At 54.6% G+C, this 44,718-nt stretch carries 45 protein-coding genes and 2 pseudogenes; 16 read left to right on the top strand and 31 right to left on the bottom strand.

Features of this window, described 5'->3' with window-relative positions:
- Window positions 1–28: 28 nt before the first annotated feature.
- From V8P86_RS17915 to V8P86_RS17895, 5 genes are all read right to left on the bottom strand, one after another.
- Window positions 29–619 (bottom strand): MBL fold metallo-hydrolase, encoded by a 591-nt coding sequence (locus V8P86_RS17915; protein ID WP_336328659.1) that lies wholly within the window; start codon window positions 617–619, stop codon window positions 29–31.
- A gap of 308 nt (window positions 620–927) precedes the next feature.
- Window positions 928–1,287: a thiol-disulfide oxidoreductase DCC family protein gene (locus V8P86_RS17910; protein ID WP_336328658.1), complete on the bottom strand. Its 360-nt coding sequence runs from the start codon at window positions 1,285–1,287 to the stop codon at window positions 928–930.
- Between the two features lie 69 nt (window positions 1,288–1,356).
- Window positions 1,357–3,264, bottom strand: coding sequence for a methyl-accepting chemotaxis protein (locus V8P86_RS17905; protein ID WP_336328657.1), 1,908 nt, complete (start codon window positions 3,262–3,264; stop codon window positions 1,357–1,359).
- Window positions 3,265–3,438: 174 nt separating this feature from the next.
- Entirely contained in the window at window positions 3,439–5,958 is a 2,520-nt protein-coding gene (locus V8P86_RS17900; RefSeq protein ID WP_336328656.1) for an efflux RND transporter permease subunit, read from the bottom strand.
- Window positions 5,959–6,064: 106 nt separating this feature from the next.
- On the bottom strand, window positions 6,065–7,732 hold the full coding sequence (locus V8P86_RS17895) for an ATP-binding protein (RefSeq protein ID WP_336328655.1): 1,668 nt from the start codon (window positions 7,730–7,732) through the stop codon (window positions 6,065–6,067).
- Between the two features lie 192 nt (window positions 7,733–7,924).
- Here V8P86_RS17895 and V8P86_RS17890 point away from each other — a divergent pair, with 192 nt between their 5' ends.
- Entirely contained in the window at window positions 7,925–8,770 is an 846-nt protein-coding gene (locus V8P86_RS17890) for a GIDE domain-containing protein (RefSeq protein ID WP_336328654.1), read from the top strand.
- A gap of 23 nt (window positions 8,771–8,793) precedes the next feature.
- On the opposite strand, the gene aglM is transcribed toward V8P86_RS17890, so the two are convergent.
- Window positions 8,794–10,089, bottom strand: coding sequence for a UDP-glucose 6-dehydrogenase AglM (gene aglM, locus V8P86_RS17885; RefSeq protein WP_336328653.1), 1,296 nt, complete (start codon window positions 10,087–10,089; stop codon window positions 8,794–8,796).
- A 550-nt stretch (window positions 10,090–10,639) separates the two neighbouring features.
- A complete protein-coding gene (locus V8P86_RS17880; protein ID WP_336328652.1) occupies window positions 10,640–12,199 on the bottom strand; it encodes a Cdc6/Cdc18 family protein in 1,560 nt (519 codons plus the stop codon).
- Between the two features lie 1,654 nt (window positions 12,200–13,853).
- On the opposite strand from V8P86_RS17880, the gene V8P86_RS17875 reads away from it, so the two are divergent.
- The gene (locus V8P86_RS17875; RefSeq protein ID WP_336328651.1) at window positions 13,854–14,201 is read left to right on the top strand and encodes a DUF7344 domain-containing protein; all 348 of its coding nucleotides are present in this window, start codon (window positions 13,854–13,856) and stop codon (window positions 14,199–14,201) included.
- A gap of 62 nt (window positions 14,202–14,263) precedes the next feature.
- On the opposite strand, the gene V8P86_RS19005 is transcribed toward V8P86_RS17875, so the two are convergent.
- Window positions 14,264–14,818, bottom strand: coding sequence for an HTH domain-containing protein (locus V8P86_RS19005; RefSeq protein ID WP_442909429.1), 555 nt, complete (start codon window positions 14,816–14,818; stop codon window positions 14,264–14,266).
- Between the two features lie 184 nt (window positions 14,819–15,002).
- The gene (locus V8P86_RS17870; protein WP_336328650.1) at window positions 15,003–15,614 is read right to left on the bottom strand and encodes a DUF7344 domain-containing protein; all 612 of its coding nucleotides are present in this window, start codon (window positions 15,612–15,614) and stop codon (window positions 15,003–15,005) included.
- Window positions 15,615–15,953: 339 nt separating this feature from the next.
- Here V8P86_RS17870 and V8P86_RS17865 point away from each other — a divergent pair, with 339 nt between their 5' ends.
- Window positions 15,954–16,370: a DUF7344 domain-containing protein gene (locus tag V8P86_RS17865; protein ID WP_336328649.1), complete on the top strand. Its 417-nt coding sequence runs from the start codon at window positions 15,954–15,956 to the stop codon at window positions 16,368–16,370.
- 191 nt (window positions 16,371–16,561) lie between these two features.
- Here V8P86_RS17865 and V8P86_RS19000 read toward each other — a convergent pair whose 3' ends face one another.
- Window positions 16,562–16,741, bottom strand: coding sequence for a DUF7511 domain-containing protein (locus tag V8P86_RS19000; RefSeq protein ID WP_442909428.1), 180 nt, complete (start codon window positions 16,739–16,741; stop codon window positions 16,562–16,564).
- Window positions 16,742–17,013: 272 nt separating this feature from the next.
- Here V8P86_RS19000 and V8P86_RS17860 point away from each other — a divergent pair, with 272 nt between their 5' ends.
- A complete protein-coding gene (locus tag V8P86_RS17860) occupies window positions 17,014–17,406 on the top strand; it encodes a DUF5658 family protein (RefSeq protein WP_336328648.1) in 393 nt (130 codons plus the stop codon).
- Between the two features lie 7 nt (window positions 17,407–17,413).
- On the opposite strand, the gene ddfA is transcribed toward V8P86_RS17860, so the two are convergent.
- Entirely contained in the window at window positions 17,414–17,737 is a 324-nt protein-coding gene (ddfA, locus tag V8P86_RS17855; RefSeq protein WP_336328647.1) for a DdfA family disk-determining factor, read from the bottom strand.
- A 521-nt stretch (window positions 17,738–18,258) separates the two neighbouring features.
- On the opposite strand from ddfA, the gene V8P86_RS17850 reads away from it, so the two are divergent.
- Window positions 18,259–18,465 (top strand): hypothetical protein, encoded by a 207-nt coding sequence (locus V8P86_RS17850; RefSeq protein WP_336328646.1) that lies wholly within the window; start codon window positions 18,259–18,261, stop codon window positions 18,463–18,465.
- Between the two features lie 12 nt (window positions 18,466–18,477).
- On the opposite strand, the gene V8P86_RS17845 is transcribed toward V8P86_RS17850, so the two are convergent.
- The gene (locus V8P86_RS17845; RefSeq protein WP_336328645.1) at window positions 18,478–19,431 is read right to left on the bottom strand and encodes a transcription initiation factor IIB; all 954 of its coding nucleotides are present in this window, start codon (window positions 19,429–19,431) and stop codon (window positions 18,478–18,480) included.
- 478 nt (window positions 19,432–19,909) lie between these two features.
- On the opposite strand from V8P86_RS17845, the gene V8P86_RS17840 reads away from it, so the two are divergent.
- Window positions 19,910–20,191: an ArsR family transcriptional regulator gene (locus V8P86_RS17840; protein WP_336328644.1), complete on the top strand. Its 282-nt coding sequence runs from the start codon at window positions 19,910–19,912 to the stop codon at window positions 20,189–20,191.
- A gap of 788 nt (window positions 20,192–20,979) precedes the next feature.
- Here V8P86_RS17840 and V8P86_RS17835 read toward each other — a convergent pair.
- On the bottom strand, window positions 20,980–21,513 hold the full coding sequence (locus tag V8P86_RS17835; protein ID WP_336328643.1) for a DUF7344 domain-containing protein: 534 nt from the start codon (window positions 21,511–21,513) through the stop codon (window positions 20,980–20,982).
- Between the two features lie 505 nt (window positions 21,514–22,018).
- Here V8P86_RS17835 and V8P86_RS17830 point away from each other — a divergent pair.
- Window positions 22,019–22,678, top strand: coding sequence for a DUF7344 domain-containing protein (locus V8P86_RS17830; RefSeq protein ID WP_336328642.1), 660 nt, complete (start codon window positions 22,019–22,021; stop codon window positions 22,676–22,678).
- Window positions 22,679–22,692: 14 nt separating this feature from the next.
- On the opposite strand, the gene V8P86_RS17825 is transcribed toward V8P86_RS17830, so the two are convergent.
- Window positions 22,693–23,001: a HalOD1 output domain-containing protein gene (locus tag V8P86_RS17825; RefSeq protein ID WP_336328641.1), complete on the bottom strand. Its 309-nt coding sequence runs from the start codon at window positions 22,999–23,001 to the stop codon at window positions 22,693–22,695.
- Between the two features lie 113 nt (window positions 23,002–23,114).
- Window positions 23,115–23,600 (bottom strand): annotated as a pseudogene (locus V8P86_RS17820) (TrmB family transcriptional regulator); the annotation flags it as partial.
- Window positions 23,601–23,990: 390 nt separating this feature from the next.
- Between V8P86_RS17820 and V8P86_RS17815 the strand changes: the two are divergent.
- Together V8P86_RS17815 and V8P86_RS17810 are read left to right on the top strand one after the other, a co-directional pair.
- A complete protein-coding gene (locus V8P86_RS17815; RefSeq protein WP_336328640.1) occupies window positions 23,991–24,818 on the top strand; it encodes a TrmB family transcriptional regulator in 828 nt (275 codons plus the stop codon).
- Between the two features lie 83 nt (window positions 24,819–24,901).
- A complete protein-coding gene (locus V8P86_RS17810) occupies window positions 24,902–25,174 on the top strand; it encodes a hypothetical protein (protein WP_336328639.1) in 273 nt (90 codons plus the stop codon).
- A 1-nt stretch (window position 25,175) separates the two neighbouring features.
- Here V8P86_RS17810 and V8P86_RS17805 read toward each other — a convergent pair whose 3' ends face one another.
- The 3 genes from V8P86_RS17805 to V8P86_RS17795 form a co-directional block, all read right to left on the bottom strand.
- Window positions 25,176–25,592, bottom strand: a complete 417-nt coding sequence (locus V8P86_RS17805; protein ID WP_336328638.1) for a universal stress protein — start codon at window positions 25,590–25,592, stop codon at window positions 25,176–25,178.
- A gap of 266 nt (window positions 25,593–25,858) precedes the next feature.
- The gene (locus tag V8P86_RS17800; protein ID WP_336328637.1) at window positions 25,859–26,182 is read right to left on the bottom strand and encodes a DUF6788 family protein; all 324 of its coding nucleotides are present in this window, start codon (window positions 26,180–26,182) and stop codon (window positions 25,859–25,861) included.
- A 123-nt stretch (window positions 26,183–26,305) separates the two neighbouring features.
- On the bottom strand, window positions 26,306–26,965 hold the full coding sequence (locus tag V8P86_RS17795) for a molybdopterin-dependent oxidoreductase (RefSeq protein WP_336328636.1): 660 nt from the start codon (window positions 26,963–26,965) through the stop codon (window positions 26,306–26,308).
- A gap of 12 nt (window positions 26,966–26,977) precedes the next feature.
- Between V8P86_RS17795 and V8P86_RS17790 the strand changes: the two genes are divergently transcribed.
- Window positions 26,978–27,961: a hypothetical protein gene (locus tag V8P86_RS17790; protein ID WP_336328635.1), complete on the top strand. Its 984-nt coding sequence runs from the start codon at window positions 26,978–26,980 to the stop codon at window positions 27,959–27,961.
- A gap of 42 nt (window positions 27,962–28,003) precedes the next feature.
- Here V8P86_RS17790 and V8P86_RS17785 read toward each other — a convergent pair whose 3' ends face one another.
- Together V8P86_RS17785 and V8P86_RS17780 are read right to left on the bottom strand one after the other, a co-directional pair.
- Entirely contained in the window at window positions 28,004–28,354 is a 351-nt protein-coding gene (locus tag V8P86_RS17785) for a DsrE family protein (protein WP_336328634.1), read from the bottom strand.
- Window positions 28,355–28,436: 82 nt separating this feature from the next.
- Window positions 28,437–28,868 carry an SRPBCC family protein gene (locus V8P86_RS17780; protein WP_336328633.1) on the bottom strand — a complete coding sequence of 144 codons (432 nt, stop codon included), beginning with the start codon at window positions 28,866–28,868 and terminating at the stop codon, window positions 28,437–28,439.
- A 262-nt stretch (window positions 28,869–29,130) separates the two neighbouring features.
- Here V8P86_RS17780 and V8P86_RS17775 point away from each other — a divergent pair, with 262 nt between their 5' ends.
- Both V8P86_RS17775 and V8P86_RS17770 read left to right on the top strand, forming a co-directional pair.
- Window positions 29,131–29,442, top strand: a complete 312-nt coding sequence (locus V8P86_RS17775; RefSeq protein WP_336328632.1) for a hypothetical protein — start codon at window positions 29,131–29,133, stop codon at window positions 29,440–29,442.
- Window positions 29,443–29,521: 79 nt separating this feature from the next.
- Window positions 29,522–30,205 (top strand): helix-turn-helix domain-containing protein, encoded by a 684-nt coding sequence (locus V8P86_RS17770; RefSeq protein ID WP_336328631.1) that lies wholly within the window; start codon window positions 29,522–29,524, stop codon window positions 30,203–30,205.
- Between the two features lie 54 nt (window positions 30,206–30,259).
- On the opposite strand, the gene V8P86_RS17765 is transcribed toward V8P86_RS17770, so the two are convergent.
- From V8P86_RS17765 to V8P86_RS17750, 4 genes are all read right to left on the bottom strand, one after another.
- Window positions 30,260–30,919: a hypothetical protein gene (locus V8P86_RS17765; RefSeq protein ID WP_336328630.1), complete on the bottom strand. Its 660-nt coding sequence runs from the start codon at window positions 30,917–30,919 to the stop codon at window positions 30,260–30,262.
- 39 nt (window positions 30,920–30,958) lie between these two features.
- The gene (locus V8P86_RS17760; RefSeq protein ID WP_336328629.1) at window positions 30,959–32,884 is read right to left on the bottom strand and encodes a heavy metal translocating P-type ATPase; all 1,926 of its coding nucleotides are present in this window, start codon (window positions 32,882–32,884) and stop codon (window positions 30,959–30,961) included.
- Between the two features lie 12 nt (window positions 32,885–32,896).
- Window positions 32,897–33,112: a heavy-metal-associated domain-containing protein gene (locus V8P86_RS17755; protein WP_336328628.1), complete on the bottom strand. Its 216-nt coding sequence runs from the start codon at window positions 33,110–33,112 to the stop codon at window positions 32,897–32,899.
- 309 nt (window positions 33,113–33,421) lie between these two features.
- Window positions 33,422–33,583: a hypothetical protein gene (locus tag V8P86_RS17750; protein ID WP_336328627.1), complete on the bottom strand. Its 162-nt coding sequence runs from the start codon at window positions 33,581–33,583 to the stop codon at window positions 33,422–33,424.
- Window positions 33,584–33,936: 353 nt separating this feature from the next.
- Here V8P86_RS17750 and V8P86_RS17745 point away from each other — a divergent pair, with 353 nt between their 5' ends.
- On the top strand, window positions 33,937–34,176 hold the full coding sequence (locus tag V8P86_RS17745) for an antitoxin VapB family protein (RefSeq protein ID WP_336328626.1): 240 nt from the start codon (window positions 33,937–33,939) through the stop codon (window positions 34,174–34,176).
- The gene (locus tag V8P86_RS17740) at window positions 34,173–34,574 is read left to right on the top strand and encodes a PIN domain-containing protein (RefSeq protein ID WP_336328625.1); all 402 of its coding nucleotides are present in this window, start codon (window positions 34,173–34,175) and stop codon (window positions 34,572–34,574) included. Before V8P86_RS17745 ends, V8P86_RS17740 begins: the two co-directional genes overlap by 4 nt.
- Before the next feature lie 1,064 nt (window positions 34,575–35,638).
- On the opposite strand, the gene V8P86_RS17735 is transcribed toward V8P86_RS17740, so the two are convergent.
- The gene (locus V8P86_RS17735; RefSeq protein ID WP_336328624.1) at window positions 35,639–36,706 is read right to left on the bottom strand and encodes a CNNM domain-containing protein; all 1,068 of its coding nucleotides are present in this window, start codon (window positions 36,704–36,706) and stop codon (window positions 35,639–35,641) included.
- 299 nt (window positions 36,707–37,005) lie between these two features.
- Here V8P86_RS17735 and V8P86_RS17730 point away from each other — a divergent pair, with 299 nt between their 5' ends.
- Window positions 37,006–37,170 carry a hypothetical protein gene (locus V8P86_RS17730; RefSeq protein WP_336328623.1) on the top strand — a complete coding sequence of 55 codons (165 nt, stop codon included), beginning with the start codon at window positions 37,006–37,008 and terminating at the stop codon, window positions 37,168–37,170.
- Between the two features lie 311 nt (window positions 37,171–37,481).
- Here V8P86_RS17730 and V8P86_RS17725 read toward each other — a convergent pair whose 3' ends face one another.
- The gene (locus tag V8P86_RS17725; protein WP_336328622.1) at window positions 37,482–39,002 is read right to left on the bottom strand and encodes a class I adenylate-forming enzyme family protein; all 1,521 of its coding nucleotides are present in this window, start codon (window positions 39,000–39,002) and stop codon (window positions 37,482–37,484) included.
- Window positions 39,003–39,183: 181 nt separating this feature from the next.
- Between V8P86_RS17725 and V8P86_RS17720 the strand changes: the two genes are divergently transcribed.
- Complete coding sequence (locus V8P86_RS17720; RefSeq protein WP_336328621.1) at window positions 39,184–40,011, top strand: crotonase/enoyl-CoA hydratase family protein; 828 nt, start codon at window positions 39,184–39,186, stop codon at window positions 40,009–40,011.
- A gap of 671 nt (window positions 40,012–40,682) precedes the next feature.
- Here V8P86_RS17720 and V8P86_RS17715 read toward each other — a convergent pair.
- From V8P86_RS17715 to V8P86_RS17700, 5 genes and pseudogenes are all read right to left on the bottom strand, one after another.
- Complete coding sequence (locus tag V8P86_RS17715) at window positions 40,683–40,907, bottom strand: hypothetical protein (RefSeq protein WP_336328660.1); 225 nt, start codon at window positions 40,905–40,907, stop codon at window positions 40,683–40,685.
- Between the two features lie 118 nt (window positions 40,908–41,025).
- On the bottom strand, window positions 41,026–41,286 hold the full coding sequence (locus V8P86_RS17710) for a hypothetical protein (RefSeq protein ID WP_336328620.1): 261 nt from the start codon (window positions 41,284–41,286) through the stop codon (window positions 41,026–41,028).
- A 707-nt stretch (window positions 41,287–41,993) separates the two neighbouring features.
- Window positions 41,994–43,256 carry a tyrosine-type recombinase/integrase gene (locus V8P86_RS17705; protein WP_336328619.1) on the bottom strand — a complete coding sequence of 421 codons (1,263 nt, stop codon included), beginning with the start codon at window positions 43,254–43,256 and terminating at the stop codon, window positions 41,994–41,996.
- Between the two features lie 157 nt (window positions 43,257–43,413).
- Window positions 43,414–43,797: a DUF7970 domain-containing protein gene (locus V8P86_RS19110; RefSeq protein WP_503629736.1), complete on the bottom strand. Its 384-nt coding sequence runs from the start codon at window positions 43,795–43,797 to the stop codon at window positions 43,414–43,416.
- A gap of 18 nt (window positions 43,798–43,815) precedes the next feature.
- Window positions 43,816–44,618: pseudogene (locus V8P86_RS17700) on the bottom strand (ParA family protein); the annotation flags it as partial.
- Window positions 44,619–44,718: the final 100 nt, after the last annotated feature.

Here is a 44,718-nt window from a genome sequence, read left to right as displayed (position 1 = left end):
CGAGCAGAGGCACTCGTCTTCCGAGAGATCACGGACAGAAAGCAGTACGAACAGCAACTCGAACAGATCGCCAGCACGTCGAGACAATATCTCCAGAGAGCATCACACCGGAGGACTCGTGATACAGCGACATGTGTTGGTGTGAGTGTCCCGGGGTGTGGACGACTTCACAGTCGTAAGGACCGAGAGTGATCGTATCCCCATCTGTGACGACTCGGTCGAGATTTACCGAATCGGTCGCGTACGAGACATCGATCGGAAAGTAGCGGTCGTCTGCCTCTGGTTTTCCCTCGGTCAGTCCCGAAGAGAACTCAGCCATCTCCGTTCGAGCGTCGCGGAGATACTCGTCGAACTTCGTGAGAAGTTCGTCCGAACCAGTGAAAACTGTGTGCGGAAGATTAGTAATGCGGTCGATAGTCAGGGACCCACCAACGTGGTCGATATGCGGATGAGTGAGAACGATCCGTTCGATTCCGTCTAGCGAGCCATCGAGGGCTTGTCGAATCGAGTTACGTGACTCTTGACACGGGTGACCAGTATCGATCAACGTCTCCCCGATCCGATAGACGTTCACCGTTCCGTAGTGTGGCTGAAACAGTTCGAACCGCTCGTAGTCCATACCCGACATACCGCGGCCAGGGTTTAAGAAAGTCGCCCCAGAGTTGTGTCAGACGTGTCCCAGGGTTACCTGGCGGTGAGCCTCAGTGGTCTGGAAAACCGGATTGTCGGGAAATCAAGCCAGGTTGCAATGGTGGGCAGCACAGATCACGGTACCCGGTATCAAGAGGGCCATCGAAGAAAGACGGGAGAGAGTTAGAGAGCTCTTAACCAACGGACAAAGGTAAGCACGGTTCGTTGGTTAAGATTTCTCGTGGATCCGTGGAGTCACCAGAAAGAGTGTATACACTGTATTTGGTTGTAGACAGTTCAGTCGACATCCGGGCAGGATCGAAATCGTCCCCAGATTGCACGTCGGTCGGCCACAAATCGATAGCCCCGTTCCCGGATGCTCTCCCAATAGGGGAACAGACGAGCGAGTCCGGCAGCACCGCGACCCACCAGTCCGCACCGGACCAGACACTGTTCGACAGCTTCGCCACACGAGTAGACGGCATCGTCGGTCAGCAGGTGCATACAGTCCTCGTATTCAGTCGGGAGGCGGGCCCGCTGGTCGGGAGTGAGGTCGGCGAACCCAACCGGTTCAAAGTCGCCCAATTTGAGAAACCACCGAACTGCGTACATACAAAATCCGCAGTCGTCGTCGTACACGAGCCGTGGCGTCGCCATATATCTGAAGTTATGTTCCAATTACTTGAGTGTGCTCCAGAGTGGGAACCAGATCGACCCTGGGTACAGTTACTGCGAGGCCGTCGATGAGGGGGCCCTGGCCGAAACGCGGAACTCAGAGATAAGCGTCTGTAGCCGGTCGGCCTGCTCACTGAGTGCGGACACCCCGTCGGAGATTTCGGTCACGGACGCCGACTGCTGTTCGGCGGCAGCGGAGACGCTCGCGGCCTCCTCCGTGATTTCCTGTCCAATCGAAGACACCTCTCTGACCATCGCGGTCACTTCTTCGGCGCTTGCGGCCTGGGCGTCTGTCGTTTCGCTGATCTCCGCGATTCCCGTGTCGGTCTCGGCTGCATTCTCTCGAACCGTCTCGAGCGAGTCGGCGACGGACTGGACGGCATCGACACCCTCGTCGATTCGGCCGGTGGCACCTTCGACCTCTTCGACGGTCGTCTTGGTCTGTGCCTGCGTTTGCTCGATGAGTTGTTCGATTTCGGTGGCAGCGTCACGGGTCTCTTCCGCGAGGCTTTTGACTTCGTTCGCAACCACCGCGAACCCTTCACCGCTCCCATCACCGCCTGCTCTGGCTGCCTCGATGTTGGCGTTCAGCGCGAGCATATTCGTCTGCTCGGCGATATCCGTGATCAGTCCGGTTATCTCCCCGATTTCGTCCATCCGCTCGTCGAGTTGTCTGATGTTCTCGGCGGTGGTATCGACTGTCCGTTTGACTGCCTGCACGTCTTCGATCGCTTGCTCGGCGATTTGTTCGTTCTCCTCGGCGACGGCTGCCGTCTGCGTGGATCGTTCCGCGACCGACTGTGCCGAGGCCGCGACTTCCTCAATCGTTGCCGACAGATCCGTAACCTCTTCGGTCACCTGATCGAGTTTCGCTTGCTGGTCGTCGGCACCACCTGCAATCTCTTGGATCGACTCGCTGACGTCGGCGCTCGCCTCCTGGACCTCTCGCATCCCGATATCGGTGCTCTCACTCGTCGTGTCGACTTCCTCGGCAAACGACTGGATCTCCGACATTGCGGTCTCCGTCTCGTCCATCATCTCGTTGAACGATTCAGCGATCTGTGTCATCGCCTCGCTTTCGCTTTCAGGATCGAGACGGACTGTCAGGTCGCCGTCTGCGGCCTTCGCCATCGTGGCGCTGAACTCGTTGGCTTTCGATTCGAGGCGCTCATTTAGCTCCTGAACTCGTTTCTGTTCTTTCTGGGCGTCGGCTTTGGCGCGCTGGGCCTCCAGTTTGGCCTGTTCCAGTTCGTTCTGCTTGGCTTCGAGATCGTCGATTTCGCTGCGGGTCTGCTCGACTTCGGCGAGTTGCTGCTGGACTCGTTCCCGAGACCGTTCCGTCGAGTACCAGTTTACTGTCAGCGCGGCTGCCCCCGCCAGAACGAACACCGCGTGGATGATGCCCCAGACGAACGGGCGCTGGATGGCGGCGATGTGGTTGTACACACGCGCTGGATTGATCAGGCCGAATACCGAGTGTGACAGCGCCACGATCCCGATTCCGATCGCGAAAGGGAGCCAGTCCTCGTACAGCGCCAGCACCATGATCGCCACGAAGAAGTGGAAATGCGCCTCGATGAACCCTCCCGACAGAAACACGAGCGAAGTCGAGGAGGCGATCACGCCGGCGGAACTGAACGCCGTGCGTGAGCGGCGACTAAACCCAGAATACGCCGCCAACAACCCGAGTACGGCAAGGACGGCGAGTTGTGCGGACACCCGCCACAGCGGAGTCTCGGGGATCTCTGCCCCGGTGACGAGCGTCTCTGTCCCGGAGAACAGTCCGAGCGCGAGCAAAAACGGAATGTGTGCGAAGTGAACGAGCAGGATACCCCGATGGCGACTCTGCCAGACCTCTTCGGGAATCGTCTTGCCGCTGGGAATGTATCTCAAAAACTCACGGAGTGACTCTGCACCCCCTGAAACTGGCTTGTCTGAATCGGTTATCCCCTCTGACATACTCACACTCTAGATAAGATCGTTCATAAGATTAACGCGCTAAATTCAACGTTTGATAACCTTCAGCCTCTGTATTAGACAGGCAAACCTGAGTAAATTTGTGAGACACAGTAGAACCTGAGCTACAACCCAAAAGAAAGATCTGTGCGAGGGAGGTGGATTGTTCGTGACCGATCAGTCCTGTGGGGTCGGTTCGGCCTCAGGTGCAACGTGAACGGTGTCGTCGGTGTACCGAGACCACAACAGCAGCAGACTCGGCAGCACGATCAGACTCACGAGGAACGACGTAACCAGCGCAATGACGACGATGGTGCCAAAACTCTGCAGTTGCGGGTGCGGAACGAGTGCAATAGTGGCGAAGGCACCGGCAGAGGTGAGGGTGCTCCCGAGCAAGGCCCCGCCCGTTCCAGTAACCGCAGCGTTCAGGGCTTCGACGGGTTTCTTCCCGGCGTCGAGTTCATCCGCGAACCGATCACCGACGTGGATGTTGTAGTCGATCCCCAGACCGATGACGAGACTCATCAGCAGTGCCGTCAGCAGCGTCAGCGGAATGTCCAACAGGAACATGCCGCCGATAACCAGTCCGACAACAAGCGTGATCGGGACGGCCACGACGGCACCGAGAGTGGCGCTGCCGTGCATCGACCAGAACACTGCGATCAGCGCCACTGCGATAGCCAGCAGCGCGATGACCATCGTCAGAACGATGCCGTCGATGATCCCGTCGAGGACGGCATCGTTGATCGCGAGCGATCCTGCGGCGGTCGCCGTTCGCTGGCCGTCTCCTTCCATCCTGTCGGCTCCAGCGTCGAGTTCCGGCACGACTTCGCTCGCTTCGGAGAAGTCGGCAGTCAGCGAGAGGGTGACCAGCACCGAGCGGTACTCGCCGTCCGTCCGCTCAACGACCTGCTCGGCAGTTCCGCTGTCCGCTGCGTAGAAGGCGTCGTACACTGCTTCCAGGTCCTCGTCGGGAATGCCGTCGTCGTTGGTGTCGTGCTCATCGAGCACGGCGGCGAAACTCTCGTTCTGTTCGGCCACGCGTTCCATCGCAGTCAGGGGGGACCGTTCCGCCGGGATACCGGATTGGGTGACCACCAGCCCTTCGTTTTCGATCTGTTCGACGCCGGCGTCGATGTCTTCGAGCGTGCTATCACTGGTCACTCCATCCACGACGAGAATTTGGGATTGTATCGCGTCGTCGGCGTTGGCGGGCTGGTAAGCCGCTTCGACGTGTTGTTGTTGCTGAAGCACCGTACTGGGTTCCCAGCCCAGCGGCCCCGGAAGCTGTTGTTTCCACTCTGCGACCTCGCCGTCGGACTGTTGGTAGCTCTCCTCGCTGAGTTCGGTCCACGCCAACCCTCCGAGACCCCCGATAACTACCGCGAGGACGAGCACGACCGGAGCGGCACGCTGTGCGAGCGTAACGCTTCCTTCGAGTGCCGGCCGGAGGTACGTCCCGTGGCCGAGTGCTGCTTTCCGGCGGTCGAGGCCGATCCGTTCGAGCAGACCGTCGATGCTGATTTTCAGTGCCGGCACAACCGTCGTGAAGATCACCAGCGCAGAGATTACCCCGAGCGTAATACTCACACCGAGATCACGGATCACTGCCAGCGGGTTGGCGAGATTCGCCAGGAAGCCGATGGAAGCGGTGATCGTCACGAGAATCAGCGCCGTCGTGACCAGCCGAACGCCGCGGTTCATCGGTTCGCGAATGCCATCGTCGGGCCCGCGCTGTTCTCGATACCGGTTGAAGATGTGGAAACCGAAGTCGATGCTCAGCCCTGAGATCAACACCACCGGAACGATCATCATCGTTCCTGCTTCGACCCCGAGCCAGCCCAACAGCCCGAAGGTCCACAACACGGAGAGGATGACGCCAGTCATCCCGACGATTACGTCGATCAGATCGCGGTACGCGAACACGAGGATACTCAGAATGACCAGCAACGCAATCGGCAAGACGAGTTCGACCATCTCGCCAAAGAAGTGCTGGCTCGCATCCCGGAGTGACTCGTCGGTCAGCGTGAACAGTCCAGCCTCCGAGTACTCCTGAGTCGTCTCGTAGAGTGCGCTGTTCGCGTCCTCCCGCGTTTCCTCGTCGGTGTCGGGGCCTGTGTCGAGCGCGACGAGCATCCGTCGATCTGTCGAAGAGGTTTCCTCACCGTGGTCGGTCGGGAGGAACTGCTGGGCACGCGGATCCTCCGAAATGACCTTGCCCACTAGCTCTTCGACCTGCGCTGCGCTCGCGTTCTCCAGTGCCTGCAACTGCTCGTCGAGCGTGGCGTTCGTATCACCGGCCGCCCGCATCGCGACGAGGTTCTCGATTCCGCGTACACCGTCGTCGTGCAACGCGGCCTGCACGTCCTCGTCGGTACTGATATCTTGCTGGTACTGCAAGCCGGCCAACAACGACTCCTTCGAGAGCGCATCACCGTCCTCGTCCCAGACGTAGACGGTCTGTATCGTCCGATTCTGTCGACGTTCCGAACTGTTTGTGTACTGCTGCTGGATGTACTGCTGCGTCTGCACCCGGTCGTTGTTCTCGAACTGATCGGGCGACGCGCCTGCCTGACTCGCCGTATCTAGCTGTGTGATTCCTCCGACGACTGCACCTGTGAGAACCAGCATCACCACGAGGGTGATCCGATTGTGTTCCGTGACGAAGTTGATGATTCGTTCTAAGACGTGTCGCATCGGTATGTTAGAAAGCACAATAGCTAGTTCCCTGGTAATGGATGCTAGCTATCCAGACGACCCAGACATTCACGACTAGTTATACAGACCCAGTCGATGATCGTGGCTAAACAGACTGCAGACGGACAACGACCACTCCGCCCGGCCGGTCCGAGGGGAACAGGAGTTCGCCGCCGAGCGATTCGGCGATCCAGTTCGACAGCCAGAGGCCAAGACCCGCGCCGTGAGCGAGTTGCGTCTCACCACCTGACTCGATGACTTGGCGTTCGTGGTCGGGGATGCCAGGGCCGTTGTCCGCGATTTCTATCTCGACAGTGTCCTCGGTTGGCGATTCGACGGCGATCGTGATCCGTGGCGACGGGTCGTCGTTGTGTTCGATTCCGTTCTCGATCAGTTCAGTTAGCAGTCGATCCAGAAGCTCTCGGTGCGAGCGTATCGAGACGCTCACGTCATCTGGGCATTCGATGTCGACACCTTCGTACTCCCCTTCGACCCGCTCTGCGACGGTCTGAATCAGATCGTCGAGCGCGATCACCGAGCGGGACTCGTTCGCTTTCGAGAGGACCGCTTCGACATCGCGGGCTTTCTCGCCCATCGCCAACAGCCCCTCAACCTGCGACCGCAGGCGGGCTCTGATCTCGGGATCCGCTATCTCGTTCGTGTAGGCAAGCGCCGTATCGAGGTCGTTTCGCAGGTTGTGCCGAAGGACACGGGTGAGTACTTGGAGTTGTTGTTCTCGAGTTTTTCGCTCGGTGATGTCGCGAAACCGGACAGTCGTACCGGCTGAGCCGTCCTCGCCAGTCTGGATCGGAGTGGCTGTCACCTCGAACTGTCGGGGCCCGTCCGGCGTCTGGAGGTCGACACGCCTGACGCTGCCGGGCGGCAGGCGAGACAGGTTCTCGAACACGGATGCGATGGGGCGGCCGATTGGGGAGTCGTCGGCGTGCTGTGCGATCCGCAAGGCTGTCGCATTCAGGTCGATGATCCGCTCGTCGCGGTCCAGAATGACAATTCCGTCTGCGAGGTTTTCGATCACCTCCTCGCGAGCGATGTACTCGGCACCTGGGAGCGGTCGAAAGAGGGGATAGGAGCGGATTGCGTAGGTGACTGCAACGGCGGCGATCAGAAATCCCACGAACGAGGTATCGACCGGCAGGAGGCTAACGGTGGTGCCGCCTTCGGTCGGTTCGGTGAGGCTGTTCACGAACACGAACACGTAGGGAGCCACCACGCCGACCGCGAGGCTCGCAACCTGTGCCGTCGAAACCTCTCTGTAGCGCTGAGAGAGTCTGACAAGGAGATACACCGCAAGCAGAAGAAGAGCGGTCACGTAGAGATAGACCAAGACGATGGTCGCCGGGATGACACCGAGAACGACTGAGGGGAGCAGATCACGGGCAAAGAGAACCGACGCGACGAGGAGGATTGCTCCGCCAAGGGGTGCGAGCAGAATTCCGATCTTTCGGCGCTCGGTGTATCGGTTGTGACCGGTGTAGAGGCGGACGTAGACGTAAAACAGGACCGGGGCGATGAGACTCGTGGCGACTCGACTCAGTTCTACCAGAGTCCAGCCCCACACAGACGGCCCCGAGGGGAGCAAGAACGTCCCCGGCACCAGAAGGAAAACGGCCCACAGAGACAGGCTCAGGAGTGACCACAGGAACGCATCAGCCACGGGGGATCCGCGATACCTGGCGGCATAGCCGGCGACCAGAACGACGAGGAGAGCGGTGACGATTCTCGACAGATCAAGGGCAACAGGGAGGGCGGTCATCTGGTTGCGAGAACTGTTTTATTACCAGATACAAAAAACGACGAGGTGGCAGCGTGGGCCACTCTGCGAGTATTTCAGTTGTTGATACGCAGAGGAATAGTTTGATACAGTCCGCTCTCACTACGCACGAGTATGTGTGTCACCCACACTATTGAGCGGCGGTTGAGCGAGTTACCGAGGAGGAGATAGCAGATGGCAATTGCTCTCGATGGAGTGGTGATCGGAGTCGTGTTCTCGTTGTTCGGACTGGGGTTGTTCGTCGCCGGGGTGCGGCGGTTTTTCTGGGCGATCTCGCTGTACCGCAACGCCGCGATGGCAGTCCGGGAGGTCCCGCAGGCCGAGGGTGCCGTCGAGTTCGACGGACAGGTCGTCGGCCCGGCAGACGGAGAGGCCTTCGAAGCACCGTTTTCCGGTGAAAAAGCGTTCATTTGTCAGATCTGGATGGAGAAGATGTCCCGATTCTCCGAGGACGGCGAGGCCGAGATCTATTTCGACGAAGATCACCGGAATCCAGCAGACACTGAGAAACGATGGGGACTGGCCGAATCAGACGAGATCCGTCAGCCGTTCGCCGTCGCCGATGGCGGCGCCCGCGTCGTCGTCGAACCGGAAGAGGCCAACCTCGATATCACCGGCCACATGGGTGAGGTTGTCCACGGAATCGAGGAAGGAGAATCTCTCTCTGAAGAGATCAAAGAGCGACTCGCTGCACTCGGCGAACGGGACACAAATTTCGACAGTGCACTCGAAACGTGGGACGACGAGGAAAGCGCGGTCAAGTACCGAGAGGCGCGACTGGAACCACAAGAGACAGTCCATGTAACGGGTGCAGCGGTCCAGAGCGTCCCCGAAGAGTGGGGAAGCGCCGTCGACGCGACAGTGGCCAAGTCGGACACTGACGACCGGTACATGATCAGTCGCGGAACTGAATCAGATGTCGTTCGACGGCACTTCGTCCAGTTCGTAACTGGAACAATTATTGGAGCGCTTCTGATGGCAGTGGGTGGCCGTGCGCTATATCTGGCGGTGCTGACCTGACGGGCGGTGAGCGATCCGGGACCTTACCAGGTCAGCCCCTCGTAGGTGACTCCCTCGCGACGTCTGATGATTCGTCTTCCGTCGACGATCACCGGCTGGGCCATCGCGTCGAACTCCTCGTCGAGAGCGGCGAATTCGTCCCAGTCCGTGACGACGACGGCGCCCGACGCCCCGTCGAGGGCTTCGTCGGGGGACGAAGCGTACTCGATGTCGGGGAACTGTTCGCGCATTTCATCCATCGCGACCGGGTCGTAGCCGACGACCGTGGCACCGCGGTCGAGTAGTCTCTCGATCACCGGGATCGCTCGGGAGTTGCGGATGTCGTCTGTTCCAGGTTTGAACGAGAGGCCGAGTACTGCGACTCGCTCGCCCGATACGTCGACGTGGTCGTCGAGCAATTCGAGCAGACGTTCCGGTTGTTGGTCGTTGACCGAGACGGCGGCGTCGAGCAACTGGGGCTCGTAGCCAGCTTCGCGTGCAGCGTGACGGATGGCGTCGACATCTTTCGGGAAGCAACTTCCGCCCCAGCCGACCCCACTTCGGAGGAACCGCTCGCCGATCCGGTCGTCCATCCCGATTGCATCGGCTACCTCGTAGGAGTCGACGCCGAACTCCTTGCAGATGTTCCCGAGATCGTTGATCAGACTGACCTTCGAGGCGAGGAAGGCGTTGTTGGCGTATTTGATCATCTCGGCCTCGGGCCGGCCCGTCTCGACGACGGGGATGTCCCAGTCTGCGACGATTGGCTCGTAGAGTCGGGCCAGTAGATCGAGCGCGCGCGTGTCACCGTCGGTCCCGACGACGATCTTATCCGGTTCCATGAAGTCGTCGACGGCGGAGCCTTCCCGGAGGAACTCGGGATTGACTGCCAGTCCAATCTCGTCGCCGTCGGTCTTGCCGGAGGCAGATTCGAGAATCGGTTTGAGTTCCGTCTCCGTTGTCCCGGGGATGACCGTACTCTTGACGACGGCGAGATGGTAGCCGTCTTTCTCACGCAGGGCGTTTCCGACAGATTCGATGCCGGCTTTCATCGCGCTCAGATCGATACCCCCGTCAGCTTCGTTTGGCGTCGGGAGCGCGAGCATCGTCAGATCCGTCTCGGTAATCGCATCATAGTCGGTCGTGGCCTGCAGTGTCGACCCGCCGTACGCCGAGACGAGCGCATCCAGTCCGGGTTCGTGGATCGGCGACTGCCCGTCGTTGATTTGCTCGACGACACCTTCGTCGATATCGATATTGTACACTTCGTGGCCCATGTCGGCGAGACACGCCGCGACGGTCGTTCCGACGTAGCCGCTCCCGACAATACTGACTTGCATTACTCTCCCCTATTACCAGCATTCTCTTGAAACGTTGTGTTTGGGATTTCTGCTGGCGGTTTCTTTGAGAGTATAGATACGCCAGTGAGGTTATCGGGTTTGGATCACTCAAACCCTGAGCAGGGTGGTCGTTTGAGCCAAGTTGGGACAGTGCTCCGTCTTCGATGCTGTGGTTTGGTATCTAAGCGGCGAACTCCCATGTGCCCCGTCGCTACTCATCACGGGACGCTACAGTCGTTTGTCAGAGCCAAGGGGGCGGTTGTCCAGCTCACACCATCGAGAGTTCTTAACCAACATAGTGAGGATTTCTCTCCAATGTTGGTTAAACATTCCCGAGATAGCTGCGCGAGGGGGCGGCTGTTCCAGAGAGAATCTAGCGGTGTTATATACTCACAAGTCAACCGGAGAGAGCAGTTGTCCGGCGACCATGGCGAGTCGAGTTCGAGAAAATAGATTTCTGAGCAGCCGGAATCAGGACACAAGTAAAGACAGTACCGACACCCAGTTATCAAACGTACGATGAGAACCGCGTAATTATCGAGGGAAGCTATCAAGATCGTTCCCAGCTATCGAGACCAGCCTGCTGTGGCGACGTGCCATCCTCTGTTCCCTGAGAGTCGAACGTATCGACGAGTTCGACGGGGAGGAGGTTGTCAGCGTTGCCCGACGTTGGGTTCGTATCTCCGAGAATTTGAATGATCATGTTGTACTCGACCTTCTCGAGGGCGTATTTGAATCCAGATTCACCCGGTCCCTTGTATGCGTCCTGTCGATCAACGAGACCGAGTTGAGACATCTCCTTCAGATAGTCCGCGACGCGCCGTGGGACGTTCGAGTTATTGAGCAGGCTCCCGGAGAACCGCTTGTAAGTGGGATAGAGATCAGCTCGGGAGATGGGCGTCTCGTCGCGAAGGTCGTGGTACATGATCGCAGCGAGAACGAGCTTTTCCTGATCACTCAGATCGTCGGTCACTTCGTAGACCCTGTCGCGTTCTTTCTCCTCGTGGGCAGATCGGACGTGTTCTGGCAAAACAGTCCCTTCCTCGTCTTTTTTTGCTTTCATTCCGGCTTTCTGTAACAGGTCAATTCCATAGCGGGCGTCACCTCCCTGCTTCCGGGCAAAGGCAGCGGCAAGCGGAATAGCCTCTTCGTCGATCATACCATCTTTGAACGCTTTCGACGCGCGTTGGCTGAGAATCTCTCTCAGTTGGGAGGCGTCGTACTTTTTGAATGTGATCTCTTTCAGGCGGAGCGAGGAGTCAGTCTTCGACTGGATACTTTCTTTGTACCCGATATCGTTGCTGATCCCGATTACCGAGGGTAAGATATTTTCGACGCGTCCGGTGTTGCGGCTCCGCGGAATTTCGTAGAGGAGTTCGTCTCTCGTTCCGATCCGATCCACTTCGTCGAGGATCACCGTCACGTAGTCCGTCACCGCATCCGGCGGCTGGAGGTCATACTCTTCATGGAAGAGATCGACAATTTGTTCTCGTTCACGGGCGGATAGAGAGTACCCAGCATCATCAAGAACACTCGTTGCGATGTCTTCACCGGAGAGTCGACTGGGAAGCTCTCTCCCGATTGTGGCTTCGATGTTCGATTTTACCGTTTCGTCGTACTGTTCTTTGATCGTGTGCCTGTAGGTCGTATTCCGATAGGTCAACCGATCTAGAGTCTCGAAGACGATATCGTAGACTCGTTCTTTCGGGAGTCCCGAACCCGGGAGTGTCTCACGCCCAATTTCGAGTTGCCGGTGAAGATAGTCGTAAGCAGGATCAGAGAGAAACTCGTTAGCAATTGCAATCGCGGCCTGATAGGAACTGCTGAGTGATTCACAGTTCTGGTAAATAAACGTCGCGTGGACATCGTTGTACTGCTGGAGAGCAGTCTCGAGTTGCTGTTGTTTGAATTTTACAGAAACAGTCTTGCCTGTCCCGCTAATTCCGTATATGAAGGCGTTAACTGGCTGTTCGTTATCAACGATTTGCTGGAAGACCTCACTGATCTCATCGAGCTCATCGTCTCGACCGAGGACACGTTCTGGGATGTAATCCTCCGCGAGAACCTCCGAGTTGGCAAACGGCGACTCTTCGGTTCGGGTGAACGTCATCTTACCCTAAGATGGGAGACCGGACAAATATAAAACCACTAGTTCATTCCTTTCATTCCTTTCATCCCAACCCCCACTTTTTCATTCCACGGCGTTAGTATAAATACCCCACCCCCCACTATTTCATCCCAAGCCGGTTAGAATGTAACTACCACTCCCCACCGTTTCATCCCAGATCGGAAGAGGGAGAAGGTTAATTGATGATTACCGAGTGAAACTACGGTACGATCAAAGCAAGGACCCAGTTTGGTCATAGTTGACGATTGAGTGCGAAACGAGTACCATCACCGAAGCTGTCTTCGAGAAGAGCTGCAACTGAGTTTTTATAACCCCCCTCCCCCCACTTTTTCATACCAAACTGGCCTCAGGAGTAATGGCAAAACTGAGAGGCGGCAATAATTACACTGGTATATTATAAATAGAAGAAAAAAAAGGAGAAATATCTGAGCGGTAGATTCGAAAGTTAGATTAAGAGGGATTGATGAGGGTAATATCTGTATATTGGGACTGTTGCAGAAGAAAGAAAGATTATCCTTTTACACAAGAGTTAAGTTGTATTATTACACTTGCCTTAGTCTAGTTCTAGTCTAGTTTTAGTATAGTTCCAATCTAATTCTAGTCTAGTACTAGTCAGGATTTAGTTTACTTTTAGTTTCTATACTTGCTAGTGCGTATGAGTCTATTAGTGCGATTAGTCTCTCTGCACTACGCCCTCTTTCAATTATTCCAGTGCTTGGTCTGTTTAGAATCGTAAACGCCGGAACGGACTCTCTCTGTTCTTTTTGTTCTTTCTTTTTTCTCGCTTAAGCCACGTCTCTGGCGGTTTCTCGGGTTCTCTCTTTAGTCTCAGACCTTCTCGACAATCCCGATGTCCGCCCTAATCTTCCGTATCACTGCAAATATTTCTGACTCTCACACCCCCTCCCCTCTTCGAGCCGTTTGGTATGAAAAAGTGGGGGGGGAGGGGTCGACATTCACTCTACCTGAAACTGGTGAAGCACTAGTCTCCTTTATGACTCAGCCATACTCATAATCCGGCATTGGTGTGCAAATTCGTCGTAGTGCACGTCTGCTCGTGATTCGGCACCAGTTCGTGACGGGTGAAATCCGATCTGACCACACTGATGGCAGATGATTTCGTACATACCATGAGTACCACTACATTCCTAATTATTAATTATGTACAACTTTCTGCTTCGAACAGTCCGCAAGCAACAGACCAACTCGCGGCAAAACTCTGTATACGATGTATAACAATGTCTTCCCTCCACGAGGTGAAAATATGAAACGCTCTCGAGGAGAGCTTCCTCAGTCGCTCGGCGTGAATCGCTCTCACAGTCCATCCTATCAGTGTTATCCTGAGCAACTAGAGACAATCAAGAGGTAATTCGACTGTGATTGTAACTATTCCTCAGCAATCTGTAAGAGCATTCAAGTTACTCACACCACATGATTGGAATAGGTCTGGGGAGTGTGATACAATCACAACCGAGCTAGGATCCGATCCCCGCCGAATACACCACGAAACAAAATAATGGATAAGAACCAATCCCAATCAGTATCAGAATCAGAGCAGCACCTGTCCGAACTCATGTCGGAGGCTGAACGAACAGCTGTTCGAACACTTATCCATGAGACGATAACCGAGTCGAGTATGGATCGTAACGGCACGATCGACTCGGTGTTCTCAGTTCTCTCTCACCCTGGACGCCGGTACGTTCTGACGTATCTTCTCCGTTCGGAGGGCTACGTCACGATGAGCGAAATTGTCGATTACGTAGTTCAAGTGACTGACACCGAACAATCTGAAGAAAAGTTTCGCCAGGAGGTGACGATCAACCTCACACATACTCATCTGCCTCATCTCGAGGAAGAGGGTTTTATAATGTACAATATGGAGCGTCAGATTATCCAATCTACAGAAAAGACAGCGCTCGCCGCCCCGTATCTCAAAGTTGCACTTCTGCAGCGCGAACGACTCGCCGAAGTCGCCGAATCGTGAGTTCCACCCAAATGATCTATTAAATCCGACTCGTGTGGATACCGATGGGCTCTCCGACCTTGCTAGCCAGTATGAGTTACTCCCTCGTCGGTAATGGCTCTGTGCTGGACATTGAGCAAGTCTTCGACATATCTTTCCGGCCGATACGTTTCTGTTTCAGTTGCGCACGGGAACACCCCTGCCAGCGACCCGTCGACATATACCCCTAGCGAAATCTCAGGTGGGATAAGAATCTCATGACGGTCGCCGGTCAGAGACGACGAGACTTGACGCCTGGTAAATCCGATCGGATTCATCTCTTCGTACCGCCATTCCCGGAGTGTTGCAACCGTTTCAAAAAGTGCTTCGGCTTCCGGAAGTGTTCGACAGTGTTCACAGGTACAAAGAGCATTTCCGAGAACGGTCACGTCGTAATCTGTAATTAGATCATTGCTGGACGCGAACAGGAGCCCTTCCACCAACTGACGGTGGCGATCGTGCTGGCCGGGTGCCGGAGCGAATGATCGAACAAACACGCGCACTCGATGATTGTTTCCCCTGTGGTTTCTCCCATACTCATTCCACCACTCTGCTATGGCTGAAGTTGACTCTCCGTTGTCCCGCGTTGTCTGTCGCATTCGTTTTCTGGCACCCCAATTGATTATCCAACCAATATAGTATAATAAACAATGGTAGTTTATCGAAATAATTCCCTGTTATTTTTGATAGATCCTACTTATTCCTATCGTTCAGATCGAAGCAGACTGTTCGTTCTCTGTGTTCCGATTGCAACTCTGTGTTAATTCGGGTCACGCCCGTCGGTCAAAACCACTGCTGACCAAGCCATAAAACGACCAGCATCGCCGTCTGTATTGCAAGTATGATTGTACTTATCAGCCAGGCTTGAGCGACTAAACCCCCAATAATGCCGCTGATTCCCAACAACCCAAGGATAAAATGGGCCCGTTGTACGTTTCGGTCCGACGGATCTTCTGAGTCGTACTCTTGGTACAGAGTATCGCCAACTTCGGTTAGAGTAATATCTCCGCGGTCTTTGTCGTACTCAACAACTCCCATCCGAGCCATCTTCGGGAGGTGAAACTGGTATAATCCGACATAAACCCGCTTTCGCTCCTCTGACGTAATCGCTTCAACTTTGATGTCATTCTCGATTGCTGTCACTTGGTTGGCAAGTTCGTTCAGCTTCACGGTCCCTTCGGCATCCTTCAGATACTGGAGAACGATCCGTCGGCGCTCGTTTTTCAGAATTTCAAACCGATCGTCCAGGGAAAGTGACTGTGACTTTGCTGTCGGTCCACTACCCCCTTGATCGGTCGAATCCGCGTATGTCTTGATCATATTCGTGAGGCCCACTTTCGGGATGTACTCAGCTCGCCGTTGAAACCGGTATTCATCGAACCGTTGTGTCGCCATCAGGCGACGGCACAATCTTCATCCACAACGACACCTGCTCCGACGCCGGTCATTCCTAACATTTCGATTAGCTGGAATGTATATACAAAAAGACAATCTTAAGCTATATATAAATTGTGTTGGAAAGTAGTCAATTATTTTTGACAGCGGTCCGGGGTGAAAATCCATAAAAACTGAGTAATTGAAGCGTACTCAGCCGACTAACAGCCCGTGTGTCCTGTGATCAATTTCGCCATGCAGACTGGCTGATGGCACTGGTTGGAGTTGATTTATAATCAATTAAACAGAAATAAAGACTGTCTAACTATTATGCCTGGTCTGAATATAATCAACGTATCAATGTCACAAGCGATCGACACGCAGGCTTCCGGGGATAAATCCACCACTGGTGAATACGAACTGTCTAAGTCGGAAGTGTTCGAGTTACTGAGTGCTGATCGTCGACAGGCGGTCTTACTCTACCTCGACTCGACCGATGGTCAAGCAGATCTTGGTGAACTTGCAGAACATATCGCTGCCCAGGAGTGTAGCTGCTCCCCTGCCGAACTCTCCTCCCAGCAACGAAAACGCGCGTACGTCGGTCTCTACCAGTGCCATCTCCCAAAAATGGCCGACGCTGGCGTCATCGAATACGATTCCGACCGGGGGACGGTTGCGCTTAACGACCGCTCTAACCGACTGCTCAAATATCTCTACTTCGAAGAAGAAGATCAATCCGACGAACCTGAAGGAGTTCTCGAACGACTTCTCGGCTAAGACACCACGCGACCAAGAAAAATGGCGGATTTAGACACCGGGCGCCACTCCTTGCATCATCTTGAATAGATCACTGTTCGCAGATTCGCGTGTGAGACCAATCACTAACCAACGTGTATTAGACCTCCTGCGACATTGGTAGCTGACTGTCCACGATCTATCGCAGTCAGTTCGGTACAGGGAAGCAGAATTTATCGGCGTGATCCTAAATCTATAAATGCATCGCCCTTCGCCGTGATCCATCGCGACATCTTGCGCATTTCATCGCCATTCGACTGATATATAGTACAGAGGTCCGGCTGATTCCGTCGTTGTTCAACCTGCGAGGCGAGTTTAATTTCACTGTTTCCTGATGCCGCTGAGTCTGGCATGATACAGTTAGTATTCGCGACCGGTCTACCGTTGTTATGAACTGTTTAATTGGGTCTCATCACTGAAATAGACACAGAAAATCTCGAAAACCACCGATGTTGACGATACCACTGCTGAATTCTCTTATGCCCCGCAGAGTGCGCCGATCGGATGTCTGAGCTAGGTGAAGGTGGTTGGTAACAAAGTACAAACTGCTCTAAGTGTTCATACGCCGGAACGCTGATACTTGGTCCCCGTCGATCCGTTCCGGCATCCCGTCGTGGTCTTGAACATGTCACTCCGACAGCTTTTCTCTGGTTCGGCCGACGCCGATTCGACCCCAGTCGGCGAGGCCGAACCGGACTCTCTCGTCGCGGGGTGGATCGGTCGTACCGAGTTCAAGCTATGGATTCTCACAATCGTCGTGATGCTAGTCGACGTGCTGCTCACTATCCACGGTCTCTCTCTCGGACTTCGAGAACGCAATCCAATTGCGAGAGTTGCTTTCGAGAGCGCAGGTCCGCTGGGATTGTTCGGACTGAAATTGATGGCAGTTGTAGTCGGACTCTCCTGTCGCCGACTGTGTCCCGATCGGGCCACAATCTTGATCCCTGTAATCCTCTTGATTCCATCCGCTATTGCGGTCGGGGTCAATTCAGCCCTGATCGCTGTAACACTCGGGTAAGCGGGTACTATCCGTTCAGCGGGGCGACTTCGAGTCGGCCACCTGCAGACACTCGTACCAAACAGTTAGAATACTCAAATTCGACTGCTCCCACACTTCGACCTGCTTTCCCCGCAGGTTTAAATAGATCGTCGAGTGCATCCGTATCGACTACTTCCCCGAGGGGTTCCATTTCGGTCGCATCCTGTCCAGTCATCGAGGCAACGGCCTCAACCACGGCAATCGGTACAGTATCGGTCTCGTCCCAACTGCCGACGTGGTTGTTCACACGTGTATCGGAGAACTTCGTCTCGGAATTATTGGCACTTATTTGTTTGTCTACGGGTTTCATACCGTCTCTCCAGGTTCTTGTATTGTATATGTATGAGCTTTGTGAATCAGCTTTCCTCCGAAACTGAGATAGCCAGTTTGTGTTTCAATCGATCATCTACTGTCGCAAGCGCTTCCACTCCTACGCACGTTCGAACGAGGAGCCGTGGTGAGTAAGCGATTTCCGTCTCATCTCCTGGCTGGAAATTCACTTCCCATGTAGCCACGCCCCTTCTGAACCGTACCTCTATCTTGTTAATGGTTGCCAAAATTCTGTATAGACTCTCTAAAACACAGGTTTACTCCGAAATGACTCGAGGGCTGGTTAACTCATCCCGCATGTATCCCGCAACGAATTTCAGTATTTATCTACTAAAAAAGAAATTAAACTGCCACAAGGGCTATTATAGTAGGAGATGGTTACCTGTTCATGCACGAGAAAGCAGAGCCTAGTGAGGACTCCTAATGACTGAGAAGCCAGACCGAAGATCAGGGTCGAATCGTTCGATGAATCAGACTGAGTCGCCCGACACAGGTGAAGAAATGACCAGAGAAGATTGGGAATCGGTCGCGACAGAGCCGGATAATAAGTTAGATCTCGGATATCAACTCTCAGAGTGGGAACAGTTCGAGGCACTCGACGATACAGATCAACTCATTTTCCTACCGAGTTCTGAAGCACAACTCGAAGATGCGGCTTTCGTTGTCGCGGCAGATGATAGTATCGTCGATCTAAATAGTCAGTGCTAACAGAACCAGAGGTCACTCCTCGATTTCGTCGACGACTGCGAGCTGCTCCTGGTATCTGTTTCTGATCGTCACCTCAGTCACCTGTGACACTTCGGCGATCTCCGACTGGGTACAGCGATTGCCGCAAAGCATCGCCGCGATATAGATAGCTGCCCCCGCAAGCCCCGTTGGTGATTTGCCCGAGTGGAGGCCCGCTTCGTTGGCGTCTTCGAGAATTTCGATTGCGCGGCGCTGAATTTCCCTTCCGACATCTAGTTCCGAGCAGAACCGCGGAACGAACTGCTTGGGATTGATCGGCTCCATTTCGAGATCTTGTTCGGCCATCAGACAGCGATACGTTCTCGCGATCTCGTTCCGATCGACCCGAGCGATCCCCTCGAATTCGTCGAGACTTCGAGGAATCTCTTGTTTTCGGCAGGCAATATAGAGGCTCCCGCAGGCGACCCCCTCGATCGAGCGGCCTTGAACCAGATTGTTTTCGAGCGCCTCCCGGTAAATCATTGAGGCTTGCTCGCTAACCTGTTCCGGGATTCCAAGGGCGCTTGCCATCCGATTGATCTCGCTGAGAGCGAGTTGCAAATTTCGCTCGCCAGCCTTGCTGATCCGAACTCGTTTCTGCCAGGTTCTGAGCCGCTTCATTGTCTCTTTCTTTCGGGGGGTGAGCGGCTTTCCATGGGCATCGGTGTCCTTCCAATCAATCTTCGTTGTCAACCCCCTGTCGTGGAGCATCTGAGTCATTGGCGATCCAACGCGAGACTTTCGCTGGTTTTCTTTGTGGGTGAACGCTGACCACTCGGCGCCTGTATCGATCATTCGGTTTCGAAGCACGCAGCCACAGTCCTCACAGACGATTTCCCCTCGCACATCGTCCGATCGGGTTGCGTCGCTTCCGCACTCAGGACACTCATCTGTCACCTCTTGCTGCGTTTCCGCTCTAGTGTTTGTGTAGACAAACTCACCGCTCATTGAGTTCACCTTGGCCTATGATCTGGCACAGTGGCTTTGTCTGCGAGCGTTCGCTGTTCGACCCACTCTTGTCCATATCGAGTTCTTGGTAGCTTTCGATATTGTTATAATGACTATACTTCCGCCATCATCGCGGATTGGTCCGGACCAATACGTTTCCTTTGAGGGAATATAATGGGAAGAATGCGGACTGAGTGCTCGACACGTCCCATGCTAGCCACGAACATGCCGGTCGGTTCCGCTACCAATTCGTCTGGATCTGTCGTATAATTAGCAAGGCCGTGTCCCTCACGTGAAAATAACAGCATGAAGTTGATCTGGTGTAGTCTGGCCCTATTTATTATAATATCCTCTTAAAAAGAGATAGAAAATTGAACGGACACAATAGATATACCGATAGCTGTCGATGACAAAGATAGAACAGAATGAATTTAACTTGCCTGTACGGCTCGGACATTCAAGAACGGGAAAGCCAACAATGAGCACAGACTGGGACGAAATTGGGTTCGTAATCAGCTCACGGTATCGCATCATCGCTCTCCGACGATTGGCGGTTGGGCCTGCGACGCCTTCACAGATCGCCACGGACGAAAGTGTCGGTATCGCTCACGTTTCGCGAGCGTTGCAAGATCTCCGAGACCGCTCACTTGTCGACCTCCTCGTCTCTGACGACCGGAAAAAAGGGCGAGTCTACGGACTCACCGAACGAGGACAGGAGCTCTGGGAGAAAATCGATAACGAAAACCTTGCAACCGAGTGAATTGGCGTTCCAACAGTGAAAATCGAACGATTGACGACCAGTCGTCGACACTTCTGATGCTAACTTCCCCGCCCAGTCGTCTCTTATGATACATCGTTATTGGTGACAAATGAAATGAGTTCTGAACCATACACCTCTCGATGGCCAACCACGCTCCGTGCGATCCGACAATGTGGTGCTCTCACTACAGAATTGGTCTCTGCTCTCGAAAACACTTCATTGAGTCACGTGACTACACTTGTCGACACATTCGAGCACGTACGCCGACAAACTGGAACGTAGGTAACTTCATTCCACGTTACCCAGCAATACTGACTCCCCCGGATCTAGATAACCGCCTGTTAATATGGATACAATCAGTATTTCTCCCATAAACTTGTGCAGTGTGGCGATTATTGGATATATACGTTCACTGTTGACTGTAATGTTGGGACGTTTTCCAATCAAGAGAAAAGTTCAGGGTATGTGTATTGGTCTCTAGTGACAACATACGCGTAAGCAAAATTTAATCAGGCGAATAATTACTATCTATACGTACCTGTTTATTCGCAATGATGACGCAGCATATTACCGAATCAGAAATGGAACGAATCGAGGAATTTGCGAACACGCCGGTATTTCGCAGAGAACCGGAGCAACTTCTCCCCGATTCAGAGACCATCAAGTCGTCCGATTAGGGAGTTCTGATTCACATATTATTGGTGCTTACCGCTTTGCTGGCGAGCATCGGTTATCCCTAACAAATTGTGCCGGTGACACAGCCAACCCGTAATGGACGTATTGGAGTGTTACCGGGGCTCAGAGAGCTCGTCAGGAACTGATTTTCGATTCCAGATTCGAATGGCTGTCTGGATAACGGCAGTCATGACGAACGCGACGATGACAATCGTGGCTGCGATCAACTCGGGAAAGAAATCAAAGAGAGCGGTTCCGGCCAACAACCCGGCACTTGCCATTGCGAGACCGACATAAATTCGCTGCCATGGGTATGATTGTTCGGTTGAATCGAGATACTGATCGATGTCAGAGGCCCCCTCGGAGAGGGCGATTTGACCGCTGTCTTTGTCGTAGTCGATCAAGCCGGCTTCTGCTAACCGTGGGACGTGGGTTTGATACAATGACACGTACACGCGTTTGCGCTCTTGTTCGGTGATATCGGATCGATTGGTATTGTTCTCCCAGGCGGCAACCTCTTCGGCGAGCTTTGTCAGTCGAACTGGTTCATCTCTGGTTCGCAAGTAGTACAGGACGTACCGACGCCGTGGATTACTGAGGATATCGAACACGACGTCTTGAGACAGGTCAGATTCAGTGGTACCCATGATGAATTCTCGATAGGCCGAGAAATCCGAACTACCCACTCGATACGGCGTCAGCCGATTGTGTACCTGGATGGGATACAGCGACAGTTCGTTCTCGGTCCCGGGATGGTGTGGTTGCAGGTGGCTTGTAAGATTCTCTTATCAGAGCTATCTCCTCTGTTCCTGCCCCCATCACTTTGTTTTCCTCACATTACTCCATTGATAGGAAAATAATTAGTTGATATGTTTTAGTTAGTATGTCCGAAGAATCTGATCTTCCGCCCCGATGCTCCGCGATGTGCGGAAATTGCAGTATCGACACCCATGAGTGGGTTACTGTGGTTCGATTTCCTCGCTAACAGCTCACAAGGGGGAGCATAACAAAGTTAATGACAGTCATCTTTCTCGTGAGTGGGAGTCCAACAAAGTCAGTGTGCGGATGAAATATTCGCCTACTGTAGACACGTGGTACCGGATGTTGAAGCCTCCCCAGCGATCACACCAGCCAGACAGACCGTCAAATCGTATGAGCATACACACACTTCACAGTAGATACGACCCCCCAGCGTCTTCGGAAGACACGCCGACACCCGGCGATCAAGCCAGCGAGGAATCGACTACGAGTGGCGACCGACCGCAGACGGTACCGACGGGGACAGACCCACCGGGTACGGAGGATAATTCAGATACAGAAGCTGGATACGATCTCCCTCTAGACCAGACGTTCGAGATACTCAAAAACAGCCGACGGCGCGAGACGATTCGGTATCTAAAAGCTAATGGTGGCGAGACGACGCTGAGCGAGGTGGCCGAACATATCGCTGCTCTGGAAAACGACACGACCGTCCGTGCAATCACCTCGGCACAGCGCAAACGAGTGTATGTCGGTCTCTACCAGTGCCATCTCCCAAAGATGGATGATACCGATGTTATCGAGTTCGATCAAAACCGAGGGACGATTGAACTCGGCCCGAACGCTGCTCAGCTTGACCCGTATCTAGAGGATTCAGAGCGGAGACCGTGGCACAAACTCTATTTGAGCGTTGCAGTGCTTGGCGGGGGCCTGTTCGTGCTTGGTGAAGCGGGGGGAGCACAGTTCGGACTGACGACATCTGCTGTTCTACTGGTCTTGTTGGTTAGTATCACAGCAGCCGCTGTCTGGCACACCTTCACGCTACGGCAGTAATCGGAGAGACGGCGTCACTGGACCTGGGTGGGCGATTCGACGACGAGGCTACCTGATTGTTGGATTGTGACCTGCAATCCCTCGTACTCGAAGGACACTCCGACTTCTGCGTCATTACTGTCGGCACCGAGTAGTGAATTCAGGGCATCAACATCGACTTCGCGGCCGAGTGGTGGCAGATCAGTTGGTCGTTTATCCTTTATGCCTGCTATCGCCTCGACAATCCCTAGTGCGGGTTGTTCGTATCGACTCCAATCTGTCTGGACAAGCTTCTCGCCCGCGGACCCCGTCACGATATGATCGCTTCTAGTGTTGTCAGTCATTGTGGCACCAGCACACAGTTATCTACAGAATGACGATCCATCTTTTGCGCTACTACATATCAGGCGCAGTGGTTATATAAGACTTTTGTGATCATCTGCGTAACTCCAGAGACTCATAACACGTCGCTGATGTCTGATTTAACGGTGGTTTTCATCTCACCAAGTTTGATTGTGATCCCGTCGTCCTGCGCTTCCCTGAGCGCCTGTATCACTCCTGGATCCAGTAGCGACTCCGAACTCGTGAACATAATCTCCTCCTCGGCGGTTTGGATCAGTCGCTCGATCCGTCGAGAGACAGCCTCGTGTCCGTCTGTCGTCCAGATGCCCCGTTGCTCGGTCGACACGGGGTTCGATTCGAGCGAATCCAGTGCCTTTCTGAGTACGTCCGCGTGACGGGTGTACTCCCGCTCGAACCGAGTTCCTGCTGTCTCGGGTGAGATGGGCCAGAACCGCTGGGGAGACCCCTCCTCAATTGTGACCAGTCCTCGCTGTTCGAGTTCGTCGATAGCGTTGTACACCCTGGTTCGAGGGACAGACACGGTGGAACTCACGTCTTGAGCGGTGCCGTGTCCGAGTGTAACGAGCGCGACGAACGTTCGGGCGGCATACGTAGTTCAACCAAATGTCTCCAACTGCTCAAGTACTGTCTCGTGAGCTACTGACTTGTCGTCTATCTCTGTAATCTTGAGTGAACTACCCTGTGAGGGGTAGCCACGCGTGCAGATTCGGGTAGGTTGGGACCATATCCATCACTGCACGCAAGAGACGTTCTCGCTGGCTCCGTAAAATAGTAGTGTGATTAACTGAGTGAATGTAGTCGCAGTCTATACTCTCAAAGTACGCCCAGATTAAGGAACGTAGAACATTGTGTGTGGGGGCGAGTTACGGGAGAGATTCACTGAGTTTGAGATAAACAGTGAAAACGATTATCCGTATTAGTCCGGAAGGCGCAGTAGGTACTGCAGACGCAGTATCATTGGTTGGGACCAATGGATACATTACCAGAGATAGAACAGGCCGTTGAACTGCTACAGCAACTAGGACTCAAAGAGTACGAGGCGAAATCGTTCGTCGCGTTGTCGCGGATTCCAGTTGGGACTGCCAAAGAGATTAGTGAAATCTCCGAGGTGCCGCGAACGCGTGTGTACGACTCCATTAGGGTACTGGAGACGAAAGGACTCGTGGAGAGTCAACAGTCGAGTCCCCAACAGTTTCGTGCCGTCTCCGTCAGTGAAGTGGCGGACACATTAAAAGCACAGTACGTTTCCCGGACTGAAGAGCTCCGTGAGACCTTGGACCGATTAGAGCCAGCGGCGCCCGATACCAAGACGGAACTCACTCACGAGGTGTGGTCGCTGTCCGGATCGACAGCGATTGCAAATCGGACTGTCGACCTGATTGACGAGGCCGAGGAAGAATTGGTCTTCGTGGCCGGTCAGGGTAACAGTCTGAACGGTCGTTTGCTCGAAAAACTCAGATCGGCAGAAAAGCGCGGCGTCAATGTTGTACTCGGAACGGTTGATGAGCCACTTCGCAAAGAGCTTCAGGACCGGGTCTCAGGCGCAGATGTGTTCGTCTCCGGATTGCGGTGGTTGCGGGGTTCGCCTGCGACGGGAGATGACACTGAAATCACTCGACTCCTCTTGATCGACCGGAGCACAATTCTTGTGAGTTCGGCCCACCGACAGACACGAAACGGTCAGCCAGACGAACAGGCAGTGTTCGGCCGTGGGTTCGACAATGGCTTTGTCGCAATCGTTCGCCGTCTGATGGCGACCGGCCTGCTCCCTGAGGATGATCCTGCCGAAGAGGATTAATCTGCTCTCCTCTCTCGAAACCACCGATAACTGAGGTAATCCCAGTATAACAAAACGAATGCGGGACGGCGGTCGGTGTACATATGGTAACTTATCACACGAATGGGCACGATCTCTCGCTTATCACCGACGGCGGTCGTCCCTCGGAAACCGAAGAGAGTGATCCACAACAGCTCAGAGAACTCTTCTGTACTGTCACCGGTACCGAACAGGTTACTGAACGCCAGGAAACCGATACTCGTCGATCGGTCGCCGATAAGACTGATACGTCTCTTCTCGGTGACGTTGTCGACGTCGCTAAGAAGGACGGACTCGACGATACGCTTCCTGAACCGAGTCCGAGCAACTCAGAGTAGCCTATCGAACCACAGTCACCGGAACTGGGCTATCTCGAATGACCGTTTCTGCCGTGTTACCGACAAACAATCGATCGGCGACCGAACTCTCGTGATGGCCAATGACGATTGTGTCGAACTCAGTGGCCCGGTCGACAATTTCGGTCGCTGGTTGCCCGTAGCCGATTATTCCCTCTAGTTCGCGATCCGTTCTGGCGGCAATCTCCTGTGCCCGGTCGAGGATGACTCGAGCGTCTTCGGTCCCCTCCTCTCGGGTTTCCTCGAACATTAATCCGACAGCTTCACCCATCATTCCGGATGGTTCCCCAATGATTGTCAATACGGTGATATCGGCGTCGGGATAGGCATCGAGGGCGAATTCGAGCGCCCGCTCCGTAATCTTCGAGCCGTCCATCGCAACCAACACTCGTGATACCATATCGCTAGGTCACGCCAGAGTGGCATCAATCTTGCCTACGTTCAGTTCACTGGACGTAGTGCTGTTTGCTGTGAATTGCCGTGTCGATACCTTACTGACCAGTCTGGTGATATTTTGTCCGATAGCTAGAAACGACTGAAATGTGCGCTGTCTTCAGCAACATCGGTCACAGCTATCGATTCCCATCAATAACGCTACGCCCGATACAGGGAGTGTAACACTACAAACCAAACCAACGTATGGCTCCTTTTCTTTGAGCTATTTCGCTATTCATCCGGATCAACCGGTCCTTTGTACTTCGATGTAACTGTGTCACCTTCTCTCCACTGCCAGTAGTAGTAGCGGTTGTCGTTGATTTTTTTGATTGTGACCGTAGCCTTCGAGGGGACATCGTCTGGGAGGTTATCGGGGCTATCGTCAATTTCGTCTTCATCTGACTCCTCTTTGAGGCGGTCCTCACGAGTTTTGTGCTCCGATAGCTCCTCAGCATAGCGTGCGACATGCTGGAGCTGATCCGGAGAGTAACTGTTGAGTGTGTCGACGATATCTGTCGGGAGTTCCGCCGGCGGCGTCGGTGGCTCGTAGGACATCGGTGGTCACCTCGTGTTAACCAACAGAGCGTCTATTTGTATAGATTTGTTGGTTAACCAGATCCCGCATCATTACGGGCTGAGAAGCACAAACAGGAAACTGATCGGATATAGACCCTGCCGTTAGATGTCGTCGGAACCGAGCGCAATCTCACCGGCTGTGTCTGCGTCAACGGGCTCCGTCTCCGAAATCTGAATCTCCGTAACCCACTTTACGCTTTCCCAGCAATCCCGACCCTCATCGGTGGGAACGAACCGAGCCGGACCACCGTGTTCAACGGGCAGTGATTCGCCATCAACCTCGACGGCAATGACGGCGTCACGCAGCCGATCGAGCTTGAACGAACACGCGTAGCCCTCATCCATTGATCGGACCAAGCCATACCCCTCCGTCGTGGGAGCTGCGCGTTCGAGAAGGTCACCGACACGAACGCCTCTCCAGTCGAGCCCAGTCGCGACCCACCCCTCGACGCACTCGAAATCTTGGGTGAACGTTTCCAGCGGTAGCGCTCGCATATCCGCCCGCGTGTACTCATGTGTGCGCTCGATAGCACCCGTTATCCGGAGTGACCAGTCGTCCGGATCCACCGAATCTGGGATGGGATGTGTTTCAAGATCGGTCATGTGTTTTGTTGTATACTTCGTGGCGGTCGATCTTGTCAGTATTCGGTCGCCCTTGTAAAAAAGGACAGCCGCGCACATCTTCGCGTCGGAGCTGTGGCTGGGAATCGCGTCCCGGAGCAGTATCCGAATGTCTATTTGGTCCAGCCGACGAATTACCATTGATCGATCTCGATGCCAGTCACCGCTGGGACCCTCGAAACCTGGGCTGAGCGACTCGACAACGCGCTAGACATCTACGCCCGAATTGTCGAGGAGGAACTCGCTGACGCCGAGTACGCAGAACTGTCCGAAGAGAGCAAACGATATATCGCCGAGTGTTGTGAGAACGAACTCGATTCGGCGACCCGACCCGGTGTGGTGCTCGCTGCCAAAATAAACGAGCTGTACCTGGAGGCCCGCAAACAGGAAGCGATGTACATCGAACAAGCACGGGAACAAGGACAGACAGATTGGGGAAGCGTCGTCACCGAGACAGCCTCGATACGTGAGGCCGCCCGGCGAGTCCACACTGCGGGATTTGAAGCTGGCCCAGACCATGACGAGTCGGGTTATGTGCTTCCTGAGGAGATGTGCCCCGCATCCCTCGTTTCGATGAATGCCGGGTCGGCACCGTTCACTGTCGATGACAGGGTTACACAATACGAAGCCTTTGCCCGCCATTTCGATGTCACCCCAGAGGTTGTCTATTATCCGGGAGCTGGTCAAGACGTGAGTCCATCGGCTGCATTTCCAGAGAGTCGCGTTGTCTACGCGGATGTCGACGCGGCAGCGATGGACGAGCTCGATAAGGCCGGCTATGAGACAGTCTCGGCGGACGCGACAGCGCACGAACTCGAGACTGGAGCCGACGTGATTCTCTTCCAGAATGCCGGCCTCATGGAGGAATCGATCGTCGAGCGAAATCTGCGAGAAGGTGGATGGGTACTCGCGAACAATCATCTGGAGTCTGCCGAGCACGTCGACGCGCTGGAGACGGTCGAGTTGGTAGGTGTGATTCCGGATGAGAACCGTCGCGCTGTCAACACGTTGAATCTGGACGGGTATTTGTCCCGTATCGACACTGAACCAGAATCGGCTGTAGACCCGGATTCACAACTCCCGCTCACAAAGGGGTCATCGCTCGACACCTACGTGTTCAGAGCAAAAGGTCGGTGAGAAACGGGAGGAGCACGGATTTAACAGGACACTTGACATACCTCACACAATGTGCAGTTCGTATCCATCGTCGACGAGCGCGTCCACATCGGGCTGATGATCTTCCCCGGTAATCTCGAAACCCTCATCCTCGACAGTCTCGACAACACCCTTGTGGGTCGCGCAATGATTGCAAACGCCGGCAATTAACCCGCGCTCTTTGGCCGCTCTGTAGGCGTCGAGTGCCGGTACAGGACGATCCGACAGTGCCTCGAACCAGAACGTCGAGCCACCGTCGAACCAGACGACAACCTCGTGGCCCGCTTCGTCAAGCTGTGCGGCGTATTCGAGTGGATTTGCGATCTTTCCGGGATTCTCGGGCGGCGACAACAGCAGGAATGCGTGTTTCGACATGACAGTACGTTTGTCGGGACCCCGAATATAGATCCTCGCGAATATCTTTCTCGCACTAACTGAAAACGCGACGTTGCTTGGATCAGGATTCAACCTGCGAATCTGTGAGCTGATCTTCGAGCCAATCGAACTGTGCCGAGAGTTCCCGTCGCCGCTGTCGTTTGATAACCGTCGCGTCAAGCAGTTCTCCGACCACCGCGACATCGAGTGCGAACTCAGTGGCTGCAGTCACTTCGCTACCCGTCTCGGTTTCTGTTACGGTGTATGTTGTTTGCATCGCCTCGAAGATGCCCTCGCGCTGCTCGTAGGCGAGATCCGCTTCCTTATGGTCGGTCAGTTCGAGCGTCAGTTCGATGGTTGCGATCCCAACGCTGTTTGTGACTTCGATGCTCTCGCCGTCGATGGATACTTCGTCGAATCCGGCAGCCATCATGAACGGTTCGAGATCAGTTATTTTCTCTCGCACGGCATCAGGCGATGCGTCGTACGTTCGTGACACTGTAATCGAATCCATGGAAATATAGTGGTCCTTTGTTGTATCGGGGGAAATATCGAGGGGTTTGCTCGTCTTAACGGTTCTTCCGCCACACGAATATCTATATCTGCGCAGATCTTCCCCAAGTAGGTTTACCTGTCCCGTCACGACACTGAACCAAAATCGGCTGTTGACCTGGATTTATTTGGCACTGTTGAGTGAATGTGGCGCTATAGTGACAAGTACTGTCTTTTGCATTTGGGGGAACATTTTATACAAGCCCCACATACAGATAGACACTATGATAGATACTACTCGGCTCGCTGGGCGCGTATCAGAAGGTCGTGGCCCTGTTCCGAACATTGGTCCGGAGCCGACGAAGGAAGAGCTCCGAACCGTCGTTCAACAGCTCAAATCCGAGGGAATCTGTGGCAGGAGAATCGCCGAACATCGGATCGGGCCGTACTTCATCGCAAGTGAGGTCCACGGACAGCGGGAGATCGAACTCCTCGACGATGTGCTCAACGAGGAGTATGCCGGAACAGACCTCTGTATCGAAACGAGAAAGTCCGAGTGTAGCCGCCTGCGGGGCGGCTGTAAGGGTTCACGGTAACCAAATCGTCCGAGTTTTGGAGCAGTAGATACCCTTCACATGCCACCACTTTCATTACAAATGCCAGTAATTCTCAACCATGGTACAGGCACGCCTCCACGTCGAACTGTCCGAGGGGCAGTGGAAGGCAGATATATCACAGCGGTTCTCGGACCACTTGCTTCAAATTCTCAGTATGGTGGCGAACGGCGGCCGAGTCGTCGAAATTGTCGAGATATCCGGCTGTAATACGGACGCTTGCCTCTCGGCAATCAGTTCTCACTCCGACATCGGCACGTTCGAGATCGTCGAGCGCCATTCCAACAGAGCGACTGTTCAACTCGCAACGACCGAACCGGCAGTTCTTTTTTCAGCAATACAGGCCGGCACTCCGATCCTATACCCGATAGAAGTGGAACTGGGGGAACTGATAGCTACTGTTGTTGGCACTCATGAGATAATTTCATCGCTGGGTGACCAGTTCCAAGCTGATGGGTTCGACTTCGAAGTCGCCTATATCCAGTCAAATCGCGACGTGAGTCAAGTACTAACGGAACGACAAGCAGAGGTCCTCTTTACCGCAATCGAACACGGCTATTACCGGTGTCCGCGGCAATGTACGCTGACAGAAATATCCGAAACACTTGATATCGCAAAATCGACCTGCAGCGGGACGTTAAAACGCGCCGAAAAGGCGGTTATCGAGTATTTCTGCCTGCAACAGCAACGAACAGGACAGGATGCTCCGTTGAACGCCGACGCTGTCAGCGGACTGTCTCGTTGATTCCAAGGCACTTGGACGCTGTCCGGCGAAATGTGTGACTTAGCTACCTGTTGTTCATTGTCTGACGTTCGTCACTGTAAATAGTGAATCATCCGACAGGACCGCTCGGACGCGCCCGTGCCAAGCCTCTGCGAACAGTTCGCGGTCCTCCTCACTGGCCGTCCCGTCAATGATCTGCTGGAGATTCCCGAGAGCGGGGCCACCGTCCGGAACATCGCCGACATGGTAGGTCACTTCGACAGTTTTGTCAGTGTCGGTTCGTCGGAACCGGAACGTGGGGTCAGCGCTGTCAGGGGCAAACGCATCGAATGTCAGCATATTTTGTCGATTCCCCAAGCCGCCGGCGAGGCCACCAAAGCCGTCTTCTTGTGCTGCGCCGGTCACGATCGAAATGAGGCGTCCCATGATCCCGTACGTGGCGTCGTCGCGAGGCCCCGCAGCGAGTACCTCGACCTCGCTCCGGACGGGAAGGTCGTCGGGATACAGCGCGTCGAGGCCCAATTGAGTGATGCGATAGGCGCCCGATGCGGTCGGACACGAGTGTCCCGCTGCCTTCACCACATCTTGGTAGGTGACGACGAACGGATCGCCTGGTTCGAGGACGGCGAGTGCCTCCGCGACGGGGTCGCGGATCCGGATCGGTTCGACATCGTATTCAACAGCCCAACTCGAGTTGGTACGGCTCGTGTCGGTCGAATTCGTGGTTTCTGACATTGGTTGTGGATTCTCGTGTGTAGTTGTGGCTCTGTGCTGTTAGTAGCGCAGCAGGCGCATCCCGTTGAGGATGACTGCGAGGACGCTGGCCTCGTGGACGAGCATCCCCAGCGCGAGGGTGACGTAACTCGTCAATACGCCTGCCAGCAGCAGGCTCACCGTCAGCACCGCAAGGCCGACATTCTCGTAGATGTTCCACCGGGTCGCCTTGCTCAGCGTCACCGCGTACGGGATGCGCTCCAGATCATCGGCCATCAGCGCCATATCCGCTGTCTCGATGGCAGTGTCGGTCCCGGCAGCGCCCATAGCAATCCCCACGTCGGCGGTCGCCAGCGACGGTGCGTCGTTGATGCCGTCGCCGACCATCGCCACGACGTGGCCGTCCTCGCGGTACTCCTCGATGACCGCCTGCTTGTCTTCGGGGAGCAATTCTGCACGGTAGTCGTCGATACCGACTTCCTCAGCCACTGCGCTCGCAACGCGCTCGTTGTCGCCGGTCAGCATTACCGTCTCGATACCAGTGTCCTGAAGCTCCTGGACGACGCCAGGCGCCGCCTCGCGGAGTTCGTCGCGCATGGCGATGGCGCCGATGACAACGCCGTCACGCACTATGTGGACGACAGTTTCGCCGCGCTCCTCGCGCTCGCGGACGTAGCCGGCGACTTCTTCGGGGACCCCGATATTGCGTTCGTCGAGCAACGAGCGGTTCCCGACGACGATCTCGCGGCCGTCGTGGTGGGCGATGACGCCTTTCCCGGCGACCACGTCGAAATCGTCCGGTTCGGGAATCGATCGCGCGTCCGTGGCTGTGGATTCGGTGTCTGTCTGGACAGCCGCTGTCCCGCCGTCGGTCACTGGCGTCTGTCGGTTCTGAGCCGCATCGAGGATGGCGTCGCCGAGGTGGTGTTCGCTCTTCTTCTCAGCGATAGCCGCGAGTTCCAGCACATCGCCGGCCTCGGCTTCGAAGCCAGCAACATCGGCCACGGTCGTCTCGCCCTTTGTGAGCGTGCCGGTCTTATCGAAGGCGATAAGATCGATCTTGCCGGCCTGTTCGAGATGCTCGCCACCCTTCATCAGGACACCGCTCCGAGCGGCGTTGCCGATAGCGGAGACGATGCTGACCGGTGGCCCGATCACCAATGCGCCGGGACAGCCGATCACAAGCAGCGTCAGCGACAGAATCGCGTTCTGCGTGACTGCATAGGCCCCGATGGACAGCGCGATTATGCCCGGCGTGTAGTACTTGGCAAATCGGTCGATGAGGCTCTCGGTCGGCGATTGGGCCTCCTGAGCCTTTTCGACGCGACGGATGATCCGCTGGAGCGTCGTGTCCGACCCAGCGCCGGTTGTTCGAACTTCGAGGGCACCCTCTTGGTTGACCGTGCCGGCGTAGACCTCATCGCCGTTGACCTTGTGGACAGGAGCACTTTCGCCAGTCACCGGCGCCTGGTTCACTGCGCTCTCCCCATCGACGACATCGCCATCCACGGGAATCTTCCCGCCGGGCTTGACGATGACTATCTCGCCATCTTCGACTTCACGGGCGGGCACCTCTTTTTGCTCGCCGTCACGGCGTACGGTAGCCGTGTCCGGCGTCATTTCGAGCAGTTCCTCGAGGGCATTGCGCGTCTTCCGCATCGTCCGCCCTTCGAGGTACGATCCCAACGCGAATAGGAAGACCACCGCGGCGGCCTCCCAGTACGATCCGATAGCGATTGCGCCAACGGCGGCCAGCGTCACGAGAGTCTTGATGCCGAGCGTCCGGCTTTTGACCTCGTGGTAGGCGGTCTTGGCAATATCGTAGCCGCCAATGATCGCCGAGAGGATCAAGATCGCGACACTGGCAGTATCGAAAGCGGTGACGTAGCCGAGGGTCCAGCCACCACCGTAGAGGAGGCCGCTCAGCACGACGACGATGGCCTTCCGGTGTTTGCGATAGTATTGATTGATTGATTGGGTATTCATTAATTTTGTTCCTTAGGCGGGTTGGGGCGTATAGCCCTGATTCTCGATGGTCTGTTCGAACGTGGAGGGATCGGCAACGCTTTCGTTGTATTGAATCTCGACACGACCGGTCGTGTAGTGGACCTCAACATCCTCAACACCCTCCTGGTTCAGAAGGGAGCGTTCGACGGTGCTTGCACAGCTCGGACAATCGAAATCCATCACGCGGAATTGCGTTGTTTCGCTCATCACAGTTCTACGTACATTCCGTACCCACTAAAGTATTTTTTAGATGATATGTTTGAGTTCCGATACAGGCTATTTGAGGAGACAAACGGGTCGTCTAGAGCTTTCGCTGGACGACTGGAAAGTAACGTAAAACAGGCTCTATACTACAGGCGTCACCACTTCGCGTGTGCACGGCGTCGATTTCGTCGGGAAATCGGCGGACCCATCAGACCGCGACGCAGAGTTGTCATCCGCCGGTCACGACGAGCGCGAGCCCAGCGGCGGTGTCGATGGCCTCACGATCTGCGACGCGGCTGCCGTCGTCCTGGGTTATTCTTCCAGGGCCGCGCTCTCGTCGGAGTCGATCTTAAATGGCTGGATACGGGCGTCCTCGCTCATCGAACTCAATCGCTCGGATCGGCGCGCCACCTCGTCCATCGCCTCAGCTTGTTCGTCGATCCCTGCGGAAATCTGCTGGACTGAGGCAGTCATCTCCTCGGTCAGCCCCGCCGCATCGTCGATAACTGCGCTGACCTCCTCAGCGTTGTCGGCTTGTGACTCGACTGCCTCAGAAATCTCGGTGACGCCCTCGCTCGTCTCGCCGACCCGGTCTTGTTCACTCTGTGACGGTACGACGAGGGCAATATAAAGACTCGTAATCGGCTATCATTGATGGGAAATACCTTCGGCAGCGAGAGAGTCCTGTTCTTCCTGTGAGGCGGAAGTCGATAATTTCACTTCAATAGTAGCACCTCTACTCATCATTCACGGCTTATCTAATAAGTCGGTACTGCCTTTACTGAACTGCCGTCAGTTACTTCCCATTCTGTCAACAACGTTTACACATGGGTACAAAACAAGTCCGACTCGACGAAGACGTCTACGCTCGTATTCAGGATGAGAAACGTGAAGACGAGACGTTCAGTGATGCGGTTGACCGACTCACTTCCGACTGGAGTCTCGCACAGTGGGCACAGAAGTACGAGACAGATTCCGAAGAAAGTGCCACCCACCGTGAAATGTTGGATGAACTCGACGAGATCGACAAGCAGGAAGCGAAAGATATCGTCGAGCGTGTCGAATGATTTTGGATACAAACTATATAATCGCCCTCGACGAACAGGACCCGGACGCAATCAAGCTGTCGCGGGAGCATGATGCAGCAAATCTCCCACAACGACTGCCAGCAACAGTCCTTTCGGAACTCTACGTCTCGGTCGGTGCGGGACGAAATCCGCACGACAATGCGCTTGCCTACGAGGAATTGGTTGCAAATCTACCCGTCATCGATATCGATAAAAACATCGCCAGGCGTGCAGGAGCGATTCAGGGGGAACATCTTGCCAGCGATACTAAGCCCAACCTTGGTCTTGCTGACGCAACGATTGCTGCAACCGCCCTCGTGTACAATGAACCGGTCGTGACCGACGATACAGATGACTTTGGCAGCGTAGAAGGATCGGAGACCATTTCTTGGAACTGAACTTGTTGTATTGACTGGTTACAGTTGTCTCATAAGTCGTTAACCGCTCGACACAGGTGAGACAGTGACCGCTGAAGAATGTGGTCTGTCTGGATTTAATCAGAAATGTCATGCAAGATACAGAGGGTGTATGCAGCAGACGGCTGCCGTTCGTTTCACTCCATCGGCGGCGAAATGGCCGTTCGGTAGGTGTGCGAACTGAACAGCCCTCCCACCGATTCACTAGTCCACAACGAAATCAAAGACGAGTTGGATGAGGATCCACAACGGAAGGAGATACATTAGCAAAATTGCGACGATCCCGATTGCATCTATCACTTGACTGTTAGCGGTTCCAGGGGCTGTCTGAATGAAAATCAAAATAAGGAACCAGAGTGTGAGAGTTTGGATCAATTCGCTTCTATCCATCGCCACACGAAGGGTGAAATTGTGGACAAGAGTGCTTTCTGATTAGTGTACGATTTTTACCAATGAATATCACAAACGAAGTGTTTGGCGGAATGTGGGCTGGAGCCAGTACGATTCTGGTCGCGGTGCTCTGCATCGGCATGTTCGTATTCACGGGAGATCTCGTCAACATTGGCGAGGTCATAGCGGGCCTTAGCCTCGCTCTTGTTGGATTTGCGCAGGTCCTCTCCCCTCTCGCCATGGTTCAGGCGCCGCAGTCATCGTTGGTGTGGGCTGGCTTGGATGCTCCTTGGTGGTGGGGTCGCCGCGTTTAGCGTAGTCGCCTCACTAACTGTTGGGACGTTCGGTGGCGGGCTGCTCCTCGGGGCACTGTTTGTGCTCTACGGGTGTTTCGTGGTACTCGGTCGATGAACTCACTCTCTTTATCGAGCAATCTCCATCCTCGCTTCTCGCTGATCGGTTGGTGATGACTATGCGCTGTCTATCTTGTACCAACCCACCTGACAAGGATTGGATATGGCGAGCTCGCCAGTGCGCGACTCAGAGGCCAGTGGCTGACATCGGGAGTCATACAACCTCAGGAGCCCCTATTCAATTACCTCGAACTGTTGGCCTGATGGTACAGTGAAACCGCCACCTGAACACGTCTGTGTTCGCTAATCGAGTATGTCGGGGTCGTCTTGATCAAGTGGGTCTTCGACCTCACCAATAATCGTCTCCAGCAGGTCGGTGACAGTCACCTGCCCGACCACATTGCCCTCCTCGATGACGAGCGCGAGTTCCTGCCCTTCCGTCTGGAACTGATCGATCGCATCACTCACGTCGGTATCGGGTGAGAGCGTCATCGGCGGTGCTGCCAGTTCAGTGAACTCGCCGTCACCGGCGAACAGTTCTTCACGGTGGTTGAACAGCGCCGGGCTGTAGACGACTCCACGGAAGTCGGTCAGGTTCTCACCAATCAGCGGATACCGCGTATGTGGATGCTCTTCGAGTTTCCCGAAGTTCGATTCGAGATCGTCTTCAGTAGACAGTGCCACGATATCCTCGGGTGGAATCATAACCTCCTCCACCGATTGCTCGCCAATGGTCAAGGCGTTCATCACTTCCTCACGGCGGTCCTCAGCCACCTCGCCCTCTTTGAGTACCGATCCAAGCTGGTTCCGGAGGTCTGCACGGGTTTTGATGACTTCCTCACCGGTTTCTGTCCATGATTGGGTCATCTCGATGCCGAACAGGCCGAGTGTTGCCTTTGCAACCGAGTCTCCGACCCAGATGGCCGGAGCGAGTATCTTGGCAAGCCAGTATAGCGGTCGTGCTCCATACCGGGCGACCTGCTTAGAGCGCTCGACGCCAAGATACGTCGGTGTCTGCTCGCCGTGTGTGAGATGAACCAGATTGATGAGGAGAAATCCGAGGAGCGAACCCGCCCCGACCGACGCGAGGGTGGTGTTCTCGAACAGGGGCTCGAACAGAGCCGCGAGCCCGGGTTCGGCGATGATCCCCAGTGCGATACTGGTCCCCGAGATCCAGACCTGACACGTCGTTAGATAAAATTCCAAGTCGTTGGTCATCTCCCAGGCAAGTTCGAGCCCAGGCGTGTCGAACTCCGACTTGGGGTACTGTCTGGCTCGGGTTAGCGCGAACTCAATCGCGACGAAATACGCGTTCACCCCGATAAGGATGATGCCACCGAGAATCCGCAGCCCGATCTCAAGCGGTTCCATTGTCTGACGGTATTGATTACCGACAGAAAATAGTGTTCACATCAACCGGGAGCAAGTCACCGACGGGATGAAGATCATACAGTCGACGGGCATGGTGCTGCATATGCGCTTTGTATCTTTTCCCGCTACAGGCTGGATAAAAACCGTCACTGGTGTCTTTGAGATTCACCGAGCACCGAGACGGCCGTTGTTTCGGAGAGTGAGACGCTGTGTGGCCTACTATTAGTCTGTTCAAGTAACATGTGGATACGCTCAACGTGTGAGTCTGTGTGAGCTAAAAAGTACCCGAGATTCGGACAATGGATGACTTGATACGGGGATACGGCGCGATTGGATTGATGATCGTGGGACTGTTTCTGATTGGTTCAATCGTCTTCATCGAATCGTTTGCAGCACAGGGACTTGTTGCGCTGTTCGGACTGGGAGTGGTCCTTCGCGGCGGGCGCGAGTACAGGAAAAGCTAGCCCGAGCGATGCGTTCGTCCCAGAGCCAGCAAACTATGCAGTGGCTCAAGATGCCGTTTCTTCGCACAGACATAGAGCTGCTACCCGTGATTTCCGCGGCGATACTTGTCAGCGATGAGTACACTCTCTATATTCAGCACCTTGTTTGTGACAGCAACTGGGTAAGAGAGTTTGATCGTGCTGAATAGAACGCGCGTTTCTCGCACGGAACTTTTCGGCGAAGATTTCCTCAACGCTGTACGGCCAGAGCTCGAATTCTGGAACACCTCGTGCCCACCTTTGTGACTTGCTGGTAGCGGGATAGGACCGATTCACTCAGCCAGTTGCTCCCGCAGTGTGACCTTGTCGATTTTTTGGGTCGCAGTTCGGGGAAATTCTTCAACGGTTTCGATGCGACGGGGGCGCTTGTACCCTGCGAGGCCGGTATTGTCCCACCAGTCCGCGATGCTTTCAGTTGTGACCTCTCCTTCCGGAGCAACGATAGCCGCCGTAACAGTCTCACCCAGTCGTTCGTGCTCGATCCCGAAGACAGCAACAGCGTCGATGTCAGGATGCTGCTGCAGCGCGTTCTCGACCTCGCTGGGTGCGACGTTTTCTCCACCGGAAATAATCATATCGTCGACGCGGTCAACGTAGTACAGCAGGCCACCCTCGTCTTCGCGAACCACGTCGTCGGTGTGGAGCCAACCGTCGGTAAAGTAGTCCGCGTCCAGCGAACTGTCCCAGTAGCCCGGGGTGATAATATCGCCTTGGAGCAGTAACTCACCTTCTTCGTTTGGGTCCACGTCGACGAGGTCATCGGCAGTGACATCAACGACACGATAATCAACCGCGTGGACTGGTCGCCCCATCAGGCCCGGTTGACGTTCAGTGTCGGGGCCGTATGTGACGCTCAACCCGGTGTTTTCGGTCTGGCCGTAGTAGTTGCGCAGTGTGTCGACCCCGAACACCGACTGAAAGGAGTCGAGCGTCTTCTCTGTCGCAGGCGACCCACCGTAGAAGACTTGCTTGAGCGACGAGGTGTCGTGGGCGCGGGCCTCGTCCGTATTGAGGGCATCGAGCATCATCGTCGGAATCAACCCCGTGAGGGTTGCCTCGTGGGTCTCGACCAGCTTTGCCCATTCCCCAGCGTCCCATGCCGGCTGGACGACTACCGTTGCTCCCTCCAGCAACGCTGGTAGCGCCCCACCATATAAGCCACCGACGTGAAACAGCGGAACGGCGACCAGCGAAACATCCGTCCGCGTCATATCAAAGTGCGTGACGTTCACATCAAGCTGGGCCCCGACGTTGCGGTGGGTCTGGACAACCCCCTTCGGTCGGCCGGTCGTCCCAGAGGTATACATCACGACAGCGGGGTCATCGTCAAGTTGGCGTTCGGTCTTGGGTGCCGACTCCGCCGCTGGCAGGGCGTTCCGGTCAAAGTTACCGTCCTGTTCGACGAACAGCGTCGTCTCCTCGCTCAATCCGTCTACGCGGTTTTGAAGAGCCGCCACGTTATCTTCGAAGGTGTCAGATCCGATGAGGGCAGCGGGCCCCAGATCTGACAGCGTGTACGTCAACTCCTCCAGCCCGAACCGTGTGTTGATCGGACTGGCAACAGCCCCTACGCGCCAAATACCAAGCATCACCGGTAGATACGCGGCCGTATCCGGAAGATAGACTGCAACTTGATCTCCTTCGCCCAGACCACGGTCGGCCAGCCACGCTGATACTTGCTTAGTTTGTCGATCTAAATCATCATACGTGAGTTCCGTGTCACCTGTTCCGACAATCGCTGTTTCTGAGGCGCACTCGTCCATCCGATGGTGGAACCTGACAGCTACGTTCATTTTTCATGATCCATGCTACCGGGGAACAAATAAATATTCCGGTAATTAATAACGCCGATCATGATGCCATCCGATGACAGTGTGCCGCAGTTGATTGCCGTTGTAAGGGTTGCCTCCGACTGTAATTCCTAACACCACTTTCGACGGTAGATTCAAGAGCGACGTTACTCACTCCTCTGGTATGGGTGACACTGTCAAGTACGAAACCGACGGACGTATCGCCACGCTGACGCTGGATCGGCCGGACCGGTATAATGCAATAGACGACGACATGCCGGCTGATCTGCGGGCGGCCGTTGAGCGGGCCGATACTGACCCTGAGGTCCACGTAATTGTGCTTACCGGTGCAGGCGAGGCATTCTGTTCAGGGTACGATCTTGAACACTACGCTGAGCAACCAAGACCGACCACTGGCAGCCAAGAGATGCCTTGGGACCCCATGCAGGACTACCGGATGATGAAATCTAATACTGAGAATTTCATGAGCCTGTGGCATAGCCACACGCCCGTCCTAGCGAAGGTTGACGGTCCCGCAGTTGCCGGTGGAAGCGATATCGCTCTTTGTGCAGACCTGATCCTGATGGCAGAGGATGCACCGATTGGCTATCCCCCAGCACGGGTATGGGGCTGCCCGACGACGATGATGTGGGTCTATCGACTCGGCCCTGCTGGCGCAAAACGGATGCTCTTTACTGGGGATCTGGTTGAGGGCACCGAGGCAGCCGAGATGGGACTGGTTTGGGAGGCGGTTCCAGCCGAGGAACTGGACGAACGCGCCAATGAATTAGCTGCCAGAATTGCAGGCGTCCCTACGAACCAGTTGATGATGCAAAAACGTGTGATCAATCAAGCCTACGAAAACATGGGGCTGGAAACAACCCAAATGTTCGCGACGCTGTTCGATGGAATAACTCGTCACACACCCGAAGGTGTCGCCTTCAAAGAGCGATGCGAGGAGGTCGGGTTCAAACAGGCCGTCGCAGAGCGTGATCGAGGCGAACTGTTCTAACTGGTCTCATGTGAGTGTCTTTCCGAAACGAGGGTGTTATAGAAACATTCACAGCCAATCTGCTGCGGTGTAATCTTCGGGACTCAAAAGATGTTGAAATAACTATCTTATATGTCGTTTTCGTTTCCCTGCATATGAGGATAGTAATCGTACAAACAGATAGGAATCGACGGTGACAGTTCGTTCGGTCAAGTGGAGGTATTGGACGGTCGCTGCAAGAGACGTAGCTTCATCCAGCACGACGTTGCTGAGAGTGCCTACATATTCGGTGTTGGAATTCCCTGAGAGCTCGACGGTGTCCGCTGTGCTAATGAGTGCGCCGGTGAGTCTCTCTTTTGATCCCAGGCCAGCAATATCGACTGCGTCAGTTTTGATCACTCCGTAGAATGAGGTAACTCGATCGAGGCCAGCCGAATACAGGAACAATTGCGGTTCCTAGCTTTTTGTGCCCCACTCAGTCTGGCATTTCATTTTGTATTCGCCGTCGACGTACCCGGGCAGCCGGAGGACCAACTCAGTGGCGGGGGTCGCAACGACAACAGCATCGTTCTACGATTCGCATTCGGACAGATGAGCTTTCTCTACACAGGTGATGCAGAAGAGGTCTAGGAGTCCTACCTCGTCGACGAGTATGGTGGTGAGCTAAACTCGACGGTCTACAAGGCCGGTCATCACGGCAGCAGCAGCTCCAGTAGTGATGGCCTCCTGGATGCGGTAGAGCCGCGAGTCGCTGTCATTTCCAGTTCCTTCTCAAGACGGGCCTCGCGAGCTTTGTGCTCTGCCAGCTCCTCAGCGTCGCGTGCGACATGCTGGAGCTGGTCCGGAGAGTTGCCGTTGAGTGTGTTGACGATCTCTGTTGGGAGCTCCGCCGGCGGCGTCGGTGGCTCGTCAGACATCAGTGGTCGCCTCGTATTAACCAACAATGTCCGTATTGGCATAGATTTGTTGGTTAATCTGGTATCGTCTCGCCACTCGCCAAAGAGTATGAATAGCAAACTATTCGCGAATAGGACGTTACCGAAGTTGAACCGTATTCCCGTCGCGCTTGAGAACCTGCTTTGCAACGAGTCGCTCAATCGCGTCGTCGACGGCGTCTTCCTGGTCGTCCGACAGCGCTCGCACATTCGTAAGGACTCGCTCTCGGATGGCGTCGACGGTGTCGATGCCGTCGTCCATTGCTCCCAGAACAGTGTATTCGATCTCGAATTCCGACGCAAACTCTTCGATGCGGGACGTGAATGTGCTCGGAAGTCCAGAGAGCGAGTTTATTGCCATTTCGATCGCGAACAACGGATGCGAGCGGTCACGGATCCGCTGTGCTTCATGCCAGTGTTGAATGGCCGCTGCTCGTCGATTTCGGCCAGAATCGATTCGTAGTCTAGGCCACGCTGGGCGTATTTCCGCATATCTTCGATGTCGCGTCGACGACCACCCGCGAGGTCACCGCCATGGGGTGCGAGATAGTAGTGTTCCGGGTAGTCAATATAGATCTCTGTAGCCTCTGTTAATCATTGGAGAATCGATTGTATCCCGTGATCGTGATCGAGGGCAGGCGGGTGTTTTCCTCGAGCGCTAGCAGGAGGTTCCGAGCGTACTCCTTATGCTGCTCGTCAATTCTATCCCAAGACTCTCCTCAGTTGATCAGGTTGTCATGCACGGGCGTTGTGAGTGTCCGCTGGTCGACCGTACAGAACACTGGCCACCGTTCCGCTTGTGGATCTATCAACTTCTGATAGCTTTGAAGTGGGAAAGATACCCCGATTGGGGACGCTCGCGAAATTCCGCTGCTGGTTCTTTCGGTAGACTTCTATAGTCCATTATTGAGCGGGATCTCCGATGAACTGGTCAGACTCGGTAATGTCGATCGCCACGATACCGACCCGAAAGAATTCTTCTGTCTACGGATGTGTTAAACGCTATACGCTGGCGGTGCTAGACGTGCACCGCTCTATCGAACGCGAGCACGACACGAGGCTATCTGGCTACTGTTCGAGGTCAAGGTCAAACGCCTCCGCAAGTCGGTCCTGCATCGCGTCGCGAAGATACTCACGACGTTTTTCTTCAGAGAGGTAGTTCCGAAATACGACCATTGGGTCACTGCTGCCCTGTTCGTGAGCGACACTCTGGAGGCGTTCGATAACTGCCTCGACGGCGTCAGCGTACGCGCTGTACCAGAAGCGCCGTCCCATTTTCGAGGTTGGACGCTCATTGCGAACACGCACGTCCGCGCGTGCGGCGATTGATTTGAACCGGCGATTGAGAGTCTCTCCAGTTACGTGGTCACGCCGAGCGTCTGGTGAGGGAAACAGATATCCGTTCCACTCCTCGCGATCTGATAGCTGGCTAATCCGGGCGTTGAGAACATCCTGGCCGTAAATCAACGCCACTGTTCCGGGACCATTCTTCCGGGTGTCGAAGGCAAGATGCGCCGAATCAGCTTGTAGTTCGATGTTCTGGACATTGAGGTTCGCCAACTCACTTCGACGGAGTCCCCACGCACATAATCCCAAGACGATCAGATCCTCTTCGATGTTGTCAGAAGTCGCTGCGAGTTGACCGACCTGTTCAGGCGAGAGTGCCGGGTTATCTCGCTTTGGGACGTTCCATTCGTGGTCGTATCGAACAGGATTGAATGCACCGTAGCCGCGGTCAACAAACCAATTGTAGAGATCGTCGATGTCAGATCGATATCGGCGCTTCGAGTCGTTGCTTTCGAGCTCTTCATCAAGCACGTCGAAGACGGCTGTGACGCGCTGAATTTCTTTAGGTTGGTCAGCCACGTCGGTGATACGGGAGACGATCGCTGCTGTCCCGTGGAGGTCTTCGTAGTGCCGAAGAAACTCCGCGATACGGGAACGCTTTGACTGGAGGGTACTCTCCGCTGCTGCCCCCCGTTGTTGTGACCGGAAGTACTGTTCGAGGTATTCGATCACTTGTTCGGTCTCGATTCCCCACTCGTAGGCGACATCTGTCTCGTCTTCTCCGATTCCAACAGTTCGTTCGAAGAATTCAGAGAGTGTCATCCCGTGATGTTCCCGAACAGTGTATTGCAGGCCACTATAGCCGTGGTCAACGAGCCACTGGTAGGATGGAATATCCTCGTTTGGATCGTACCCTTCGCGCCGGCGTTCGGGAGCAATTTCGTGCTCGTAGAAGTCGACGAGTTCGTCGAGTGATTTCCGCGACCAGTTGTAGGTTCGCTCACTCACGGAAATCCCGGGGAAGAACCCCGTGTGCGTTCCCATGTGGTGATTCTAAGACAGGTGATTTCATACTGTAGAATCTATCTAACAGAATAATAATAGTATTGATTATCCACTTGTCTGTAAGAGACACACGAAATAAGCAATTTACTCGTCTCAATATACGCTGTGGGAATAAACTATATGTTGCAATACGAATCTAATAGTCGTATCCCCACTCTCGAAGCTTTGCAGCAATTTCTTCGGAATGCTGAAATCCTACCAAAAGTGCGGCTTCTCGGAGATCTGCTTTCTTAACAGACTCATCGAGAAGCGTTTCGACATCAGTTTTCACTTCCCGCTGTTGGTCTACAGTAGAGTCCTGCAGATGAAGCTGGACTGTTTTCTCTCGCCCATCAGTAATACTTGAGCGCTCGTAGATCCAGGGAAGTCCTGTATCAGCTGAGGCCGTCTCAGTTTCTGCACTCAACGGCTGACCAGAAGTATCAATTACAGAGTCCGATATAGACGCTGTTGATTCGTCTTGTTCATCATCATTACCGAGTGGATCATCGGTACTCGCACCGTCCTTGAATCCGGTCATGCGTCCACCCGTCAGAGTCTCAAGCTCACCAGGCTCTGGCGGTGACGGGGCTTTCAAACCAACTTGTTCTTCTAGATTCCGTGCAATCCGATCCAGTTGCTCTAGAGTTTCAACCTCATGTTCTCTGGGGTAGTTACGATACTCCTGTTGGTAGGCAAAAGCCGAACACTGTTGTTTCCAGCATCCTTCCATGAGAGCTGTCCGGTCACCAATCACCTCCGGCGTTGGAAACGAAATCTCGTTGAGCATCTCCTGTCGGTCGACGGTCCCCTTGAACCCGACTGGGATAGCAGCAAGAACGCCGACATCGATGTTCAGTTGATCAGCAAAGTTCGTTGCAAGTGCCTCAAGCCCTTCAACCGATGCTTGTCCTTTAGCACTCGGCTCAATCGGGATTACGAGATTTCGTGTGGCGTAAATTGCGTTATAAAGATGATCGGACTCAGTCGCTGGAGGGTCACAGATCAGTACATCGTAGTTGTCCTGAACGTCTGCTTCACGGAGGACACGTTGTAACTGGGCGTATATATTGTACGCATCGCCAAGATCTTCCTCTTTCTGTTGCTCCCGATGGAGGTGTGTCGAAAGATCTGACAACATATTGTGCTCTGCAACGATATCTACCCCCTCCTTTGTTCGAAGGAGACTCTGGAACGGCGCCCCTTCGGGCTTTGAACCATATGTCGGACCAAGTTGTCGGCGTTTCCGGTAGCCCGATCATCGTCGACACCTAGGAGACGGCTAAGATTCCCATCTTGTGGGTCCATTGGGACTACTAAAACATTGAGACCGGCGCGTGCATCGTGTTCAGATAAGCTGATTTCACGCGAAAGCGAATCTTCGTAAAACGGAGGTCGGAGAAGTGCTTCGAGGCTCCACGCAAGACCAGATCGAACAGCACTATCCCGACGATTACAACGA

It is taken from the genome of Halovenus anhuiensis (genome assembly GCF_037080055.1).
Taxonomy (GTDB): domain Archaea; phylum Halobacteriota; class Halobacteria; order Halobacteriales; family Haloarculaceae; genus Halovenus.
The sequence above is the reverse complement of the archived record's forward strand: the minus strand, read 5'-3'. Positions and strand labels throughout refer to the sequence as shown.

Coding starts and splice junctions, on each gene's coding strand:
- V8P86_RS17915 (WP_336328659.1), bottom strand. CDS start 619: ATGGACTACGAGCGGTTCGAACTGTTTCAGCCACACTACGGAACGGTG.
- V8P86_RS17910 (WP_336328658.1), bottom strand. CDS start 1,287: ATGGCGACGCCACGGCTCGTGTACGACGACGACTGCGGATTTTGTATG.
- V8P86_RS17905 (WP_336328657.1), bottom strand. CDS start 3,264: ATGTCAGAGGGGATAACCGATTCAGACAAGCCAGTTTCAGGGGGTGCA.
- V8P86_RS17900 (WP_336328656.1), bottom strand. CDS start 5,958: ATGCGACACGTCTTAGAACGAATCATCAACTTCGTCACGGAACACAAT.
- V8P86_RS17895 (WP_336328655.1), bottom strand. CDS start 7,732: ATGACCGCCCTCCCTGTTGCCCTTGATCTGTCGAGAATCGTCACCGCT.
- V8P86_RS17890 (WP_336328654.1), top strand. CDS start 7,925: ATGGCAATTGCTCTCGATGGAGTGGTGATCGGAGTCGTGTTCTCGTTG.
- aglM (WP_336328653.1), bottom strand. CDS start 10,089: ATGCAAGTCAGTATTGTCGGGAGCGGCTACGTCGGAACGACCGTCGCG.
- V8P86_RS17880 (WP_336328652.1), bottom strand. CDS start 12,199: ATGACGTTCACCCGAACCGAAGAGTCGCCGTTTGCCAACTCGGAGGTT.
- V8P86_RS17875 (WP_336328651.1), top strand. CDS start 13,854: ATGGATCGTAACGGCACGATCGACTCGGTGTTCTCAGTTCTCTCTCAC.
- V8P86_RS19005 (WP_442909429.1), bottom strand. CDS start 14,818: ATGCGACAGACAACGCGGGACAACGGAGAGTCAACTTCAGCCATAGCA.
- V8P86_RS17870 (WP_336328650.1), bottom strand. CDS start 15,614: ATGGCGACACAACGGTTCGATGAATACCGGTTTCAACGGCGAGCTGAG.
- V8P86_RS17865 (WP_336328649.1), top strand. CDS start 15,954: ATGTCACAAGCGATCGACACGCAGGCTTCCGGGGATAAATCCACCACT.
- V8P86_RS19000 (WP_442909428.1), bottom strand. CDS start 16,741: ATGCCAGACTCAGCGGCATCAGGAAACAGTGAAATTAAACTCGCCTCG.
- V8P86_RS17860 (WP_336328648.1), top strand. CDS start 17,014: ATGTCACTCCGACAGCTTTTCTCTGGTTCGGCCGACGCCGATTCGACC.
- ddfA (WP_336328647.1), bottom strand. CDS start 17,737: ATGAAACCCGTAGACAAACAAATAAGTGCCAATAATTCCGAGACGAAG.
- V8P86_RS17850 (WP_336328646.1), top strand. CDS start 18,259: ATGACCAGAGAAGATTGGGAATCGGTCGCGACAGAGCCGGATAATAAG.
- V8P86_RS17845 (WP_336328645.1), bottom strand. CDS start 19,431: ATGAGCGGTGAGTTTGTCTACACAAACACTAGAGCGGAAACGCAGCAA.
- V8P86_RS17840 (WP_336328644.1), top strand. CDS start 19,910: ATGAGCACAGACTGGGACGAAATTGGGTTCGTAATCAGCTCACGGTAT.
- V8P86_RS17835 (WP_336328643.1), bottom strand. CDS start 21,513: ATGGGTACCACTGAATCTGACCTGTCTCAAGACGTCGTGTTCGATATC.
- V8P86_RS17830 (WP_336328642.1), top strand. CDS start 22,019: ATGAGCATACACACACTTCACAGTAGATACGACCCCCCAGCGTCTTCG.
- V8P86_RS17825 (WP_336328641.1), bottom strand. CDS start 23,001: ATGACTGACAACACTAGAAGCGATCATATCGTGACGGGGTCCGCGGGC.
- V8P86_RS17815 (WP_336328640.1), top strand. CDS start 23,991: ATGGATACATTACCAGAGATAGAACAGGCCGTTGAACTGCTACAGCAA.
- V8P86_RS17810 (WP_336328639.1), top strand. CDS start 24,902: ATGGTAACTTATCACACGAATGGGCACGATCTCTCGCTTATCACCGAC.
- V8P86_RS17805 (WP_336328638.1), bottom strand. CDS start 25,592: ATGGTATCACGAGTGTTGGTTGCGATGGACGGCTCGAAGATTACGGAG.
- V8P86_RS17800 (WP_336328637.1), bottom strand. CDS start 26,182: ATGTCCTACGAGCCACCGACGCCGCCGGCGGAACTCCCGACAGATATC.
- V8P86_RS17795 (WP_336328636.1), bottom strand. CDS start 26,965: ATGGTAATTCGTCGGCTGGACCAAATAGACATTCGGATACTGCTCCGG.
- V8P86_RS17790 (WP_336328635.1), top strand. CDS start 26,978: ATGCCAGTCACCGCTGGGACCCTCGAAACCTGGGCTGAGCGACTCGAC.
- V8P86_RS17785 (WP_336328634.1), bottom strand. CDS start 28,354: ATGTCGAAACACGCATTCCTGCTGTTGTCGCCGCCCGAGAATCCCGGA.
- V8P86_RS17780 (WP_336328633.1), bottom strand. CDS start 28,868: ATGGATTCGATTACAGTGTCACGAACGTACGACGCATCGCCTGATGCC.
- V8P86_RS17775 (WP_336328632.1), top strand. CDS start 29,131: ATGATAGATACTACTCGGCTCGCTGGGCGCGTATCAGAAGGTCGTGGC.
- V8P86_RS17770 (WP_336328631.1), top strand. CDS start 29,522: ATGGTACAGGCACGCCTCCACGTCGAACTGTCCGAGGGGCAGTGGAAG.
- V8P86_RS17765 (WP_336328630.1), bottom strand. CDS start 30,919: ATGTCAGAAACCACGAATTCGACCGACACGAGCCGTACCAACTCGAGT.
- V8P86_RS17760 (WP_336328629.1), bottom strand. CDS start 32,884: ATGAATACCCAATCAATCAATCAATACTATCGCAAACACCGGAAGGCC.
- V8P86_RS17755 (WP_336328628.1), bottom strand. CDS start 33,112: ATGAGCGAAACAACGCAATTCCGCGTGATGGATTTCGATTGTCCGAGC.
- V8P86_RS17750 (WP_336328627.1), bottom strand. CDS start 33,583: ATGACTGCCTCAGTCCAGCAGATTTCCGCAGGGATCGACGAACAAGCT.
- V8P86_RS17745 (WP_336328626.1), top strand. CDS start 33,937: ATGGGTACAAAACAAGTCCGACTCGACGAAGACGTCTACGCTCGTATT.
- V8P86_RS17740 (WP_336328625.1), top strand. CDS start 34,173: ATGATTTTGGATACAAACTATATAATCGCCCTCGACGAACAGGACCCG.
- V8P86_RS17735 (WP_336328624.1), bottom strand. CDS start 36,706: ATGGAACCGCTTGAGATCGGGCTGCGGATTCTCGGTGGCATCATCCTT.
- V8P86_RS17730 (WP_336328623.1), top strand. CDS start 37,006: ATGGATGACTTGATACGGGGATACGGCGCGATTGGATTGATGATCGTG.
- V8P86_RS17725 (WP_336328622.1), bottom strand. CDS start 39,002: ATGAACGTAGCTGTCAGGTTCCACCATCGGATGGACGAGTGCGCCTCA.
- V8P86_RS17720 (WP_336328621.1), top strand. CDS start 39,184: ATGGGTGACACTGTCAAGTACGAAACCGACGGACGTATCGCCACGCTG.
- V8P86_RS17715 (WP_336328660.1), bottom strand. CDS start 40,907: ATGTCTGACGAGCCACCGACGCCGCCGGCGGAGCTCCCAACAGAGATC.
- V8P86_RS17710 (WP_336328620.1), bottom strand. CDS start 41,286: ATGGCAATAAACTCGCTCTCTGGACTTCCGAGCACATTCACGTCCCGC.
- V8P86_RS17705 (WP_336328619.1), bottom strand. CDS start 43,256: ATGGGAACGCACACGGGGTTCTTCCCCGGGATTTCCGTGAGTGAGCGA.
- V8P86_RS19110 (WP_503629736.1), bottom strand. CDS start 43,797: ATGACCGGATTCAAGGACGGTGCGAGTACCGATGATCCACTCGGTAAT.